The sequence below is a fragment of the Curtobacterium sp. MCBD17_003 genome (assembly GCF_003234885.2).
In the GTDB taxonomy this organism is placed as follows: Bacteria; Actinomycetota; Actinomycetes; order Actinomycetales; family Microbacteriaceae; genus Curtobacterium.
The window spans coordinates 167891-224708 of the sequence record NZ_CP126275.1 but is presented as its reverse complement, the minus strand read 5'-3'; the positions used below and the strand labels follow the sequence as shown (position 1 = coordinate 224708).

The 56818-nt window shown below is 71.8% G+C and carries 53 protein-coding genes (1 of these 53 only partly in view); 34 read left to right on the top strand and 19 right to left on the bottom strand.

What is annotated here, in order from left to right; genetic code table 11:
* From DEI88_RS01150 to DEI88_RS01140, 3 genes are all read left to right on the top strand, one after another.
* Positions 1–153, top strand: partial view of a phospholipase D family protein gene (locus DEI88_RS01150; RefSeq protein WP_111027500.1) — the end only. Its footprint begins 1437 nt before the window's first position; the window shows 153 of its 1590 coding nt (coding positions 1438–1590); its start codon lies beyond the left edge, outside the window; the stop codon is at positions 151–153.
* 265 nt (positions 154–418) lie between these two features.
* On the top strand, positions 419–1135 hold the full coding sequence (locus tag DEI88_RS01145; RefSeq protein WP_111012080.1) for an alpha/beta hydrolase: 717 nt from the start codon (positions 419–421) through the stop codon (positions 1133–1135).
* A gap of 76 nt (positions 1136–1211) precedes the next feature.
* On the top strand, positions 1212–1727 hold the full coding sequence (locus tag DEI88_RS01140) for a hypothetical protein (protein ID WP_111035652.1): 516 nt from the start codon (positions 1212–1214) through the stop codon (positions 1725–1727).
* 185 nt (positions 1728–1912) lie between these two features.
* On the opposite strand, the gene DEI88_RS01135 is transcribed toward DEI88_RS01140, so the two are convergent.
* The 4 genes from DEI88_RS01135 to DEI88_RS01120 all read right to left on the bottom strand — a co-directional run bounded on the left by DEI88_RS01135 (position 1913) and on the right by DEI88_RS01120 (position 7324).
* Positions 1913–3925, bottom strand: a complete 2013-nt coding sequence (locus DEI88_RS01135; RefSeq protein ID WP_111072163.1) for a glycoside hydrolase family 35 protein — start codon at positions 3923–3925, stop codon at positions 1913–1915.
* Between the two features lie 65 nt (positions 3926–3990).
* Complete coding sequence (locus DEI88_RS01130) at positions 3991–5328, bottom strand: ABC transporter substrate-binding protein (RefSeq protein WP_111072162.1); 1338 nt, start codon at positions 5326–5328, stop codon at positions 3991–3993.
* An 86-nt stretch (positions 5329–5414) separates the two neighbouring features.
* On the bottom strand, positions 5415–6380 hold the full coding sequence (locus DEI88_RS01125; RefSeq protein WP_111072161.1) for a carbohydrate ABC transporter permease: 966 nt from the start codon (positions 6378–6380) through the stop codon (positions 5415–5417).
* Positions 6377–7324, bottom strand: coding sequence for a carbohydrate ABC transporter permease (locus tag DEI88_RS01120; RefSeq protein ID WP_111011213.1), 948 nt, complete (start codon positions 7322–7324; stop codon positions 6377–6379). The genes DEI88_RS01125 and DEI88_RS01120 overlap by 4 nt, the downstream gene beginning before the upstream one ends.
* 184 nt (positions 7325–7508) lie before the next feature.
* Here DEI88_RS01120 and DEI88_RS01115 point away from each other — a divergent pair, with 184 nt between their 5' ends.
* Entirely contained in the window at positions 7509–8537 is a 1029-nt protein-coding gene (locus tag DEI88_RS01115; RefSeq protein WP_111011212.1) for a LacI family DNA-binding transcriptional regulator, read from the top strand.
* 183 nt (positions 8538–8720) lie between these two features.
* On the opposite strand, the gene DEI88_RS01110 is transcribed toward DEI88_RS01115, so the two are convergent.
* Positions 8721–9995: an FAD-binding protein gene (locus DEI88_RS01110; RefSeq protein WP_111011211.1), complete on the bottom strand. Its 1275-nt coding sequence runs from the start codon at positions 9993–9995 to the stop codon at positions 8721–8723.
* A gap of 258 nt (positions 9996–10253) precedes the next feature.
* Here DEI88_RS01110 and DEI88_RS01105 point away from each other — a divergent pair, with 258 nt between their 5' ends.
* The 9 genes from DEI88_RS01105 (at position 10254) to DEI88_RS01065 (ending at position 19930) form a co-directional block, all read left to right on the top strand.
* Positions 10254–10847 carry a TetR/AcrR family transcriptional regulator gene (locus DEI88_RS01105; RefSeq protein WP_181441237.1) on the top strand — a complete coding sequence of 198 codons (594 nt, stop codon included), beginning with the start codon at positions 10254–10256 and terminating at the stop codon, positions 10845–10847.
* 152 nt (positions 10848–10999) lie between these two features.
* A complete protein-coding gene (locus DEI88_RS01100; protein WP_181435072.1) occupies positions 11000–11929 on the top strand; it encodes a helix-turn-helix transcriptional regulator in 930 nt (309 codons plus the stop codon).
* A 241-nt stretch (positions 11930–12170) separates the two neighbouring features.
* The gene (locus tag DEI88_RS01095; RefSeq protein WP_284183581.1) at positions 12171–13607 is read left to right on the top strand and encodes a hypothetical protein; all 1437 of its coding nucleotides are present in this window, start codon (positions 12171–12173) and stop codon (positions 13605–13607) included.
* Positions 13608–13690: 83 nt separating this feature from the next.
* Positions 13691–15487: a hypothetical protein gene (locus DEI88_RS01090; protein ID WP_111072679.1), complete on the top strand. Its 1797-nt coding sequence runs from the start codon at positions 13691–13693 to the stop codon at positions 15485–15487.
* A gap of 106 nt (positions 15488–15593) precedes the next feature.
* The gene (locus tag DEI88_RS01085; RefSeq protein ID WP_146244482.1) at positions 15594–16358 is read left to right on the top strand and encodes a DUF4129 domain-containing protein; all 765 of its coding nucleotides are present in this window, start codon (positions 15594–15596) and stop codon (positions 16356–16358) included.
* Complete coding sequence (locus DEI88_RS01080; RefSeq protein WP_146246115.1) at positions 16355–16858, top strand: hypothetical protein; 504 nt, start codon at positions 16355–16357, stop codon at positions 16856–16858. Before DEI88_RS01085 ends, DEI88_RS01080 begins: the two co-directional genes overlap by 4 nt.
* Positions 16855–17925, top strand: coding sequence for an AAA family ATPase (locus DEI88_RS01075; protein WP_258369854.1), 1071 nt, complete (start codon positions 16855–16857; stop codon positions 17923–17925). The genes DEI88_RS01080 and DEI88_RS01075 overlap by 4 nt, the downstream gene beginning before the upstream one ends.
* Complete coding sequence (locus DEI88_RS01070; RefSeq protein ID WP_111072682.1) at positions 17922–19373, top strand: DUF58 domain-containing protein; 1452 nt, start codon at positions 17922–17924, stop codon at positions 19371–19373. Before DEI88_RS01075 ends, DEI88_RS01070 begins: the two co-directional genes overlap by 4 nt.
* Complete coding sequence (locus tag DEI88_RS01065) at positions 19370–19930, top strand: hypothetical protein (protein ID WP_111072683.1); 561 nt, start codon at positions 19370–19372, stop codon at positions 19928–19930. Before DEI88_RS01070 ends, DEI88_RS01065 begins: the two co-directional genes overlap by 4 nt.
* A 20-nt stretch (positions 19931–19950) precedes the next feature.
* On the opposite strand, the gene DEI88_RS01060 is transcribed toward DEI88_RS01065, so the two are convergent.
* Positions 19951–20853, bottom strand: a complete 903-nt coding sequence (locus DEI88_RS01060; RefSeq protein ID WP_111027333.1) for a LysR substrate-binding domain-containing protein — start codon at positions 20851–20853, stop codon at positions 19951–19953.
* 168 nt (positions 20854–21021) lie between these two features.
* Here DEI88_RS01060 and DEI88_RS01055 point away from each other — a divergent pair, with 168 nt between their 5' ends.
* The 5 genes from DEI88_RS01055 to DEI88_RS01035 all read left to right on the top strand — a co-directional run bounded on the left by DEI88_RS01055 (position 21022) and on the right by DEI88_RS01035 (position 28619).
* A complete protein-coding gene (locus DEI88_RS01055; protein ID WP_111072684.1) occupies positions 21022–24519 on the top strand; it encodes a bifunctional proline dehydrogenase/L-glutamate gamma-semialdehyde dehydrogenase in 3498 nt (1165 codons plus the stop codon).
* A gap of 75 nt (positions 24520–24594) precedes the next feature.
* The gene (locus tag DEI88_RS01050) at positions 24595–25011 is read left to right on the top strand and encodes a GNAT family acetyltransferase (protein WP_111072685.1); all 417 of its coding nucleotides are present in this window, start codon (positions 24595–24597) and stop codon (positions 25009–25011) included.
* Positions 25012–25014: 3 nt separating this feature from the next.
* Entirely contained in the window at positions 25015–25974 is a 960-nt protein-coding gene (locus DEI88_RS01045; protein ID WP_111072686.1) for a DMT family transporter, read from the top strand.
* Between the two features lie 150 nt (positions 25975–26124).
* Positions 26125–27300 (top strand): pyridoxal phosphate-dependent aminotransferase, encoded by a 1176-nt coding sequence (locus DEI88_RS01040; RefSeq protein WP_111010268.1) that lies wholly within the window; start codon positions 26125–26127, stop codon positions 27298–27300.
* A 230-nt stretch (positions 27301–27530) separates the two neighbouring features.
* Complete coding sequence (locus DEI88_RS01035) at positions 27531–28619, top strand: fatty acid desaturase family protein (RefSeq protein WP_258375166.1); 1089 nt, start codon at positions 27531–27533, stop codon at positions 28617–28619.
* A gap of 12 nt (positions 28620–28631) precedes the next feature.
* Here the strand turns inward: DEI88_RS01035 and DEI88_RS01030 are convergent, their stop codons facing one another.
* Positions 28632–28940 (bottom strand): hypothetical protein, encoded by a 309-nt coding sequence (locus DEI88_RS01030; RefSeq protein WP_111012064.1) that lies wholly within the window; start codon positions 28938–28940, stop codon positions 28632–28634.
* 165 nt (positions 28941–29105) lie between these two features.
* On the opposite strand from DEI88_RS01030, the gene DEI88_RS01025 reads away from it, so the two are divergent.
* Positions 29106–30014, top strand: a complete 909-nt coding sequence (locus DEI88_RS01025) for an ABC transporter ATP-binding protein (RefSeq protein ID WP_111012063.1) — start codon at positions 29106–29108, stop codon at positions 30012–30014.
* Positions 30011–30880 (top strand): ABC-2 transporter permease, encoded by an 870-nt coding sequence (locus DEI88_RS01020; RefSeq protein WP_111072688.1) that lies wholly within the window; start codon positions 30011–30013, stop codon positions 30878–30880. Before DEI88_RS01025 ends, DEI88_RS01020 begins: the two co-directional genes overlap by 4 nt.
* A 57-nt stretch (positions 30881–30937) precedes the next feature.
* Here the strand turns inward: DEI88_RS01020 and DEI88_RS01015 are convergent, their stop codons facing one another.
* The 3 genes from DEI88_RS01015 to DEI88_RS01005 form a co-directional block, all read right to left on the bottom strand.
* Positions 30938–31618 carry a phosphatase PAP2 family protein gene (locus DEI88_RS01015; RefSeq protein ID WP_111072689.1) on the bottom strand — a complete coding sequence of 227 codons (681 nt, stop codon included), beginning with the start codon at positions 31616–31618 and terminating at the stop codon, positions 30938–30940.
* Between the two features lie 189 nt (positions 31619–31807).
* Positions 31808–32653, bottom strand: coding sequence for a helix-turn-helix transcriptional regulator (locus DEI88_RS01010; protein WP_111072710.1), 846 nt, complete (start codon positions 32651–32653; stop codon positions 31808–31810).
* A 123-nt stretch (positions 32654–32776) separates the two neighbouring features.
* Positions 32777–34021 (bottom strand): MFS transporter, encoded by a 1245-nt coding sequence (locus DEI88_RS01005; protein WP_111072690.1) that lies wholly within the window; start codon positions 34019–34021, stop codon positions 32777–32779.
* A 151-nt stretch (positions 34022–34172) separates the two neighbouring features.
* Between DEI88_RS01005 and DEI88_RS01000 the strand changes: the two genes are divergently transcribed.
* Positions 34173–34973, top strand: coding sequence for a sugar phosphate isomerase/epimerase family protein (locus tag DEI88_RS01000; RefSeq protein ID WP_111010277.1), 801 nt, complete (start codon positions 34173–34175; stop codon positions 34971–34973).
* Positions 34974–35049: 76 nt separating this feature from the next.
* On the opposite strand, the gene DEI88_RS00995 is transcribed toward DEI88_RS01000, so the two are convergent.
* On the bottom strand, positions 35050–35661 hold the full coding sequence (locus DEI88_RS00995) for a TetR/AcrR family transcriptional regulator (protein WP_111012057.1): 612 nt from the start codon (positions 35659–35661) through the stop codon (positions 35050–35052).
* A gap of 149 nt (positions 35662–35810) precedes the next feature.
* Between DEI88_RS00995 and DEI88_RS00990 the strand changes: the two genes are divergently transcribed.
* The 6 genes from DEI88_RS00990 (at position 35811) to DEI88_RS00965 (ending at position 41020) form a co-directional block, all read left to right on the top strand.
* Positions 35811–36215, top strand: coding sequence for an arsenate reductase ArsC (locus DEI88_RS00990; RefSeq protein ID WP_111072691.1), 405 nt, complete (start codon positions 35811–35813; stop codon positions 36213–36215).
* 154 nt (positions 36216–36369) lie between these two features.
* A complete protein-coding gene (locus tag DEI88_RS00985) occupies positions 36370–36681 on the top strand; it encodes a hypothetical protein (protein WP_111010280.1) in 312 nt (103 codons plus the stop codon).
* 114 nt (positions 36682–36795) lie between these two features.
* On the top strand, positions 36796–37419 hold the full coding sequence (locus tag DEI88_RS00980; protein WP_111072692.1) for a class I SAM-dependent methyltransferase: 624 nt from the start codon (positions 36796–36798) through the stop codon (positions 37417–37419).
* 164 nt (positions 37420–37583) lie between these two features.
* Positions 37584–39152 (top strand): alpha/beta hydrolase, encoded by a 1569-nt coding sequence (locus DEI88_RS00975; protein WP_111072693.1) that lies wholly within the window; start codon positions 37584–37586, stop codon positions 39150–39152.
* A gap of 225 nt (positions 39153–39377) precedes the next feature.
* The gene (locus tag DEI88_RS00970; protein ID WP_111072694.1) at positions 39378–39764 is read left to right on the top strand and encodes a YciI family protein; all 387 of its coding nucleotides are present in this window, start codon (positions 39378–39380) and stop codon (positions 39762–39764) included.
* The gene (locus tag DEI88_RS00965; RefSeq protein WP_111072695.1) at positions 39761–41020 is read left to right on the top strand and encodes an RNA polymerase sigma factor; all 1260 of its coding nucleotides are present in this window, start codon (positions 39761–39763) and stop codon (positions 41018–41020) included. Before DEI88_RS00970 ends, DEI88_RS00965 begins: the two co-directional genes overlap by 4 nt.
* On the opposite strand, the gene DEI88_RS00960 is transcribed toward DEI88_RS00965, so the two are convergent.
* Together DEI88_RS00960 and DEI88_RS00955 are read right to left on the bottom strand one after the other, a co-directional pair.
* Complete coding sequence (locus tag DEI88_RS00960; RefSeq protein WP_111012052.1) at positions 40990–41187, bottom strand: hypothetical protein; 198 nt, start codon at positions 41185–41187, stop codon at positions 40990–40992. The two genes, DEI88_RS00965 and DEI88_RS00960, sit on opposite strands and share 31 nt — an antisense overlap.
* A gap of 625 nt (positions 41188–41812) precedes the next feature.
* Positions 41813–47461 carry an RHS repeat protein gene (locus tag DEI88_RS00955; protein WP_111072697.1) on the bottom strand — a complete coding sequence of 1883 codons (5649 nt, stop codon included), beginning with the start codon at positions 47459–47461 and terminating at the stop codon, positions 41813–41815.
* A 315-nt stretch (positions 47462–47776) separates the two neighbouring features.
* On the opposite strand from DEI88_RS00955, the gene DEI88_RS00950 reads away from it, so the two are divergent.
* Both DEI88_RS00950 and DEI88_RS00945 read left to right on the top strand, forming a co-directional pair.
* The gene (locus DEI88_RS00950) at positions 47777–47902 is read left to right on the top strand and encodes a hypothetical protein (RefSeq protein ID WP_258375167.1); all 126 of its coding nucleotides are present in this window, start codon (positions 47777–47779) and stop codon (positions 47900–47902) included.
* 77 nt (positions 47903–47979) lie between these two features.
* A complete protein-coding gene (locus DEI88_RS00945) occupies positions 47980–48633 on the top strand; it encodes a nuclease-related domain-containing protein (protein ID WP_111072698.1) in 654 nt (217 codons plus the stop codon).
* A 542-nt stretch (positions 48634–49175) separates the two neighbouring features.
* On the opposite strand, the gene DEI88_RS00935 is transcribed toward DEI88_RS00945, so the two are convergent.
* A complete protein-coding gene (locus DEI88_RS00935) occupies positions 49176–49916 on the bottom strand; it encodes a TetR/AcrR family transcriptional regulator C-terminal domain-containing protein (RefSeq protein WP_258375168.1) in 741 nt (246 codons plus the stop codon).
* Positions 49917–50092: 176 nt separating this feature from the next.
* Here DEI88_RS00935 and DEI88_RS00930 point away from each other — a divergent pair, with 176 nt between their 5' ends.
* Both DEI88_RS00930 and DEI88_RS00925 read left to right on the top strand, forming a co-directional pair.
* On the top strand, positions 50093–50506 hold the full coding sequence (locus DEI88_RS00930; RefSeq protein ID WP_111072699.1) for a hypothetical protein: 414 nt from the start codon (positions 50093–50095) through the stop codon (positions 50504–50506).
* An 89-nt stretch (positions 50507–50595) separates the two neighbouring features.
* Positions 50596–50730 (top strand): hypothetical protein, encoded by a 135-nt coding sequence (locus tag DEI88_RS00925; RefSeq protein ID WP_258369844.1) that lies wholly within the window; start codon positions 50596–50598, stop codon positions 50728–50730.
* A 525-nt stretch (positions 50731–51255) separates the two neighbouring features.
* Here the strand turns inward: DEI88_RS00925 and DEI88_RS00920 are convergent.
* Entirely contained in the window at positions 51256–51699 is a 444-nt protein-coding gene (locus tag DEI88_RS00920; RefSeq protein WP_181441288.1) for a MarR family winged helix-turn-helix transcriptional regulator, read from the bottom strand.
* A gap of 83 nt (positions 51700–51782) precedes the next feature.
* Between DEI88_RS00920 and DEI88_RS00915 the strand changes: the two genes are divergently transcribed.
* Positions 51783–52187, top strand: coding sequence for a nuclear transport factor 2 family protein (locus tag DEI88_RS00915; RefSeq protein WP_111072701.1), 405 nt, complete (start codon positions 51783–51785; stop codon positions 52185–52187).
* A 204-nt stretch (positions 52188–52391) separates the two neighbouring features.
* On the opposite strand, the gene DEI88_RS00910 is transcribed toward DEI88_RS00915, so the two are convergent.
* The 4 genes from DEI88_RS00910 to DEI88_RS00895 form a co-directional block, all read right to left on the bottom strand.
* Complete coding sequence (locus DEI88_RS00910) at positions 52392–53270, bottom strand: RCC1 domain-containing protein (RefSeq protein WP_111072712.1); 879 nt, start codon at positions 53268–53270, stop codon at positions 52392–52394.
* Positions 53271–53356: 86 nt separating this feature from the next.
* Positions 53357–53587, bottom strand: a complete 231-nt coding sequence (locus tag DEI88_RS00905; protein WP_111072702.1) for a hypothetical protein — start codon at positions 53585–53587, stop codon at positions 53357–53359.
* Positions 53588–54295: 708 nt separating this feature from the next.
* On the bottom strand, positions 54296–54763 hold the full coding sequence (locus DEI88_RS00900) for a hypothetical protein (RefSeq protein WP_111072703.1): 468 nt from the start codon (positions 54761–54763) through the stop codon (positions 54296–54298).
* Between the two features lie 212 nt (positions 54764–54975).
* Positions 54976–55689, bottom strand: a complete 714-nt coding sequence (locus tag DEI88_RS00895) for an ASCH domain-containing protein (protein ID WP_111072704.1) — start codon at positions 55687–55689, stop codon at positions 54976–54978.
* A 109-nt stretch (positions 55690–55798) separates the two neighbouring features.
* On the opposite strand from DEI88_RS00895, the gene DEI88_RS00890 reads away from it, so the two are divergent.
* Positions 55799–56350, top strand: a complete 552-nt coding sequence (locus DEI88_RS00890) for a phosphoribosyltransferase family protein (RefSeq protein ID WP_258375169.1) — start codon at positions 55799–55801, stop codon at positions 56348–56350.
* A gap of 91 nt (positions 56351–56441) precedes the next feature.
* Positions 56442–56726, top strand: coding sequence for an ABC transporter permease (locus DEI88_RS00885; RefSeq protein WP_146246116.1), 285 nt, complete (start codon positions 56442–56444; stop codon positions 56724–56726).
* Positions 56727–56818 lie beyond the last annotated feature (92 nt).

Genomic DNA, 56818 nt, shown 5'->3' with positions numbered 1-56818 from the left:
GGCGAGCCCGGACCGCGGCCGGTCGGACACGTCCGGCAGCACACGCCCGAGCCGATCTCGGCGGTCCAGCGGCTCTGGGCCGGAGCGGTCGCGCGGCTGGCGGTGGACCCGGACGGGCGGCCGCGGCGGCTGCGGGGCACCACGCGGTTCTGACCGGTCAGGCTCCCGCACCGTCCCCGCCGCCGGCCACCGCCCCTCCGCCTGCCACCGCCTCTTCGTCCCCCTCCCCCTCGGCCCCCTCCGCCTGCTTCCGACGGCACCGCTGTCGAACGACACCGGCGATGACGCTTCTCGCGCCGCGCGTCGGGTGTCCGAGCAGGCGACGACTCCCCCGCTGTCGAACGACACACGTGCAGTCGGAAGGAGGCGGGAGCCACGGACGAGCCGGTCCGTCCCGTGGCCGTGGTTGTATGACCGGATGCGCCTCCACGTCGACGAGCGCGGCAGCGGACCGGACACCGCCGTGTTGCTGCACGGGATGATGGGCTCCTCTGAGAGCTGGTGGCGTGTCGTGCCGTTGCTCACCGATCGGGGGTACCGCGTGCTCACGATCGATCTGCCGGGCCACGGGCTGTCGGAGCGGGACCCGCACCTGACCGTCGAGCGTGCCGCAGCGGCCGTCGTGCACGCCGTTCGCGCGACCTCGCAGCGTCCTCCGGCGCTCGCGATCGGCCACTCCTTCGGCGGTCTGGTCCTGGCTGCCGCTGTGCAGGAGCTCCGCCCCGACTGGACCGTGTACGTGGAGGCCCCGTTCAGCAGCCGCGGCGGCTGGGACCGCGCCACGGTCGAGCTGGAGTACGAACGTGACCGACGTGAGCGGACCGTCCAGGGGCTCCGCGCCTCCCGGCCGTACTACGGCGACGAGGACTGCGTCGTCGAGGCGCGCGCTGCGGAACGGTTCGACCCGGCAACGGCGGCATCCGTCGCGGCTGCGGCCGGCGGCACCTGGATGCCCGAGCGCGGGTCGATCGTCGTGCGGGCGGAGCCGAGCGACGTCGTCGACGACGAGCTCGTGGAGCTGCTCACCGCCAGCGGTGTCGCCGTCCGCGGCGTCCCGGGAGCAGCGCACGCGCTGTGGTACAGCCACTTCGACGGGTTCGTCGGGGCACTACCCGAGGTGTTCGGGCCCGCCTGATCGCGTGCCGCATCACCACCCCCGGCACCACCCCGGGGTGGTGCCCCAGCCGCGCGGGGATCGCGAGGCTTGCCGCATGACGATCACTGACTGGCTCATCGACGGCACCCTGCTCGGACTCGTGGTGCTACAACTCCGCGGACGACGGCTCGGCATCGTGCAGCTCCTCCTGCCGATCGCACTCGTCGCCGTGGCCGTGCTCCACTACGGGCACGCACTCCCGACGACCGCGAACGGGGTCCTCCTCGTCCTCCTCGGACCGGCGGTGGGTGTGACGCTCGGGATCGGCGCCGCGGCACTGACGCGCGTCTGGCGGAAGGACGGTCACCCGTTCGCCCGGGCCACACCGGCGGCAGCCGCCCTCTGGGTGCTCGGCATGGGGTTCCGCCTGGCGTTCCAACTCTGGGCGAACTCGGCTGCCGGGCAGCTGCACCTCGCCACCTTCAGCGTCGAGCACCGGATCGAGGAATCGGCGTGGGTGGACGCGCTCCTGCTGATGGCCGTCGGTGAGGTGCTCGGGCGGACGGTCGTGCTCTTCGTGCGGGGCCGCATCGTCGGAGCTCGGCGTCGGCCCCAGATGATCGGGGTGTGACTCGTGCGGTGGCAGCGACCCTGCCCTCACAGGCGACATCGGAGCGGTCGCGCCTCGGCGATCCGGACGCCGTGTGCCATCAGCACGACACCGACCGCTCCGGCTCGGTCACCTCAGGAGTGGTCGCGCGCCTGCAACACGACGATGTGGTCATCCGTGACGGAGTAGACCAGCCGGTTCGGGGATCAGGCCTCCGTGTGCCCGAGGTCCGCGGAGCCCCGGAACACCGCATCGCGGCGGGCGGCGGCACCGAGCTCGAACACGACGACCTCGTTGCGGCCCGCGCGGACGACGGGCGCCGGCACGTACAGCGTCCGCTGGGGGCCACGCGACCAGTACCGCCCGAGGCAGAACCCGTTCACCCAGGCGACGCCCTTGCCGAACCCGTCGAGCGCCAGGTGCAGGTCCCGCACGGCGTCGAGCTCGACGGTCGCGAGCGCGAACGTCGGCCCCGCGAGCGTCGGGGCCGGGTCGGGCCGAGCATCGCGGAGCGCGGCGACGACCGGGAGGGCCGGGGCCGGCGCCGTCAGCACGGCCCCTTCCGTCATGTGCTCGCCGAGCGGGCCGTCCGCGACCTGGGGCACGTCGGCGGCGGGCTCCGCAGCCGGGGACACGGCGGCAGGCTTCGCGGCGCCGTCCGACGGGTGATGGCCGAGCGATGCGACGGCGGCGGGGACGGCGGACGCGGGCTGCGGGACGGACGCGTGCCGGGCCTCCCGGCCGTCCGCGGGCCCGGCGACGGCCGCGACCAGGTCGAGCGGCGTGACGGACCACCGGGCCAGCGGGGCGCCGTCGACGGTGACCGGGCCGATCAGGCCCTTGGGCTCCCCGATGCGGACGCCGTAGTCGACGCGTCCCTGGTCCTCGACCAGGACGTCGAGCACGGCGCGGCCCACCGGCGGCAGGACGAGCGCGTGGTCGTGGTGCTCGCGCTCGAGGACGCCCACCGGTCGCCCGTCGAGGAACACCTGGGCGCGGTCGCGGACCTCCTCGACGGTGAGGACGCCGCCCGCGGGCAGGTCGACCTCGGTGCGGTAGAGCACGAAGCCGGCGCCGCTCCCGAGTGCGTCGACGGTCGGGACGTCGTCGTGGTGCGTCCACGTGGCGATGTCGTCGACGGTGCTCCAGAGCGGCAGGGCACGGTCGAACCGGAGTGCGACGTCGGGCACCGGGGCCGGGGCGGGTGCGTCCGGGGCGAATTCCGGCGGCAGGTCCGGCACGGGCGCGTACCGCTCGATGACCGATCGGAACGCGTGGAACTTCGGGGTGGGCAGCCCGGCCTCGTCGAGCGGTGCGTCGTAGTCGTAGCTCGTCGCGATCGGTCGGTAGACGCCCTTGTCGTTCGCACCGTTCGTCAGGCCGTAGTTCGTGCCGCCGTGGAACATGTAGACGTTGACGGACGCCCCGGCGGCGAGGAGTGCGTCGAGTTCCCGGGCGGAGTCGGTCGCCGAGGTCGTGTGGTGGTGTTCACCCCAGCTGTCGAACCAGCCGTCCCAGAACTCCGAGCACATGAGCGGGCCGGTCGGCTGCACACGTCGGAGGGTCGCGAGTCGCTCGGACGCGCGGGACCCGAACGAGCCGGTGGCGTGGAGACCCGGGATCGTGCCGTCCTCGAGCATCGTGCCCATCGGCTGGTCGACGCTCGTGAACGGAACGGTGAGCCCGATGTCGCGGTGCATGGCCAGCAGCGCGCGGAGGTAGGCGGGGTCCGAGCCGTAGGCGCCGTACTCGTTCTCGACCTGCACGAGCACGATCGGGCCGCCGGCGTCGATCTGCCGGGGCACGAGCACGGGGGCGAGGCGCTCGAGGTACGCCTGCACGGCGGCGAGGAACCGGGGCTCGTTCCGGCGCACGCCGACGTTCGCGTCGGCGAACAGCCAGGACGGCAGTCCGCCGTTCGCCCACTCGGCGCAGATGTACGGGCCGGGGCGGACGATCGCGTGCATGCCCTCGGCCGCGACGAGGTCGAGGAACCGGCCGAGGTCGAGCCCGCCGGTCAGGTCGAAGGTGTCGGGCGACGGCGCGTGGGCGTTCCAGGCGACGTACGTCTCGATGGTGTTGAGGCCCATGAGCCGGGCCTTGTGGATCCGGTCCGCCCACTGGTCGGGGTGGACGCGGAAGTAGTGGAGCGCTCCGGAGAGCACGCGGTGGGGTTCGCCGTCGAGCAGGAAGTCGTCGGGGCCGATGGCGAAACGCATGAGCGTGCCTTTCTTCGGATGGGAGGGGACGGTGCCCGGGCGACGCGCGCCCGGGCACCGTTCGGTCACTTGGACGAGACCGTGAAGCCCTGCTGCTTGCCGTACTTGACGAGCTGGCTCTGCCAGGACTGCAGGCCGCTGTCGAGCGACGTGTTGTTCTGGTAGGACTGGCCGACCGTGTCCGCGAAGACGCTGTTCGCGTAGACCTCGTAGGGCAGGTAGGTGAAGCCGGACTTGACGTTCTTCGACGCGTCGACGAGGACCTCGTTGATCTTCTGGCCACCGAAGTACGACGGGTTGTCGTTGAGGAACGACGACGACTCGAGGTCGGCGGTGGTCGACGGGAACCCGCCGGACTTGGCGAAGATCTTCGTGCTCGCGCTCGACGAGTTGAGCCACTTGAGGAAGCCCGCCGCGAGCGCGGGGTTCTTCGACTGCTTCATGACGACCTGCGAGCTGCCCCCGTTGTTCGCGGTGACGGCCTTGCTGCCGTCGTAGGTGGGCATCGGGGCGACGCGCCAGTCACCGCTGCCGGCCGGGGCGCTCGCCTCGAGGTTGCCGGGCATCCAGGCGCCGGTGATGAGCGAGGCGATCTGGCCGTTGCCGAGCTGCTTGAACCAGTCGTCGCTCCAGGCCGGCGTGGTCGAGAGGAGTTTGCCCTGGACGAGCGGGTTCCAGGTCGACGTCCACTTCTTGCTCCCCGCGTCCTGCAGGTCGATCGACACCTTCGTGCCGTTCGTCGTGAACGGGGTGCCGCCGGCCTGCCAGATCATGCTGGTCGCGAATCCGGGGTCGCCGTTGTCCGCGGTGATGTACTCGCTGGAGTTCGCCGCGTGCAGCTTCTTGGCGTCGGCGACGTACTCGCTCCACGTCTTCGGGACGGCGAGGCCGTACTGGTCGAAGATGCGCTTGTTGTAGAACAGCGCCATCGGGCCGGAGTCCTGCGGCAGACCGTAGATCTTGCCGTTCATGGCGACCGAGTCCCACGTGCTCGCGGAGTACTTGCCCTTGAGCGAGCCGAACCCGTACGAGGTGAGGTCGGCCAGGGAGTTCGACAGCGCGAACTGCGGGACGGCGAAGTACTCGACCTGCGCGACGTCGGGCGCGCCCGAGCCGGCCTTGATCGTGTTCTGGAGCTTCGTGTACTCGTCGGTGCCGGTGCCGGCGTTGACGAGCTTGACGTGCACCTTCGGGTACGCCTTCTCGAACGCGGCGACCTGGGCCTTGGCGGACGGGGTCCACGACCAGTACGTGATCGTGCCGCCCTTCTTCAGCGCGGCGGAGACGTCGCTCGCGCTGCCGCCCGAGGCCGACGAGCTGCCGCTCGCGCAGCCGACGAGGGCGACCGCGGCGGAGACGCCGATGGCGACGGCGGCGAGGCCGCGCCGGAGACGCTTGTGCATGGTGATGCCTTTCACTTCGTTGTGGATCGCAGGGGTGCGGTGGTGCTGGGTGCTGCCCCGGGCCTCCCGGCCGACGGGGCGGGAGGTCACGCCTTGACGGACCCGGCCGCGAGGCCGGACTGCCAGAAGCGCTGGAGGAAGAGGAACGCGGCGACGATCGGGATGATCGTGAGCAGCGAACCCGTGACGACGAGGTTGTAGATCGGCTGGGCGGCGGCGCCGGTGGCCTGCGCGTTCCACTGGTTCAGGCCGACCGTGAGCGGGTACCAGCGGGGGTCGCTCAGCATGATCAGCGGGAGGAAGTAGTTGTTCCACGTGGCCACGACCGCGAACAGCAGCACCGTGACGACGCCGGGCATGAGCAGTCGGAGCCCGATCGTGAAGAAGATCCGGAACTCGCCGGCACCGTCCATGCGGGCGGCTTCGATGAGCTCCATCGGGATGGCGTCGATCGCGTACGTCCAGATCAGGTAGAGCCCGAACGGACTGATGAGCGACGGCAGGATGATCGCCCACGGCGTGTTCGTCAGGCCGACCTGCGAGAACAGCAGGAACGTCGGGACAGCCAGCGCCGTGCCTGGGATCGCGACCGCGCCGAGCACGATGGCGAACACGGCCCGGCGGCCGGGGAACGCGTACTTCGCCATGCCGTAGCCCGCGACCGTGGCGAGGAGCGTCGCCCCGCCGGCACCGACGACGACGTAGAGCAGGGTGTTGCCGAACCACTGCAGGAAGATCCCGCCGTTGTAGGTCAGCGTGTCGTGCAGGTTCTGGATCAGGTTGAAGTGTCCGCCGAACCAGAGACCGAACGTCGACAGGAGCGACGACTGCGTCTTCGTGCTGTTGATCACCAGGTAGGCGAGCGGCGCGAACGAGTAGACGGTGAACACCACCATGACGGCGGTGAGCAGCCCGCTCCGGCGCGGCCTGGGCGAGCCGGCGCCGGTCCTGCGACCCGGACGGGAGGCCCGGGGAGCGCGGGCACGCGGGTCGCGGCCGCGTGTGCCCTCGGTCGCGATGGTGACGGGCGGTGGGGTCTGGACGGCGCTCATCGGTTCTCCGCTCGCGTGCCGCGCACCTGGACGACGTAGGCGATCACGGCGGTGATGACACCCATGACGATCGCGACGGTGGCGGAGTAGTTGAACTGCTGGCCGCTGAAGGACAGCGAGTAGGCGTACATGTTCGGGGTGAATGCGCTGCCGATGACGTTCGGGGCGAGCGTCTTGAGCAGGTTCGGCTCGTTGAAGAGCTGGAAGCTGCCGATGATCGAGAAGATCGTGGCGATGACGATCGAGCCGCGCAGCGCCGGGATCTTGATCGACATGATCGTGCGGAGCGGTCCGGCGCCGTCGATCTCGGCCGCCTCGTACAGCTCGGTCGGCACCACCCGGAGCGCCGAGTAGAAGATCAGCATGTTGTAGCCGAGGAACTCCCACGTGACGACGTTGCCGATCGACGCGAGCACCCAGTGCGGGCTGAACGGCTCGAACAGGTCGATGCCCAGGGCCTTGTTCGCGGCGCCGGTCAGGCCGAACTGGTTGCCGTAGATGAAGCCCCAGATGAGCGCGGCGACGACACCCGGCACGGCGTAGGGCAGGAACACCCCGATGCGGAAGAACGCCGAGCCGTAGAGGCGACCGCTGTCGAGCGCGAGGGCGGCGACGAGTGCGAGGACGAGCATGACCGGCACCTGGACCACGAGGAACAGGACGACGCGCAGGAACCCGGCCCAGAACTTGGCGTCCTGGAACAGCTGCAGGTAGTTGGCGAACCAGACGAACTGGTTGCCGCCGATGAGCTGGTCGCGGAACAGGCTGAGCCAGAGCGCGTAGCCGATCGGCACGATGAGCATCGCGACGAGCACGATCATGAACGGCGCGACGAACAGCCAGCCGGTCCAGCGCTGGCGGGCTCGGCCCTTGCCCCGGGCGCCGCCACGGGCGCCGTTCCGGCCGCCGGGTGACGTTCCCCGGCGCGCGGTGATCGCGGTCATACGACTCCTTCGTCCAGACGGTGCTCCCGCAGATGTTGACGTCAACATCGCGCGGTTCACCGTAGCATGGCAACGTCAACATGCAAGCGCCGACGCAGAATCGTGACCAGAGGCCCGGTTCGTGCGATGATGCGGCCGAACGAGGTGGACCCGGCCGATCGCGGCGGGCCAGGAGGGGACCCCGATGAGCACGGAGACCCCGTCCGAGATCCGCAAGGCCCCGTCACTGGCCGCGGTCGCGCAGGCCGCCGGGGTCTCGATGCAGACCGTGTCCCGCGTCGCCCGCGGGTTCGACAACGTCAGCGACGACACCCGGGAGCGCGTGCGTCGTGCGATGGCCGAGCTCGGGTACCGGCCGAACCGTGCCGCCCGGGCCCTCCGCTCGGGGCGGTTCCGCACCATCGGGGTGATCCTGTTCACCCTGGCGTCGTTCGGCAACATGCGGACGCTCGAGGCCATCGCCGAGGCCGCGGGCGCAGCCGACTTCACGATCACCCTGCTCCCGATGGCCCGGCGCACCGAGGCAGGGGTCCGGTCCGCGTTCACCCGGCTGTCCGAACAGGCCGTGGACGGTGTCGTGATCATCATCGAGTCGCACGTGCTCGACGCCGCCGAGGTCGCGCTGCCCGACGGCGTGCCCGTCGTCGTGGTCGACTCCTCCGCCACCGCCGAGCACCCCACGATCGACACCGACCAGGCCGAGGGCGCCCGGATCGCCACGCAGTACCTGCTCGACCTGGGCCACGACACCGTCTGGCACGTCAGCGGACCCCGCGCGTCGTACTCCGCCATGCGCCGGGAGGCCTCGTGGCGCGCCACGCTCGAACGGGCCGGGCGTCCCGTACCCGACGTCATCCGGGGCGACTGGACGACCGACGCCGGCTACACCGCCGGGCAGCGGATCGCCGCCCGGCCGGAGATCACCGCCGTCTTCGCCGCGAACGACCAGACGGCGCTCGGCATCCTCCGTGCGTCACACGAGGCCGGGCGTGCCGTTCCCGGGACCCTGAGCGTGGTCGGGTTCGACGACATGCCCGAGGCCGACTCGTTCTGGCCGCCCCTCACGACGGTGCACCAGTCGTTCGACGAGGTCGGGCGGCGCGCGGTGTCCACCCTGATCGCCGAGATCGAGGGGCGGTCGGCGCCCGACCACGGGGGGCTCGTCCCCGTGTCACTCGTGGAGCGGGCGAGCGCGGCGCCGCCGAACCGCTAGCCGCCCTGCGTCCCGGTTCTCGAGAACGCCTGTTCCCGACACTCGCTGTCGTTCGACACCGGTCGAGTCGCCTGATGCGGCTGCATCCGACGCACGAGCATGCGTCGACGGTCCCGCGGTCGAACGACAGCGGCACCGTCGGACGTCACGGAAGCCGGGCAGCCGGGCGGCGGGTGCCCTCGCTCAGCCGAGCACCTCGGTCAGGAACGGGTTCCGGAACCGCCGCTCGGGGTCGACCCGGTCGGCGAGCGCCGCGAACTCCCCGAGGCGCGGGTAGACCACGTGGAGCTGCTCGGCCGGCATCGCGGTGACCTTGCCCCAGTGCGGCCGGGCGTCGAACGGGGCGAGCGCCGCGTCGATCAGGGGCAACACGGCCGCGACGCCCTCGGGGTCGCGGTGGAACGTGAAGTGGAACGCGACCGAGTCCCGCTCACTGCTCGGGGCGAGCCACGCGGTGTCGGCGGCGACGCGACGGATCTCGGAGACGTAGAGCACGGGCGCCATGGCCTCGCCGATGCCGCGCAGGGCCTGGATCGCGGGGACCGCGTCCGACGCGGGCAGCAGGTACTCGCACTGGATCTCGGCACCGGCACTCGGGGTGAACGAGGATCGGAAGTGCGGGAGCCGCTCGTGCCACGGGCCGGGCACGCCGGCCTGCTCGGTCACGCCGGCGTTGTCGGACCCGGGGACGGGGTGCAGCGGCGAGGTCGAGGGCATGGCGCCGAGGTCCTCGAGGTCCACCACGGGGTCGTCACGGTCGACACGGCGCTTCGTCCACACCTGCCGGATGCCGTCGTGGACGTACCCGGTGAACATGCTGACGCTGTACCCGGCGGACATGACGTCCTCGAAGCGGGCGTCGACGACCTCCCACGGCAGGCCGGTGTGGATGCGCTGGGCCACGTCGAACCGGGGCTCGATCGCCAGGTGGACGGCGGTGACGACGCCGAGTGCGCCGATGCCCACCCGGTGGGCGTCGAGGTCGGGGTGGTCGGCATCGAGCACCTCGACGTCGCCGGACGCACGGACGATCTCGACACCGACGACGCTCGACGCGAGCGACGCGTTCCGGACGCCGGATCCGTGGGTGCCGGTCGCCACGGCGCCCGCGACGGAGATGTGTGGCAGCGATGCGAGGTTGGCGAGGGCGAACCCGGCCTCGTCGAGGGCGGCGGCAGCGCGCGCGTGGGTCAGACCGGCGGCGACACGGGCGACCCGCCGCTCGCTGTCGATCTCGATGACCTCGGGCATCGCGCCGAGGGCGATCTGCACGCCGTCGGTGTCGGCGACGAGGTTGAAGGAGTGCCGCGAGCCGAGCGCCGTCACCCGGGGGTTGCTCGTGACGGCGGTGCGGAGCTCGTCGAGGGTGGTCGGCCTGACCACCTCGCGAGCCCGGTAGGTGACGTTCCCGGCCCAGTTCGTGCGGAGGTCCGCGCCGGTGGTCTCGATGGTGCTCATGCCGCTCCTCCGCGGGTCGGGCGTCGCGGGTGAGCGCTCACCCGCGGTGGTGCACACGGTAGTGCAGCCGCTCCGACGCTCGCCACCCCGACCGCCATACGTTGAGGAACGTCGCGGCCGGCGCGGTCGCGGTGACGGTCGGAGGCCAGGACCAGCGTTTCCTGGATGATCGACGCCGGTCCCCGCTCATCACGGACAGGCGGGGCACGCGCTCAGCGCTCGTCCCTACCATCGGGGGCGCACCGCACACCCCACACCATGACGCCTCCTCCTCTGAACACCCCCATCCTCGAACGGCAGCTCCGCTCGAGGCTCCTGTCGAGCGCGGACCGACTGTTCGACCGGAGCGGGTTCGGACCGGTGTCAGTGGGGCGGATCGCTCGTGACGCCGACCTGCCGCTCGAGACGCTGCGGCGCGAGTTCCCGACGAAGCACCAGCTGGTCGTCGCCGTCATGGAGGCCCGGCACCGTTCCTGGGTCGCGGACCTGACCGCCGCGGTGTCCGTGTTCACCGACCCGCGTGACCAGATCCTCGCGGTGTTCTCGTACCTCGAGGCGACCTTCCGGCAGCGCTCCTACCGCGGTTGCGCCTTCATCAACGGCTACGGGGAACTCGGCCGGCGGAATGCGGACGTCGCGCAACTGGCGGACGAGCACCTGACCTGGTTCGAGCGGTACCTGGCCGAGCTCTGCGACCGGGCGGGGCTGCCGGGCCACCTCGCGCACGCCGTGTCCCTGCTCGCGGAGGGCGCGCAGGTCGAGGCGGCCATCCACGGGTCGGTCCGTCCCGCGTCGTCCGCTCGGTCAGCGGCCGCGATGCTCATCGCCGTGTACACCGTCGAGGGTCACTGAGGCGCTGGGCCCGTCGGAAGGGCCGTGCGTCCTCCCGGGGCGATGGCCGGCTGTGCGGCCCGTCCGCGCTCTTCGGACAGCGCCGACGAATTGTTTGCATGCATGTGCGACACTGCGCGCGGTGGATGATGACTGACGACCGCGCATCCCGCGTGCGCAAAGACCTCCGAGGAGCCGACCTCGACGAGGCACGCGACGTACTCGCTGCGGAGTACGCCGGAGCATCGTGGCGCGCTGAACGCACCGTGGACGACTTCGACTTCCGGTACAGCGTCGTCGGCGACGACCACCTGACGTTGCGGAACGTCCGCTTCCACGGCCGCCTCGAGGGCGAGATGCCGCGCGGCGACGACTACGTGGTCCAGTGGATCACGTCCGGTACGGGCAGGCTCGACCTGGGGCGCGACGAGGTCGACCTCCTGCCGAACCGGCCCCGCATCTGGCCGTCGGACCGCCCCTTCCGGTTCGCCTTCGAGGACTACGACCAGAAGCTCGTGCAGATCAAACGAACCACCGTCGAGGAGGTCGCGGCCGAGCGCGGGCTCGACGCGCCGACGGTCCGGTTCGACCACACGGCGGAGCCGAGCGACCGGGCGATGCAGCTCTGGCGGGACACGGTGTCGCTCATCTCGAAGACGGTCCTGGACCGCGAGGCCAGCCCGCTCCTCCAGGCCGAGATGGGTCGGCTCGGAGCGGTCTCGTTCCTCGAGCTGTTCCCGCAGCAGACGGACGGGCTGCCGCGCGATCTGCTGCTCCCCCGGAACGCGCACATCCGCCGCGCCGTCGAGTACGTACACGAGAACGCGCACCTGCCGATCACGAGCACCGACCTGGCGCAGGAGGCCAACCTGAGCCTCCGGGCGCTGCAGCAGGCGTTCCAGCGCCAGTTCGACGTCACCCCGAACACGTACATCCGGGAGGTCCGCCTCGACCGGGTGCACGCGGAGCTCCGTGAGCGGAGTGCCACGACGACGACGATCGCCGAGGTCGCCAACCGCTGGGGCTTCCTGCACCTCGGCCGGTTCTCGGCGGCCTACGCGGCGCGGTTCGGGGAGTACCCGAAGGAGACCCTCCGGCACTGACCGGCCCGCTGCCGGCACCACGCCGCGGGAGCCCGGCGTCGGCCCGGGAGCCACCCGCGCTCGTGGGTCCACACGCTCGCGCGCCTGCGTCCTCGCGGCACGCTCCGCGAGCGGCGGGCGTCGTCGCGCCCGCCGCTCGGAGAACCTGAGAAATCCCTGGCATTCGTCGACCCGCTCACGAGCCGGAGTACATTCCCTGACAACCACTCAGTCGTGCGCAGCCAGATCAGGAGGTGAGCGCATGGACAAGCCGTTGGGCGCACCCAGGATCGCGCTCGTCCGGCTCGCCCTGCTCGGCACCGTCGTCGCAGCGGCCTTCGTCGTGCTCGGACTGCTCCTCGGGGCGAAGCCGGCCTCGGCGGCCGAGACGACCCCGGGCACGACCTCGTCGCACTCCCTGCTCGGCGCCGTGGGGAACACCGTCAGCGGTGTGGTCGACGGCGTCGGCACCGCGGTCCAGCCCGTGACCCGCCCCGCAGCACCGGCTCCGGCCCCGGCGGCGCCCGCTCCCGCAGCTCCTGCGCCCCGCCCGGCAGCTCCTGCGCCCCGCCCGGCAGCTCCTGCGCCCCGCCCGGCAGCCGCCGCGCCCCTCCCGGCAGCCCCGGCCCCGAGTGCGCACAGTCCGGCCCCCAGCACCCCGGCCCCGAGCACGGCGGTCCCGATCAGCTCCGCGCCGAGCAGGTCCGCGGGCAGCACGCCCGCTCCGGGCAGCACCGCGGCATCGACCACTTCCGGCGCAGCGACGACCCCGAGCAACCGGCCCGCACCCGCCGGCGCGAGCACGCGCACCGGTACGAGCACGACGCCCACGGCCGACCGTGGGACGCGCGGCACGCTCGGCGCGACGGCCGGCACCCTCGACGGGGCCCTCCGGCCGGTCGCGGGTGTCCTCGGGTCGCGGCCGGTCGGTGCGCTGCCCGTGGTCGGACCCGTCCTCGGCGCCGGCGCCCTCGGGTCCGTGACCGCTCCCGTGACGGGCCTCGTCGACGGCGCGCTCGGGGGCGCCGGCGCGGCCGTCGGCGGACTCCCCGGTGCGGTCGACCCGGTCACCTCGCCGGTCCTCGACCCGGTGGTCGGCCCGGTGCTCGGCGCGGTCTCCCCCGTCGTCACACCCGTCCTCGGGGGCGTCGGCTCCGTGGTCGATCCCGTGCTCGGCGGCATCGCCCCGGTCCTCTCGCCCGTGACGTCGACCCTCCCGCCCGCGACCACCGTCCTCGACCCGACGACCCCGGTCGTGGGTCCGGTCCTCCCCGTGGCACCCGGCCAGGGTCAGCCCGGTGACGGCCAGCCCGCCCAGGGTCAGCCCGGCAGCGCGACCGACTCCGCCGTGGCCGACAGCACGCTCGTCCGCTCGGGTGCGGGCGCGGGGACCTCGGCCTCCAGCGCATCGGGCCTCGGCACGACGGACTCCGTCCCGACCGTCTCCACCGCTGGCGGGACCCGCCCCGGCGACGCGACCCCGGTCCTCCCGGCAGCGCCGGCCGCACCGACCGCCCCCGCGGCCCCCACCGGGACCACCGGTGGCAGCAGCGCCGCCGCCGGTGGTGCGCCCACCACCCCGGTGGCGACCATCTCGACTCCCGCGTCCGTCGTCCTGGCGGCCGGCCCGATCCTCCCCACCGGTGACGACGTGCTCCCCGCATCCGTCGTCGCCGACCACGACGTCGCTCCTGATTGAGCCCGACGCACCTGCCCCGCTGGCAGGACGCGTCATCGCCGCACACGCGGCGCACCAGTCTCGATCACATCAGGAGCACGACCATGAACAAGTACGTCTCGAGAGGGCTGTGGTTCACCCTCTTCGTCAGCGGTCTCTCGCTCGGGGGCGGGCTCGCCGCCCACGCCGCCGAGACCACGGGGACCGACGGCATCGCCTCCGGCACGCAGGTCGCCGGGAGCTTCGGCCTCCCCGTCTCCGCCACCGGTGACGCCGTGAGCGTCCTCGGGGACGCGACCAGCACCTCCACCGCGCCGGCGGCGTCCGGCCCGGCTGCGTCCGCTCCGGCGGCGTCCGCTCCGGCGGCGCCCACGTCCTCGTCGGCGTCCACCTCGGGCTCCGGTGGCATCGCGTCCGGCACGCAGGTCGTGCCGACCGTGAGCGTTCCGGTGGACCTCGGCTCGACGGCGGTGGCGGTCGGCGGTGACGCGACCAGCGCACCCGCTCCGGCCGCAGCCCCGACTCCGGCGGCCGCCTCCGCGTCGGGGGCGACGGCTCCGGCGGCTCCCGCCGCCACCACCTCCGGTTCCGACAGCGTCCTCGGCGGCACCCAGGTCGCCCCCGACGTCGCCGCACCGATCACGGCCACCGGGGACAGCATCGCGGTCCTCGGGGACGCCACCGGCACCAGCTCGGGAGGCTCGGCACCGGCCGCGAACGCCGGGTCCACCCCGGCGTCGGGGTCGGGTCCGGCCACCTCGGGCTCGGACGGGACGGCCTCGGGGACGCAGGTCGCCCCCGTGGTCAGCGCACCCGTCACCGTCGGCGGCAACGGGATCGCGCTCCTCGGCGACGCCAGCTCCACCGGCACCTCGGGCAGCGGCACCTCCGGCACGACCGGCACCGGCAGCACGGACACCGGCACGACCGGCGGCACCACCACCTCCGGCTCGGACGGCACCGCGTCCGGCACCCAGATCGCCCCGGTGATCAGCCTGCCCGTCACCGTCGGCGGCAACGGGATCGCGCTCCTCGGTGACGCCAGCTCCACCGGCACCACCGGCAGCGGCACCTCCGGCACGACCGGCACCGGTGCCAGCGGTGCCAGCGGCAGCACCACAGGGTCCGGGTCGACCGGCGGGAGCAGCGCCGCCACCTCCGGCACGGACGGGACGGCCTCGGGGACGCAGGTCGCCCCCGTGGTCAGCGCACCTGTCACGGTCGGCGGCAACGGGATCGCGCTCCTCGGCGACGCCAGCTCCACCGGCACCTCGGGCAGCGGCACCTCCGGCACGACCGGCACCGGCACCGGCACCAGCAGCACGGACACCGGCACGACCGGCGGCACCACCACCTCCGGCTCGAACGGCACCGCGTCCGGCACCCAGATCGCCCCGGTGATCAGCCTGCCGGTCACCATCGGCGGTACCACCGTGGCGGTCGGCGGCAACAGCACCACGACGCCGGACCCCACCACGCCCGCCGGGCCGACGAACCCGGTCGTCACGGATCCGACCAGCCCGGCCGACCCGACCAGTCCGGCCGAGCCCACCACGCCGGTGGGCACCACGGACCCCGCTGACGGCACCGACCCCGTGTCGACCACGCCGGCCGGGAACGACCCGACCGCCACGACGGGGGACGAGGGCACGGTGACCGACCGCGCCGCGGGCATCGTCCCGGCCACGGTGGTCTCGACGGCTCCGGCCGCGGCGATGACCCGCACCGCCTCCACCACCGGCACGATCGCCGCGATGGCGACCACCGCCTCCACGGCGGCGCTCGCGTACACGGGTTCGACGGGCATCGCGGTCTTCGGCGGGATCGGACTGCTGCTCCTGCTCGTGGGACTCGCGCTGCTGTTCCTGCACCGTGAGTCGGTGATCCGCAGCCGCCGCTGAGCCGCGGCGATCCGCTCGAGTCGAGCCGCGATTCGGACTCCGAGCCGGGGAACTTCCCGGTTCGGAGTCCGATTCGCGGCTCAGACCCATGGGCTACCGTGCTGCCATGAGGGCCAGCGCGGGCGCGAGTGGATCCGGACGGCGGTCCCCCGCGGTCCTGGTGGTCACGATCGTGTCCGCGTTGCTCGTCGTCGCGGCAGCGGCGTTCGCCGGGCCGCTGCGGTTCGGCGGACCACGATGGTCCCCGACGATCGCGCTGCCGACCGCCACGACCGCACCGGGACCGACCGCGGCGACCACCCCGACGGCGCAGCCCGGCGCCGCCGGACACCGCTCGACCCTCCACGTCGACCTGACCTGGCCACTGCTGATCGCCGGCCTGGTCGTGCTCGCACTCGTCGTGGTGCTCCTGGTCCGCCTGCTGGGACGGCGGCGACGTGGCGGAGCCGAGCCGGGCCTCCCCACCGGCCTGCTGACGGACGACGTGTCGGACGTCGACGTCCCGACCACGGCGGCCGCGATGCGCACGGTGCACCGCGGCCTCGCGCGCGCGCTCGACGTCATCGACCAGGACCGACCGGCGTCGGACGCGATCACCGCCGCGTGGCTCGGCCTGCAGGAGGCCGCCGAGGACGCCGGCTACCGGCGGCAGGTCGCGGAGACCCCGACCGAGTTCACCGCGCGGGTGCTGCTTCGGCTCGAGCTGGACCGGAACGCCGTCGGGACGCTCCGGGACCTCTACGTGATGGTGCGGTTCGGCACCACGCCGGCCGGGCCGACCGAGGTGCAGGCGGCCCGCGTGGCGCTGCGGACGCTGCAGGAGCGGTGGCCGGGCGGGACACCCACCGCGGCCTCGGAGCAGCGCCGGTGAGCGGCCGGACGGTGGGACTGCCCGCTCGGCGCCGGGTCGTCGAGGTGGTCGTCGTCGCGGTCGTCGTCGGTGCCGCAGGGTGGTTCTTCGGACTCCCGGCGCCCCAGGCCGTCGTCGTCGCGGCCGTGATCACCGCGGTCGGGTTGACCTGGTCGGCGGTGCGCGACGACGAACGGCTCACGTGGCCGGCGCCGCCCACGGAGGTGGTCCGCGGGGCGCGCCGCGACGTCCAGGCGCTGGCGTGGTCCCTGCGCTCACGCGGCGGGCTGCCCGAGCGACCCGTCGTGCGCCTCCGCGCGGCCGCAGGCCACCTGCTGCTCGTGCACCACGGGGTCGACATCGACGACCCGGAGGCCCGACCCGCGGTCGAGCGCCTGCTCCCGCCCGACGTCGTCCGCGTGCTCCTGAGCCCGCGGCACCCCGAACTCGACCTCGCCACGTTCTCGTCCCTCCTGATCGCCGTGGAGGCGCTCGGGGAACCGTCCGGAAGGCTCCCGTGACCGATCAGACCGCCGACACCACCACCCCCAGCCCGCTGTCCGTGGCCGAGGTCGCCCGGCTCAGCGCCGCCGTCCTCGACGCCGTCGGGACCGCCGTGGTGGGCATGCGGGAGCCCCTCGAGCTGGCGTTCGCGAGCATCCTCGCCGGCGGGCACGTCCTGTTCGAGGACGTGCCCGGGCTCGGCAAGACCCTCGCGGCACGGTCCCTGGCGCAGGCGTCCGGGCTCGACTTCCGGCGCCTGCAGTGCACGCCGGACCTGTTGCCCGCGGACATCACCGGCTCGTTCGTCTACGCCCCGAGCACGGCGGAGTTCGTGTTCCGGCCCGGCCCGGTGTTCACGGGGCTGTTCCTGGCCGACGAGATCAACCGGACGTCGCCGAAGACCCAGTCGGCACTGCTCGAGGCGATGGCCGAGGGGCAGGTCACCGTCGAGGGTGACCGCTTCCCGCTGCCGCGGCCGTTCCACGTCGTGGCGACGTCGAACCCGATCGAGTACGAGGGCACCTACGCCCTGCCCGAGGCGCAGCTCGACCGCTTCATGGTGCGTCTCGCCGCTGGCTACCCGAGCAGGACCGAGGAGCAGCGCGTGCTCCTCAACCGCGTCGACCGCCAGCGCGAGGTCGCGACGGTGCCGGCGGTGATCAGCGGGGCAGATCTCCTGCGCATGCAGGCGACGGTGGAGCAGGTGCACGTCGACGAGGACATCGCGTTGTACTGCGTCGACCTCGCCGTCGGCACACGGGAGCACCGCGACGTCCAGGTCGGTGCCTCGCCGCGCGGAGCACAGGCGCTCCTGCTCGTCGGACGCGCCCGTGCGGTGATGGCCGGCCGCGACTTCGTCACCCCCGAGGACGTCAAGACCGCCGCCGTCCCGGTGCTCGCCCACCGACTCTCGCTCACCCCGCAGGCCTGGGCCAACGGCGTCGATCCGGCGACCGTCGTCCGGACGGTGGCCGGGCAGGTGGCGGGGCCGCCCGCGGTGGCCTCGGGTCGGGGCGCCGGCACGGGTGGCGGCATCGGCACGGGTCGGGCGACGGACGCCACTGCCGGTCGGGAGGCCCGGTGAGCGACGACGACGGATGGCACCTGCCCGTCGGGGTCCCGTCCGGAGCTGTCCCGTCCGGAGGGGCGCCGTCCGGAGCGCTGCTGCCCGGAGGGGCGCCGCCCCGGTCCTCGTCCGCCGCCGTGCCCGAGGACGCCACGCCCGGCGTGCGCTCGACGGACCAGGCGTACCGCGTGCGGTGGGTGCCGAACCCGCCGATCACCGCTGCGATCGCAGCCGCGGTGTTCCTCGCCGGGCTCGCGCTCGTGACGGCCCGCGTCGAGTTCGCCCTCGTGGCCGCACCGCTGCTCGTGATCGCCGCGCTCGGGCACGATCCCGCTCGCGGCCGCGCGGGTGTCATCCGGACCCGAACCGGGGTGCGACCCGAGGACAACGGGCGGGGCGTCATGGTCGACGTCGCACTCCGGGTACCCCAGGTCGCCGAGGCGGTCGCCGTCGTGGCGACCCTCGCCGATGGATCCACCCGGCGTGTCCTGGTCACGCCGTCCACCGCGGCGGCACTCCGCGGGCCGGTCACGGTCCTCCACTCCGGGCCGCAGGCCGTGGTCCGGCTCGACCTCGCGCTCATCGCGCAGGGCGGCACCGCGGTCACCCTGCCGGAGGAGGGACCGACGCTCCGCGCGGTCGTCCCGCCACCGCGCCTGCGGATCGAACAGCTGCCCATGCCGCACCGGCTCGTCGGCACCACGGGGACCCACGAGTCGAGCAGCCGCGGCGACGGCGGGGAGTTCCGCGACCTCGCGCTCTTCGCCCCCGGGGACCGGCTCCGACGGATCGACTGGCGACGAACGGCACGACGAGCGCAGCAGCCCGGCGAGCTGTACGTGCGGCGCACGTCGTCCACCGCCGACGCCGTGGTCGTCATCGTGCTCGACGACCGTGACGACGTCGGGCCGGACGTCACCCGCTGGTCCGGTACCGCCGGACCCGAGCGGAGCGCGACGTCGCTCGACCTCGCCCGCGAGGCCGCCACCACCCTGGCCTCGGCGTACATCGGCGCAGGCGACCGAGTGGGCTTCCGGGACCTCGCCGGTGCGGTGACGGGCATCGAACCCCGCGGAGGGGTGCGGCAGCTCGACCGCCTCCGCTCTGCGACGGCACGAGCGGTCCCGACGAGCGACACCCCGGGGCCGGTGCGCGCGCCGACCGTGCCCGCGGCCTCGCTCGTCGTGGTGCTCTCGACCTTCCTCGACGACCATCCCGCAGCGATGGCGATCACCTGGGCGGCGACCGGCCGCCGCGTGGTCGCCGTCGACGTGCTCCCGCCGCTCGATCGCTCCGACGCGGACCGGCAGGAGCGCGTCGCGTCGCGGCTCGTCGAGCTCGAACGCCGGGTCCGGTTCGATCGGATGCGAGCGGCCGGGGTGGAACCGATCACCTGGCGGACCGCCGACGGGACGCCGCCCGCGGTCGCCGTGCGGCTGCTGAGCAGAGCGAGGCGGCGGCCATGAGTGCGGAGGCGAGCCGGGCCTCCCGGTCGTTCCCCCATGTCGGACGTGCCCTGCCGGCGTGGGTGTTGACCGCGCTCGGTGTCGTCGCGGGCCTCGGTGGGGCGTGGGTGGCCGTCGGTCCGAGCGGGTGGTGGTTCGCACTCGCGGTGGCGCTCGTCGCCGCGTCGGCGGTGTTCCCGCGTGGGCCGTTCACCGCCGGACTGGTCGTGCAGCTCGCAGTGGCCGCCGTCGCCGGGGGTGCCGGGGCTGGATGGGGTCCGCTTGCAGTCGTGCTCCTCAGCACGCACCTGATCGTCGCGGTCGGCATGGTGGCGTCGGTCGCACCCCGGCGAGCCCTCGTGCAACTGCGGGCACTGCGGCCGTCGGCACTCCGGTTCGTCGCGGTGCAGGCGGGGACGCAGCTCGTGGCGGCCGTGGTGCGCATGGTCGGGGTCCGTCGCGGCGCCGATGACGGCATCACGTGGATCGCCGTCCTCGCGGCGGTGGCGATCGTCGCGGTCGCGGTCGCGGTGCTCGTCCCGGCGCTCGGCGGGAGTCGTCGGTCGTCGGACGGCTGAGGGTCGCCCGCGTCGTCCGGTCATGCCCGGAGCTGCCGTGCCGCCGCCTCCAGGGTCCGCCGCAGCGCTCGGAGCGCCGGGGAGCCGGCCCCGGCTTCCCGCTGTGCCGTGAAGACGGTCCGCTGCGGACGCCCGGGGAGCGGCACGAGGCGGCAGGTGGTGCTCCGGCCGGTCCACACGAGGTCCGGCATGAGCGCGACCGCGTTGCCGGACTCGATGAGGCGGATCTGGGTCTGCAGGTCCGGCGTCTCGTACCGCACGTCGGGTTCGAACCCCGCTGATCGGCACACCTGCTCCGCGAAGTGTCGTGATGCGGCCCCGCGCGGCTCCATGACCCACGGCATGGCGGCTGCGCCGAGCAGGTCGTCCACAGACTGGTCGAGTGCGTCGACCGGCGGGAGCGCCAGGCGCACGGCGTCGCGGGTCAGGTCCTGGCGGTCCAACCCGGCGTGCCACGCGGCGGCATGCGCCGGGTACTGCTCGGCGATGACGAGGTCGAAGTCCCGGACCCACGTGGCGCGCAGGGCGCTCTCCGGTTCGTGCTGGACCATCTCCACGCGGACGTCGGGGTGGGTGCGGGCCATGGCGCGGAGGGCCGGCGGCATGAGGGCGAGCGCCGCGGACTGGAACACCGCCACGCGGACCCGCCCCTGCACACTCGGGAGTGACTGGTCGAGCGCACCCTGGGCCCGTTCGAGCACGTCGAGCACCTCGCTCGCCGCGGCGACGAGCACCTCGGCCTGCGGGGTGAGCTGCAGACGCCGCCCGGCGGGTCGGAGGAGCTCCAGGCCCGTTTCGCGCTCGAGGGCGTTCAGCTGCTGGGACACCGCCGACGGCGTGAAGGACATCGCCTCGGCGACGGCGGCGATCGTGCCCCGGATGGCGAGTTCGCGCAGGATCACCATGCGCCGGACGTCGAGCATGCGGACTCCTCGTGTGGGTGTGTGGACCGTGGGATGTCACTGTGGCTGGATCGCGACCAGTGCGTGGGGCCACCTGTCACGCCTGTGGATAACCCGGTAGGAACGCTACCGATAACCGTGAACCAACCGTCACTGGTGCTACCGCAACCGGAGCCCGATACTGGGCGCATGACCGACCTCGCCACCCCGCGGCATGACATCGACGGCGCCGCCGCGGATCCCCTCGTCGACGCCACGATCGTGCTCGTCCGTCGGTGGCTCGCCGAGGCCGACGGCCACCCCGTCGACGGTTCGGCTGCTCAACTCGCGGGCGTGCTCCGCGACCCCAAGGGCCTCGCGTTCACCGTCGGCTTCGTCGACGGCGTGGTCAGGCCGGAGGACCGGACCGTCGCCGCCCGGACGCTCCATCGGATCGCGCCGGACGTCCCCACGTTCCTCCCGGCCGCCATGCGTGCGCTCGTGCGCGCCGGTGGCGGGCTCGCCCCGGTCCTGCCGGACGTCGTCGTGCCGATCGCGCGCCGCGTGCTTCGGCGGATGGTCGGGCACCTGATCATCGACGCGTCCGACTCCGCGCTCGGGCCGGCGATCCAACGGGTCAAGCGCGAGGGCGTGCGCCTCAACATGAACCTGCTCGGCGAGGCGGTCCTCGGCGAGCGCGAGGCCGCGCGTCGACTCGAAGGCACCGAGCGGCTCCTCGCCCGCGACGACGTCGACTACGTGTCGATCAAGGTGTCGTCGACCGTGCACCCGCACTCGCCCTGGGCCTTCGACGAAGCCGTCGCCGACGTCGTCGCCAAGCTCCGCCCCCTGTTCGCCCGAGCGTCCGCCGCCTCCCCTCACAAGTTCATCAACCTCGACATGGAGGAGTACAAGGACCTCGACCTGACGATCGCGGTCTTCACGACGCTGCTCGACGATCCGGCGTTCCTCGACCTCGAGGCCGGGATCGTGCTCCAGGCGTACCTGCCGGACGCGCTCGGCGCCATGCAGCGGCTCCAGGAGTGGTCCGCGGCACGCCGCGCCCGCGGTGGCGCCGGGATCAAGGTCCGGCTCGTCAAGGGCGCGAACCTGCCCATGGAGCAGGTCGAGGCCTCGATCCACGGCTGGCCCCTGGCGACCTGGCACACCAAGCAGGACTCCGACACGAACTACAAGCGCGTGCTCGACTGGGCCCTCACGCCGTCGCGCATCGCCAACGTCCGGGTCGGGGTCGCCGGGCACAACCTGTTCGACATCGCGCACGCCTGGCTCCTGGCCGGGGAGCGCGGGGTGCAGAGCGGCATCGAGTTCGAGATGCTCCTCGGCATGGCCCAGGGGCAGGCCGAGGCCGTCAAGCGGACCGTCGGGGGTCTCCTGCTCTACACGCCGGTGGTGCACCCGGGCGAGTTCGACGTCGCGATCGCGTACCTGATCCGTCGCCTCGAAGAAGGCGCCTCGCCGGACAACTTCATGTCCGCCGTGTTCGAGCTGTCGACGTCCGAGGCGCTGTTCGAGCGCGAGGCCGACCGGTTCCGCGCGTCACTCGCTCCGCTCGCCGAGTCCGGCGGCCTCGAGGCTCCTGCTCCGCATCGGGTCGCCGACCGGTTCGCGGCAGTCCCGCGGCCGACCCTCGGGCACTTCGAGAACACGCCGGACGCGGATCCATCGGTCGCCGAGCACCGCGCGTGGGCGCGCGGCGTCATCGAGCGGATGTCCACGAGCGCGCTCGGCATCGATGCCGTGCAGGAGGCCCGGATCACCGATCCCGACACCCTCGCCGCCGCCCTGCAGCGCGTGCGCGAGGCAGGCTCGACGTGGGGATCGTGGTCCGGCGAGGACCGAGCGAGGGTCCTGCACGCCATCGGTGCGGCGCTCGAGGCGCACCGCACCGAGCTGGTCGAGGTCATGGGAGCCGAAGCAGGCAAGACGATCGACCAGGCCGACGTCGAGGTCTCCGAAGCGGTCGACTTCGCGCACTGGTACGCCGAACTCGCGCGGTCGCTCGATGAGGTCGACGGCGCCCGGTTCGTCCCCGCTGCGCTGACGCTCGTGACGCCGCCGTGGAACTTCCCCGTCGCGATCCCGGCCGGGTCGACGCTCGCGGCGCTGGCGGCCGGATCGGGAATCGTGCTCAAGCCCGCCGGTCCGGCCGAGCGCTGCGGCGCGGTGCTGGCCGGTGTCATCGGCGATGCACTGGCCGCCGCGGGCGCGCCCGCCGACGTGCTCGCGCTCGTGCCGGTGTCGGAGGAGGACCTCGGCCGAGACCTCGTCGCCTCCCCACTCGTCGATCGGGTGATCCTCACGGGCGCGTACGAGACGGCGGAGCGCTTCCGGTCCTTCCGGCCCGATCTGCCGCTCCTCGCCGAGACGAGCGGCAAGAACGCGATCATCGTGACGCCGTCCGCGGACCTCGACCTCGCCGTCAAGGACGTCGTGCAGTCCGCCTTCGGGCATGCCGGGCAGAAGTGCTCCGCAGCGTCGCTCGTCGTACTGGTCGGCTCGGTCGCCCGGTCGAAGCGGTTCAAGCACCAGCTGCTCGACGCGGTGTCGTCCTTGACCGTCGGGTACCCCTGGGACCCGACGACGCAGATGGGCCCGATCATCGAGCCAGCCAGCGGCAAGTTGCTCACGGGCCTGACCGAGCTCGGCCCTGGCGAGACGTGGCAGCTCCGGCCCGAGCAGCTCGACGATCGCGGTCTGCTCTGGAGCCCCGGGGTGCGCGGTGGGGTCCGGCGCGGATCGGACTACCACCGCACGGAGTACTTCGGGCCGATCGTCGGCGTCATGACCGCGGACACCCTCGACGAGGCCATCGACATCGTGAACGAGGTCGACTACGGACTGACCTCGGGGCTGCACGCGCTCGACCCCGCCGAGATCGGCGCATGGCTGTCGCGGGTCGAGGCCGGGAACCTCTACGTCAACCGGGGGATCACGGGCGCGATCGTCCGGCGGCAGCCCTTCGGCGGGTGGAAGCGATCCGCCGTCGGGCCCGGCACCAAGGCCGGGGGTGTCAACTACCTCATCGGCCTCGGTTCGTGGGAGCCGACCGCGGCGAGCGCCGGTGATGCGGTGACGTCCGCGGCCGTGGCGCGCCTCCAGGCTGATGCCGGTGCTGGGCTGTCCGAGCCGGACCGTGCGCTGCTCGCGCGCGCTTTCCGGTCCGACGCGCACGCGTGGTCGACGCTGTTCGGCACCGCCGCGGACGTCTCCGGTCTCAGCGCCGAGCGGAACGTGGCCCGGTACCTGCCGTGGCCGGAACCCGTGCTCGTCCGGCTCGTCGCGGGTGGCAGCGTCGCGTCGCTCGTCCGCGTGGTCGGTGCGGCGGCTGCCGCGGGGGCGGCGGTCGCCGTCTCGGTCGACCCGGAGTGCACGCTCCCCGAGGCCGTGCGGACCGCACTCCGCGCCGAGCCCCACGTGAGATCGGTGGCCGTCGAGTCCACTGAGGCGTTCCACGCCCGTGCTGGCCGACTCGGCGGCGGGCGGATCCGGCTCATCGACGGGGACGCCGAGGCCGTGCGCGCCCTCGCCGTCGCGACGAACGGGAGGCCCGACCTCGCCGTGTACGCCGGACCGGTCACCGAGGCGGGCCGCATCGAGCTGCTGCCGTTCCTGCGAGAGCAGTCCATCGCGATCACGGCCCACCGGTTCGGGACGCCGAACCACCTGTCGGACGGGCTCATCTGACACGCTGTCGCTGGCTCCCCGCGCCCGAGCGGAGAAGCCGTGCACGAGAGGATGGCCGCAGAAGGAGTGTGTGCGATGGAGATCCGTTCGTTCGAGGACACCGACACCGAGGCCGTGGTGGCGCTCTGGAGTGCGGCCGGGCTGACCCGCCCGTGGAACGACCCGCACGAGGACGTCCGCCGCAAGCAGACCGTGCAGCCCGAGATGTTCTTCGTCGCCGAGGACTCCGGGCGGATCGTCGGCGCGGTGATGGCCGGGTACGACGGGCACCGCGGCTGGATCAACTACCTGGCGGTCGGAGACGACCAGCGCGGCACGGGACTCGGTCGCGCGCTCGTCGAACGGGCGGAGGGGGCGCTCCTGGCGCTCGGGTGCCCCAAGGTGCAGCTCCAGGTCCGGCCCGACAACACCGGGGTCGTCGACTTCTACGAGCACCTCGGCTACGCCCCGTACGAGGCCGTCAGCATGGGGAAGCGCTTGATCGAGGACTGAGTCGTGCCCGATCCTCGCGACACCGGCCGAGCCGTTCCCCGCTCGGCCCGGTCCGGCAGCGTCCTGGTCGCACTCGGCGCCGCACTCTGGGGCACCGGTGGGGTCGCGGGCACGATCGTGGCTGCGGACAGCGCGATGTCCTGGCCGGCGATCTCGGCGCTCCGTCTGCTCGGCGGCGGACTCGTCATGCTCGCGGTCACCGCGGCGATGGGCGGCCTCCGGCGCGTGCCGTGCAGCCGGGAGGCCCTGGGGCACGTCCTTCTGACGGCCGTCCTGACCGGCGTGTACGGCACCGCGTACTTCGAGTCGGTCTCGCTCGTCGGCGTCGCGGTGTCGACCGTCATCTCCCTCGGGGTCGCGCCCGTGGCGGTCGCGGTCGCCACGGCACTGCACGAGCGCCGGCCGCCCCGCGCCACGGTGGTCCTCGCACTCGCCACCGCGGTCGCCGGGCTCCTGCTCGTCAGCGACGTCTCGGGCTCCGAGCCCGGGGCCGGCAGCGCGAGTGTCACCGGCGCCGGCGTTGCCGTCGGGTCCTCGAACACGGTCGGCGTGCTGCTCGCGCTCGTGGCCGGGCTGGCGTTCGCGGGGACCTCGATCGTGAACCGGCGTGTGATCCCGGGTCTCGGGCCGTCGACGCTCATCGCCGTGTCGTTCACCCTCGCCGGGGTGCTGTCCGCCGTGTTCGCGCTGTGCACCGGGTTCCACCTCGCGAGCGCGGGGCCCTCGGCGTGGGGCGGGGTCGCGTTCCTGGCGCTCGTGCAGACCGTGCTCGGGTACCTGGCGTTCTACGGCGGACTCCAGCGCGGGGTCGCGGCGACGACCGCGGCAGTGCTGTCACTCGTGGAGCCGCTGGTGGCGACCGTGCTGTCGGTCGTGGTGCTCCACGAGCCGCTCACGGTCGCGGGTGTGGTCGGCATCGTGCTGCTCCTCGTCGCGGTGGTGCTGGTCCGCCCGCCGCGCTGACCTCCCCAGGAACCGCTGGTCCCGCGGCGCCGGTCGCCGAGAACAGGCGGAAGGGCTCGGGCTCGGGCGGCGAGCGGCGGAAGGGCTCGGGGGCCGGAACCTGCCGCCGGCTGAGGGAGAATCGAGTGCCTGCAGCATCCGGAGGTCCCCATGCAGCTCTCGCACCGCGCCCGCGCCGTCGCACCCTTCTACGCGATGGAGTTCGGCAAGCAGGCGGCAGCCCTCGAGGCCGAGGGCCACGACGTCGTCAAGCTCAGCCTCGGCGAGCCCGACTCCGGCGCACCACCCGCCGTCCTGGAGGCCCTGCGCCAGGTGGCCGACGGACGGCCACTCCCCTACACGGCCGCGTTGGGCCTCCCGGCGCTGCGCGCGGCGATCGCCGCGTTCTACCGGACGCAGCACGACGTCGAGATCGACCCCGCGCGGATCGTCGTGACGGCGGGCGCGTCGGCGGCGTTGCTCCTCGCGACGGCCGCGCTCGTCGACGCCGGTGACGAGGTGCTCATGGCGGACCCGTCGTACCCCTGCAACCGCGAACTGGTCGAGACGTTCGGGGGACGCGTGACCCTCGTCCCGACGACCGCCGAGACGCGGTTCCAGCTCGACGACGACGCCGTCCGGGCGAACTGGACGGAGCGGACCACAGGCGTGATGATCGCGACGCCCTCGAACCCGACGGGCACCTCGATCCGTCCCGAGGACCTCGCGGCGATCTGTGCGACGGCGCGGGAGCGCGGCGCGTGGCGGATCGTGGACGAGATCTACCTCGACCTCAGCGACCCGGACGAGCAGGGTCGGCGTCCGCGCAGTGTGCTGTCGATCGATCCCGACGCCATCGTCGTCAACAGCTTCTCGAAGTACTTCGGCATGACGGGGTGGCGCCTGGGTTGGTGCGTGGTGCCCGAGGAACTCGTGCCCGTGACCGAACGCCTGGCGCAGAACTACTTCCTGTGCGCGTCCGCCCCGGCGCAGGCGGCGGCACTCGCGTGCTTCACCCCGGAATCGCTCGCCGTGGCGGAGGCGCGGCGAGCGGAGTTCGCCGAGCGGCGGGCGGTCGTGCTCGACGGCCTCGCGCGGATCGGCCTCCCCGTGCCGGTCCCGCCGGACGGTGCGTTCTACGTGTACTTCGACGTGACCGGGACCGGACTCAGCTCGTGGCAGTTCTGCGAGCGGGCGTTGCACGAGGCGCACGTCGCCCTGACGCCGGGCCGCGACTTCGGGGTCCACACGGCGGAGTCGCACGTGCGGTTGTCGTACGCGGCGTCGATGGACGCACTGCACGAGGGTCTGGCGCGCCTCGGCCGATTCGTGTCGTCCTTGGGCTGATCGGCGGCACCGGCCCGCGACACAGCGGGCACCCGGGCTTTCGGGGATGGCAGCGAGGACCGAACGGGGTACGGGCGAGCCAGGCCGACTCAGGGCGCATGGACAGCGAACGCGCATCTCGTCCCCCTACGTTGACGCCAACCTCGCACCCGCGGGGGAACCCGACAGGAGCCGGCCGAAGGGCCGCTCCCCCCACGGAAGCAGTCGCCCTGACGACCACCGATCCGACCGTGCCGCGCATCGTCCGCACGCGTCCCCGCTCCGGCACCACGAGCGGCACGTCCACGTACTCCTCGATCCTCGCCCAGGTCAAGGAGCAAGGCCTCCTCGGCCGCCGCATCGGTTTCTACTGGGCGCTGTTCGGCGCCCTCATCGGGTCGCTCGGGGTCGTGTGGGCCGGGTTCGCGCTCCTCGGCCACTCCTGGTTCCAGCTCATCGTCGCGGCCGCGCTCGGCGTCCTGTTCACCCAGTTCGCGTTCCTGTCGCACGAAGCCGCGCACCGGCAGGTGTTCGCATCGCACAAGTGGAACGACCAGGCGGGCCGGTTGCTCGGGACCTTCCTCGTCGGGCTGAGCTACTCCTGGTGGATGAACAAGCACACCCGGCACCACGGGAACCCGAACACGGTCGGCAAGGACCCGGACATCGCGCCGGACACCATCCGGTTCCGTCCCGAGGACGCCGCCGCGGCGCGCGGTCCGCTCCGCTTGCTCGTGCGGGTCCAGGGGTACGCGTTCTTCCCGCTCCTCACCCTCGAGGGCATCAACCTCCACTGGCTCGCGGTCCGCTCGGTCGTGACCGGCGCCGCGACCAAGGCGGACGCCCGACACCGCTGGATCGAGGGCGGTCTCCTGGCGGCCCGCTTCGGCATCTACCTGACCGTGGTGTTCTGGTTCCTGCCGCTCGGCATGGCGTTCGCGTTCCTCGGGGTGCAGCTCGCGGTGTTCGGCGTGATGATGGGCGCCTCGTTCGCCCCGAACCACAAGGGCATGCCGGTGCTGGCGCACGACGCCCAGGTCGACTTCTTCTCGCGACAGGTGCGGACCTCCCGGAACATCCGCGGCGGCTGGTGGGTGTCGTTCCTCATGGGCGGCCTCAACTACCAGGTCGAGCACCACCTGTTCCCGAGCATGCCGCGGCCGGCGCTCAAGCAGGCTCGTCTGCTCGTCCGCGACCACTGTGCGACGCTCGACGTGCCCTACACCGAGACCACGCTCGTGCGGTCCTACGGCATCGTCGTCCGGTACCTCAACGAGGTCGGCCTCGCCGCGCGCGACCCGTTCGCCTGCCCGCTCGTGGCCGAACTCCGGGTGCGCTGACCGCCCTCGGGTTCACTCCCCGAACAGGATCTCCAGCAGGGCGACCACCACGACGCCCGCGATCGGCACGCCCGCGATGAGCAGTCCGGCGCGGACCTGCGTCCGGTGGATCGTCCTCCGACCGCCCGACGCCTGGGCGACCTGGGTCGCGGCGACGAGCTCGGGTGCCGCGGCGGGCGGAACGGGCGGCGGAGCAGGGCGGTCGTCCTCGAACGCCGGGATCTCGATGACGACCTCGGCGGGATCCACCGCCGGCGGCAGATGCGCGAAGCGTGCGACCTCCTCGGGCGCCGGTGCGCGATCTCGCTCGTCCTCGGCCATCGGTCGCTCCCCTCGTCAGCCACAGCGTGCCAGGTCCTCCACACGCTCGTCGAGTGCCGAGTCGATCCACATCCGCGCCGATTGACCCTGCCGGAGCGACCCGTTCCTCCCCTATGGTGAGTGCCACCGCCGCACAGGCGCGGGAGCCAGGGGGAGGGCGACGACGTGATCGACGTTGCAGGACTGACGAAACACTTCGGCGCGACGACGGCCGTGCAGGACCTGACGTTCACGGTGCAACCGGGGCTCGTGACCGGGTTCCTCGGGCCGAACGGCGCGGGCAAGTCGACGACCATGCGGCTCATGCTCGGGCTCGACCGTCCCACCGCGGGCTCCGCCACCATCAACGGCCGTCGCTACGCCGACCACCGCGCGCCCCTGCACGAGGTCGGCGCGCTGCTCGACGCCAAGGCCGTGCACCCGGGGCGGAGCGCGCGAGCACACCTCCGAGCCCTCGCCGCGACGCACGGCATCTCCCAGGCCCGCGTCGACACGGTGATCGGCCTGACCGGGCTCGACAGCGTGGCGGGCAAGCGCGTCGGCGGGTTCTCGCTCGGCATGGGTCAGCGCCTCGGGATCGCTGCTGCGCTGCTCGGTGACCCGGCCGTCGTGATCCTGGACGAGCCGGTCAACGGCCTGGACCCCGACGGCGTGCTCTGGGTCCGCGGCCTCGCCAAGCACCTGGCGTCCGAGGGCCGGACCGTGTTCCTGTCGTCCCACCTCATGAGCGAGATGGCGCAGACGGCGGATCGCATCGTCATCGTCGGCAAGGGTCGGCTCCTCGTCGACGAACCCATGGCGGCCCTGCTCGCGCGATCCGGGTCGTCCGTCGTCGTCGCCGGCCCGGCGCTCGATCCGCTCACCGAGGCGGTCGCGCGGGGCGGCGGACGCGTCCAGCAGGTCGCCCCGGACCGCTTCGAGATCACCGGGCCGGACGCGGCATGGATCGGCGACTTCGCGGCGGAGTACCGACTCGTGCTGCACGAACTCACGCCACGCTCCGCCTCGCTCGAGGAGGCCTACCTCGCGATGACCCGAGACGAGACCGAGTACGTGTCAGGAGGCGCGCGATGAGCGGCGTGGAGATCGGGACGTCCACCGAGCGGGCAGCGTCGACCGCTCCCCGCTCCGGCGTCGCCGCCCGGTTGACCTTCGGCGGTCTGCTCCATGCCGAGTGGATCAAGCTCTGGACGCTCCGGTCGACGTACTGGTGCTTCCTCATCGCGGTCGCGCTGACGGTCTTGTTCGGTCTGCTCGTCGCCGTCGCGATCTCGAGTACCGGGCTCGGCGACACCGGCAGCCGCCCGGGAGCGACCTCGGCGCTCGCGCAGGCAGCGACGGGTGGCACCAGCATCGCGGAGCTCGTCGTCGCGGTGCTCGGCGCCCTGATCGTGACCGGCGAGTACGGCACCGGCATGATCCGTACGACGTTCCTCGCCGCGCCGCGCCGGTTCGACGCCCTCGGTGCCAAGGCGCTCGTGTTCGTCCTCGTCGCGTTCGGGGTCGGGATCGTCGCGGTCGCGATCAGCACCGGGATCGCGATCGCCGTGGTCACCGGCGCGGGCCTCCACCCGGACCTCGGCGAGCCGGGTCTGTGGGGCGCGTTGCTGGGCGGAGCGGGAGCGCTGGCACTCGTGGGTCTGCTCGCCGTCGGGATCGGGATGCTCGTCCGGAACTCGGCCTTCGCGATCACGCTCTCGGTCGGCATCCTGTTCGTGCTCCCGATCATCATGAGCATCCTCAGCGGTGTCACCCAGGCGCATTGGGTGACCGACCTGATCGCCTACCTGCCGAGCCAGGCGGCCTCGACGATGTCGTCGTACGACCCGCACGGCCTCACGTCGTCGCTCGACCCCTGGCAAGCCGCGCTCGTACTCGGGCTCTGGGCCGGGGTGTTCGTCGGTCTCGGCGTGCTCGCCGCCGAGCGCCGAGACGCCTGACCGGAGCTGCCGGGCTGTTCGAGCCGGTCGTCCGGTCGGGCCTCCGCTCCCGCTTCGTCACCGACGCGATGACGCGCGCCCGCTCCGCCGCATGATCGCCCGGCGGATCTCCCCCACGATGACGGCGAACGCGGCCGCGCAGAGCGGTCCCGCCACGACGTCGCTCGGGTAGTGCACCGCCAGGACCACACGCGACACCGCGACCACCCCCACCACCACGACGCTCAGGCCGATGGCGACCCGCCGCGCCACGGGCCGCTCCCGGAGCGTCGGCGCGAGCAGGACCAGCACGCCGATCACGAGCGCGGTCGCCACGGCGGCATGACCGGAGGGGTAGGACCACGTCGACGGGGTCGAGATCGCCGCGACGCCCCGCACGGCTGGACGCGGCCGCTCGACGATGAGCTTGAGCGCCTCGGTCGCCCACCACGGCACGACGGTGAGCGCCAGGGAGGTCAGCACCGCCTCCGACCGGCGCCGGACCGCCCACGTGATCGCCGCGATGGCGAGGACGATGACGGTGGCCCCACCCGGGGCGAGGGTGTCCCCGATCACCAGCGCGATCGCGTGCGCCCACGGCGGCGCGCCGTCGATCGCGGCCTGGTCCACGGCGAGCTCGGCGGCGTGCCAGTCGGCGTCGTGCGTGATGACGACGCCGACGAGGACGAGCGCGACGAGCACGGCACCCGCGGTGGCGACGCGTGCCCGGCTCGAGGCGTTCCGGCGGCGCGTGTCCATCGGCTCATCCTGGCCGAGCGCGCCCGGGAGCCACCCGGGAGCCCCTCCCCGAGCCGCCCGAGCCCCACGAGCCCCGAGCCACCCGAGGCGGCAGCCGGAACCCGCGACCCACCTTCGAGCGGCAACCGGACTCGCCAGCCATCCGGGAGGCGCGCCCACCGCAGCAGCGGACCTCCGTCCGACGCGGGCTCAGTCGACGAGCGTCTGCGTCCCGAGCACGATCGCGAGGGCGAGCCGCTCGGCGTCCTCGGTGCCGGGCTCGGCCGTGTAGAGCATGATGCGGACGTCGTCGGTGGCCACGACCAGCACGTCGCAGTCGAGCGCGATGGGCCCGACGGTCGGGTGCTGCACGACCTTGCGCTTGACGGTGTCACGGTCCGCGGCGACCGTCTCGGCCTCCCAGAGCTCGACGAACCGTGGATTCCCGGCGGCGAGTTCGGACACGAGGGCCTGCACGGACCGGTCGGCCGGGTAGCGGCTCGCTGTACGGCGGAGTTCGGCGACCTGTCCGGCCTGGAGCGCGGCGAGCTCCTCCGGGCTGTGCACCACGCGGGTGCCGGGGCCGATCAGGTTGCGCCAGACTGCATTGCGCTCGATCCCGCGCCAGGTCGAAGTGGGTCCCATGAGCGCGTCGTACGGCGCGTTGGCGACGATGAGCGTCCACGTGGCGTCGTACACGGCGACCGGGGTGGTCGCGAGCCGGTCGAGGAGGCGCTGCACGCTCGCCGAGATCCGGGACGGCACGAGGTCGGGGCCGGGTGCGGCGTGTCCCGCGAGGTCGTACAGGAGGTCGCGGTCGGCGTCGGAGAGCCGCAGGGCTCGGGCGATCGCCTCGACGACCTGCGCCGAGGGCGAGGTCGCCCGCCCCTGTTCGAGCCGGGTCAGGTAGTCGGCGGAGATCCCGGCGAGCGCTGCGAGTTCCTCGCGCCGGAGGCCCACCGCACGTCGGCGGCCGCCCACGGGCACGCCGACGGTCTCGGGCGCGACGCGGTCTCGCCAGCGCCGCACGGTCCGTCCGAACTCCCAGGTCTGCACCCGTCCAGTCTCCGCGACCGGCGCGGCGGTGTCCTGGGTCCACCGGTCCCAGGACACCGCGGACGACGCCGGCGCCGCAGCCGACCGCGCACAGCACGACGACGCAGCCCCGTCCGACCACACTCAGGCCCGGGCCGCCGCCGCTCCCGTCGGCCCCGCCGTCCGCGGCCGCAGCGCCCCGGAGGCCACGAACGCGGCGACGAACGCGGCCGCCACGAGCCACAGCGCGGTGAGGACGCTCGACCGCTCGGCGAGGAGCCCGATGGCCGGCGGACCGGCGAAGTTCGCGAAGTACCCGATCGACGCGACGACGCTGACCCGCGCGGCGGGGTCCGGGCCGGACTCGGCCGCGGCGGACATGCCGAGCGGGAACCCCATCGACACCCCGACCGCCCAGAGCAGCACCCCGACGAGCGCGATCCACCAGGTCCCGCCGAGGATGAACGCGACCGCGCCGAGCACGCCGAGCGCCGCCGTCACGCGGACGGTCCACACGCGGCCGAACCGGTCGACGAACGGGCCGCCGAGTGCCCGGGTGGCGGCCTCGGTGAGCGCGAACACGGTGAAGAACAGCGCGGCGACCGCTGCGGGTTCGCCGTGGTCGTCCCGGGTGGCGAGGGTGAGCCAGTTGTTCGCGGACCCCTCGCCGAGTTCGACGCCGAGCATGACGACCCCGATGAGCAGGAGCCGCCAGTCGGCCCATCCGCGCAGCCACTCGAGCACCTTGCGGCCGGTGGTCTGGGGCTCCCCCGGCTCCTCGGTCCGGGCGCCGGCCGGGATCGAGCGGGTCAGGACGAGGCCCGCCACGGCGATCGCGACGGCCTCGCCGACGAACTGGACCGACGGTGCGACGCCGAGCGCCGCGCAAGCCGCACCGATCCCGGACCCGAGTGCCGCGCCTCCCGACCATGCCGCGTGCATGAGCGGCAGGAAGGTGCGGCCCATCGCGGCCTCGACAGCCGTGCCCTCGACGTTGATCATGACGTCGAGGGACCCGATCCCGAGCCCGGCCGCGACGAACGCGACGGCGACCAGGGGAACGGACCCGAGGGCGGCGGCGAGGCCGATGACGGCGAGCGCGACGGCGACCAGGAGGATCGTGCTCGCGATCGCACGTCGGCTCCCGAGCGTCCGCAGCAGCGGGGTGGCGAGCAGCAGCCCGGCGACGGACCCGACGGTGACGGCGGCGAGCACGACGCCGATGGTGCCGGTCGTCACGTGGAGCTCCGCGCGGAGCTCCGGCAGGCGCGGTCCCCACGCGGCGAGGGTGATGCCACCGATGCCGAACGCGACGATGATCGCGGTCCGCCATCGGACGAGGACACGGCGGTCGACGACGGCGTCGGCACCGGAACGGGAGTCGGTCACGCTCCGGATCGTAACGGCGCCGCGGGACGCGCCGGGGAAACTACACACCGGAAGGTATTGCGTGTAGCGTCGTCCCGATCCTGTCGACGACGCCGGAGCATCCCACGGCCGCGACGGGTGGACACCCCTGCCAGGACCGAAGGAGTTCCGAATGCCCACCACCTCCGTGCAGCTGTACTCGCTGCGGGACGCCGTCGCGGCCGACCTGGACGCCGCCGTCGCGCGGGTCCGCGAGATCGGCTACGAGCACGTCGAGCCGTACGCGTTCCAGGAGCGCGTCGACGACTACGAGCGCGTGTTCGCCGCGACCGGCCTCACCGCGCCGTCCGGTCACGCCGCCGTGATCGACTCGGAGGCCCCCGAGGCCGTGTTCGAGGCCGCCGTGCGCCTCGGCATCACGACCGTCATCGACCCGTTCATCCCGACGGACCGGTGGCAGACCGCCGACGACGCGAAGCGCCTCGCCGAGCGCGTCAACACGCTCACCGAGCAGGCGGCAGGCTCCGGCCTCCGCTTCGGGTACCACAACCACCAGTGGGAGTTCACGAACAAGGTCGACGGTCGTCCGATCTACGAGCTGTTCGTCGAGCAGCTCGCCCCTGAGGTCGTCCTCGAGGTCGACACGTTCTGGGCCACCGTCGGCGGTGCCGACGCACCAGCAGTGCTCCGCGGGCTCGGCGACCGCGTCGTCGCGATCCACGTCAAGGACGGCAAGGTGACCGGGGACATCGCCACGGCCCTCCCGTCGAGCGAGAGCGCGCTCGTCGTGCCCGACGCGCTCAAGGCGGCGTTCGAGAACCAGACCCCGGCTGGTCAGGGCGACGTCGACGTCGCCGCGATCCTCGCCGCGGCCCCGCAGGCCCTGCGTGTCGTCGAGTTCGACGCCTACAAGGGCGACGTGTTCGAGGGCATCGCCGAGTCCCTGGCCTGGCTGCGCGAGAACGACCACTGAGCTGAGCTCGGCAGCGGGGCCGCACCGGGTGATCCGGCGCGGCCCCGCCCCGTTCCCATCGGCAGCGCCGTCCCGATCAGGCGGCCGGCCCCGGCGGCACGATCGACTCGAGGAGCCGGAGGACCCGCGCGCCGTCGACGGCTTCGGGGTCGAGCAGCCACTGCACCTGCAGCCCGTCGGACGCCGCGATGCTCAGCGAGGCGAGGTCCTGCGCGTCGAGGTCCGCGCGGATCCGCCCGGCCTCCTGGTCGCGTCGGATGAGCTCGGCGAGGTCGTGGCGCAGCGATCGAAAACGCTCGCGCATGAACTCCCGCGTCCCCGGGTGGCCCTCCTGCACCGCGTCGGCCGCGAGCGTCGTGTAGAGCTGCACCAGCCCGGGCACGGACCGGTTGCGGTCGGTGCTCTCGCGCATGTCCCCGATCGCCGAGGTCGGGGGTTCGGCCGCCGAGACGGTGCGGACCTCGTGCTCCCGGTACACGGCGACGAGGAGTTCGTCCCGGGAGGAGAAGTAGTGCCGCAGCGCCGCGTGCGAGATGCCGAGCGCGTCCGCCACAGAACGGATCGACGACGCGTCGACCCCCTGCTCGGCGACCATCCGGATCATCTCGTCGAGGATCTGCGCGCGCCGCTCCGCCCCCTTGCGGTACCCGCGCCGTGGGGCGTCCTCGGCGGCTCCAGCGCTGGTCACGCCCCCAACGTAGCGCCAGCCGGGAGGGCCGGGGGCACGTTCGCGAGATCGGCCGCCGGTCGGGTTGCACCGGAGCGACGGGGAGGGCAACCTGCTCACCGTGCCGCACGTCCCGCGGCACGCACCGCCCCACGAGGCTCCGGAGCACGATGACCGACCACCGCCCCACCGTCCTGTTCGTGTGTGTCCACAACGCCGGGCGATCACAGATGGCCGCGGGCTACCTGCAGCACCTCGCGGGCGACCGCGTGACCGTGCTGTCGGCGGGCAGCGAACCGGCGGACCACACCAACCCCGTGGCGGTGGCGGCCATGGCCGAGGACGGCATCGACATCACCGCCGGTCGGCCGACCGTGCTCGAGACGGACACCGTCCGCGCGTCCGACGTCGTCATCACCATGGGGTGCGGCGACGCCTGCCCGGTGTTCCCCGGCAAGCGCTACGAGGACTGGGAGCTCACCGATCCCGCGGGCTTGCCGCTGGAGCAGGTGCGGCCCGTCCGTGACGAGATCCGGCGGCGCGTCACGGCGCTCGTCGCGGAGCTCGACGCCTGACCCGTCCGGCGCGATCGACGGCACGGTCGCTTCTGCGGCACGGTCGCTTCTGCAGCACGGTCGCTTCTGCAGCCCGACCGCTCCCGCGGCCCTACCGCTTCCATCGGCCCGCGCCTACGCTGTCCTCAGATCGCCCGGAGAGCAGGAGTCGACGATGACCGAACGCAACGCTTCCGACGGCACCCCCGGCAACGTGGTCCGCGGTGAGGTGATCATCCTGCAGCTCGACCCGGCGGAGCTGCTGAGCGAACCCCCGACCGACGCGGAGTTCGTCGGTGTCCTGCTGTCGAGCACCGAGGGCCGGCCGTCGTACTTCGCCGGGCACCGCATCGGCGGCGAGGCCTACGACCGCGTGTCGATGAAGTTCAGCGACCGCGAGCGGGTGTGGGTGAAGGTCGCCGACTCGGGCCCCGACGTGACGTACCGGCTCATCACGGCGAACCAGTACGCGACCGGCCGTCCCTGACCGCTCCGCGCTGCGCGCCCGGGCTCTCGCGCCCGGGCCCCGCGCAAGGTCGGCCGAGCACGAGTCGCCCACGCACGGCTCGCCCGGGCGCGGCCCGGGGTGCATGATGCCGTCATGACCATCGGCTTCGACCGCGACTCCTGGGACGCCCACTGGCGCGACGCCGACGGCGACGAAGCCGAGGGGCCGACCACTCCGACCCCGTACCTGGTGCAGGCGGCGGAGGCCGGGCCTCCCGGCTCCGCGCTCGACGCGGGGTGCGGCACCGGGACGGACGCGGTGTGGCTCGCCGAGCACGGCTGGCACGTGACCGGCGTCGACATCGCGCCGACCGCGCTCGAACGCGGCGCACGGCGCGCAGCCGTGGCGGAGGTCCCCGACGCGGTGACCTGGGTGGCCGCGGACCTGACCACCTGGGAGCCCGAGCGCCGCTTCGACCTGGTGACGACCGCCTACGCGCACGCCACGATCCCGCAGCTCGCGCTCTACGAGCGGATCGGCGGGTGGGTCGCGCCCGGCGGCACGCTGCTCGTCGTCGGGCACCGACACGGGTCGCACCACCGGCACGACGCCGCACCGCCCGAGGAGGCCACGGTCGGTGCCGCCGACGTCGCCGCCCTGTTCGACGGACCCGCCTGGCGCGTCGACCGTGCGGAGGAGCCGCGGCGCGAGATCGTGCGCCGCAGCGGCCCGGTCGTGCTCCACGACGTCGTGGTGCGCGCCACGCGCCTGCCCTGACCAGAGGGCCCACGCGGAGGGTCCACGGGGAGGGACCCTCGGGGTGAGGCCGTGACGGCCCTCCCCACCGGGTGTGCTGCGGGGACCCTCCACATCCCCGTTCTGGGGAGGACCGCGGCGGATGGCACGACTGGTAGCGTTCCCGGGCCGACGAGGGGGAGCACGTGACCTACTGGACGACCGGGGAGCATCCGGGGACCGCCGAACGCCGCACCGGGGGTGTCCTGCTGCTCATCGTGGTGGCGGTGCTCGCCGGGCTGATCGGTGGGGCGATCGCCGCGTTCACGACCGGGCCGGTGATCGCGCACCGGTTGGTCCTCCGCGAGTTCACGAAGGCCGTCCACTGGACCGCGTGCGGTCACGACCGCTGCGCCGCCGTGGAGGCCCCGCTCGATTGGGAGGACCCGGGCACGCGCGCGATCCACCTGGCGCTCATCGAGCACCGCGCCACCGGCAAGCGCCTCGGCACGCTGCTCGTCGACCCCGGCGGACCGGGTGAGTCCGGCGTCGACCTCGTCGGGAGCAGCGTCCGGAACGCCGTCACGGCCACGGTCGCGCGGCACTACGACGTCGTCGGGTTCGACCCCCGCGGCGTCGGGTACTCCAGCGCGGTGCACTGCGGTGGCGCCGCCGAGCTCGACCGGTACCTCTACAGCGTCCTCCCCGGCACCATCGGATCGAGCACGTGGCTCGCCGCGGACCGCGAGCGTGCCCGGACGTTCGCCCACGACTGCGCCGAGCACACGGGAGCGCTGCTCGGACACGTCGACACGGTGAGCGCCGCCCGCGACATGGAGCTCCTCCGCGCCGACCTCGGCATGCCGCGCCTCGACTACCTCGGGTACTCGTACGGCACCGAGCTCGGCAGTGTCTACGCGTCCCTCTACCCCCACCACGTGGGCAGGTTCGTGCTCGACGGTGCCGTCGACATCTGGACCCCGACCTCCACCGACGGCGTCGTCGCCCAGGCGAAGGGCTTCGAGGGCGACCTCCGCGCCTGGGCCCGGGCCTGCGTCCGCGGATCGGAGAGCGCCGTCGTCGGCGACGCCACCTGCCCCTTCACCGGCACCGTCGACCACGCGATGAGCCGGATCCGTCACCTGCTGCACGCGGCGGACACGGACCCCCTGATGGCGAGCGACGGTCGGCGACTCGACGGGGCGACGCTCTCGACCGCGATCGTCAACGAGCTGTACAGCACCACGGAGTGGCCCGCCCTGACCACCATGCTCCGCGGCGTCGCGGCCGGCGACCCCGCCAAGGCGTTCCACGCGGCCGACGCCTACAACGGCCGGCGGTCGAACGGGAAGTACTGGGACAACGCGACCGAGGCGTTCACCGCGATCGGCTGCCTAGACGGCGGCGCCGACGACGTGACCGCGGACATGCGCCACGAGGCGAAGCAGCTGGCGCACGCGGCACCGACGCTCGGCCCCTACCAGGCGTACGGCGACGTCACCTGCGGGCAGTGGCCGGACGGCATGGTCGCGTCCCCGCCGCCCCCGACACACGGCGGGCAGGACCCCGTGCTCGTCATCGGCTCGACCGGCGACCCCGCGACCCCGTACCACCAGGCGAAGACCCTGGCCGCGCTGTTCCCGTCCGGGCACCTCGTCACCCACGTCGGCGAGGGGCACCTGGCGTACAACTACGGCGACGAGTGCGTCGACGACACGGTGGACGCGTACCTGGTGCAGGGGCTCGTGCCGAGTCGCGATCCGCGGTGCCGCTGAGCCGGGGGCCTGCCCGCTGGCCTCGGAAGTGACAGCAACGCTCCCGTTACTGTCACTTGTCGCTCGTAAGTGAGAATAGCGGGGCCGTTACTGTCACTTAAGGGCCTCGGGCGACAAGTACGGCGCTCTTCCTGTGACTCGTGTCGCGCCGCCTGTCGATTCCCGCACACCCCGTTCGACAAGGGAGTACCGGTGGAACCACCGGCGACGACGACGGGAGACGACATGACCCAGTACGCGATCCTCATCTACCCCGGTGCAGGTCCGGCCACCGCCGAGGACCTCGCCGAACACGACCAGCACGCGGCCGACCTCATCGCGTCGGGCTCGCTCGTGGCGGCCTTCGCGCTGACACCGCCCGAGGTGACCACCACGGTCCGGGACGGCGTGGTCAGCGACGGCCCGTTCGCCGAGACGAAGGAGGTCATCGCCGGCCTCGGCATCATCGAGGCGCCCGACCTCGACGCCGCACTCGCGATCGCCGCCCGCAACCCGGCCACGTGGCAGGGCGGCGCGGTGGAGGTCCGGCCGGTGGTCGGCGGATGGGTCCGCGGCGACGTGGGAGCGGCCTCCGGGCAGGCTCCTGGCGTCCCCGCCGCCGACGGGGCATGACGGGCACGACCCCGGCGGTCGTGCGCGCAGCGCTCGAGGAGGCCCACCGCCGCGGGTGGGCGGGCCTCCTCGCCGCCGCGGCGCGGGTGACGCGCGATCTCGACCTGGCCGAGGAGTGCGTGCAGGAGGCGTCGGCCACGGCGATCGAGGCCTGGTCGACCGGCGGCGTGCCCGACGACCCGGTGGCCTGGCTCGCGACCGTGGCCCGTCGTCGCGCACTCGACGCCGTCCGCCGGGCGATGACGCTGCGACGGAAGCTCCCGTTGCTCGTCGAGCCCGATCCGTCACCATCCCCGTCGGAGCCGCGGGACACCCCCGATCACCGCCTCGACCTGGTGTTCCTGTGCTGTCACCCCGCGCTCGCCCCCGAGTCGCAGCTCGCGCTGACGCTCCGTCTGGTGTGCGGGATCCCCACCGCGGACGCCGCGCGGCTGCTCCTCGTGCCGGAGGCGACCATGGCAGCCCGGCTCACCCGGGCGAAGCGGAAGATCCACGACGCACGGATCCCGTTCCGCACCCCGCCGGCCGCCGAACTCCCGCACCGACTGCCGATGGTCCTCGCCACCGTGCACCTCGTGTTCACGGCCGGCCACACGGCTCCGTCCGGTGCGGGACTGCTGCAGCCGGACCTCCTGGACCGGGCCATCGAACTCGGACGGATGCTCGTGGCGGTGCTGCCCGACGACCCCGAGGTGCAGGGCCTGCTCGCGCTCATGCTCGCGACCGACGCCCGACGCAGCACGCGGGTCGACGCCGCCGGCGCGCTCGTCGCGCTCGCCGACCAGGACCGGAGCCGCTGGGACCGCGCCATGATCGAGGAGGCCCGCGACCGCGCACTCCGAGCGCTCCGGCCCCGGCCCGGACGCTTCGCGCTGCAGGCCGCGATCGCCGTCCTGCACGCCGAGGCGCCGTTCACCGCGGCAACAGACTGGAGGCAGATCCGGGCGCTGTACGACGCGCTCGCCCGCGCGTGGCCGTCCCCCATGGTCCTGCTCGCCCGGGCGGTCGCCACCGCCGAGGTCGACGGCCCTGCCGCCGCCCTCGTCGAACTCGAGCGGTTGCGGGACGACCCCCAGCTCGCCCGGAACCACCACCTCGCGGCGACGCGCGCCGAGTTGCTCCACCGCAGCGGGCGGCCCGAGGAGGCCGTGGCCGCGTGCGATCGCGCACTCGCCCTGGTCGAGAACGCGGCCGAGCGCGACCACCTGCTCACTCGGCGGGCGGTCTACGCGGGGGTCGAGACGTCGCGGAGGTGAAGCGCGCCGAGGTAGTCGTCGAACGTCCACGGGCGTTCGGTCTCCGTCCTCGAGTCGTCGGCGAACTTCAGAACCCTGGCCGCCCAATCCTCGATCAGGGTCGAGAGGGGGAACGTGCGCGTCCCGAACGCGACGGGCTGATCCAGATCCGTGATCTTCACGCTCACACATCCCTGAGCTGCCGCTCGAGATCCCATCCTTCTGGTGGACCCTCGCGAGACCACCAAGGCGCACCAAAATCAAGCCAGTTCTGCCGCCATCGGTCGTAATCGATGCCCCTGTCGTCATCCGACACTCCGAACTGATAGCCGCAACAGGGGCAGATATCGAACGAGGGAAGACCGTACCGATTACGCGCCGGCTCGTACAAGCCGGGATATCTGCACACAGGACAGCGGTACATCGTCACCATGTCCACCACCGTCCCCTGTCGATCATCGCAGCAGCTCTCGCGCTCCGGCACGCGATACGTCCTCGTGCAACCGCCCGGATTCCATGCAGTCCCCTCCGTCCTCAACGGTCCAGCGCTCTCACCTGCATCGTCCAGCCGTGGTAGCGCACCCAAGTGAGGCTGACCCAGCATCCTCGACCGGAACGCGGCACGGTATCGGTCACGATCTCGATCTCGATCTCGATGCCGTCGGTGAGCCTGCGGTGATGCGCGACGACACCTGGCGCCCGGCCGGCATCACCACAGATCGACCAAGAGTGACGCACCCATGCTGAAGCGCCCCCGCTCGCGGTCCGGGCGTCAGCGGGGCAGGACGATGTGCGTGGTCCGCCCGCGGCGCCTCAGCGGGACCACGGAGCTCCGGACTCGGCCGCGGGCGGCTCCGTGGCGCGGACCGCGCCGGCCGATGCCTCCGGGCCCGTGACCGAGGAGGACCACGCGCCGCCCGGACCAGTCGGCGTCACCGGATCGTTCGCGCCGTACGAATACTGGTCCGACTGCGGCACGCCCGTCGGCCTGGGGTCGGGTCCGGCTCCGGCTCCGGCTCCGGCTCCGGAAACGGTCTGGGGCGCGAGGTACCGCCCGAGCGCGGTGTCGAGGAGCCGCGATCCGACCTCGGTCAGCCCCGTGGAGCTCGAGGTCGGCTGGTCCAGGAAGCCGTGGTCGGAGCTCCAGCCGGCACCGCTGCTGACGGCGACGCCGAACGGGTCGAACCGCCGCCGCACGACCGCGCCGGTCCTCGAGTTGCTCTCGAGGTCGACGGTCCCGTCGACGTCGGCGTCGAGCAACCAGACGGTCACGGCACCGGTGCCGTCGGTGTCCCGTTCGGCGACGGTGATGCCCCGGACGGAGTACGTGCGCGACGCGGTCACGGTGGTCGACCCCGGCGCCTGGTGGAGCTCGGTGTCACCGATGACGAGGGAGGCGCCGTCGACGCGGTCGTCCTGCAGCAGCAGGCGGCCGTTCGCGTCATGGACGTCACCCTGCACCTGGTCACCGTCCGCCGCGGTGATCGACTGCACCCCGCCGTCAGCGTCGTACGCCACAGCGCGCCCGTCGAGGCTCGTGGTGTCACCGTCCGCGTCGTAGGCGAGCTGGTCGGTCGTCGTGGTGGTCCCGTCGGTCGTGGTAACCGACTGTGCGGCGTGGGGCTGGTTGGAGCCCGCTGCCGGGTAGGCGTACGTGCTCGTCGTGTCCGGACCGCCGGTGGTGGAGTGGTCGGTCTCGGACAGGCGGTTTCCGGTCGCGGTGTCGTAGCTGTAGGTGTGCCAGTAGGGTGCAGCGCCGCCGAGGCCAGCGGCCGTGGGAGCACTGGCGCAGGCACCCGAGGCGGGGGTCCAGGCGTTGGTGATCTCCTGGAGCGAGTCGTAGCCGAAGCACTGCGTCTCGGCCCCCGCCGCGCCGGTCGTGATCGCCGAGGTGATGACGCCGGCGTCGTTCCGGTGGTAGGTCCGGTCGGCCTGGACCACGGTGGCGGATCCGGTGCCGGTCATGTCCTCGATGCCGGTGAGCGCCCCGGTCGCTTCGTCGTACGAGTAGGCGGAGGAGTTCGCCACGGTCCCGCCACGGTCGATCTGCGCGACCTGGCCGAGCGCGTTCACGAGGACGTCACCGTAGTCGGCCGCGCCGCCGATGCCGACCGGGTCGCCCAGCGCGCTGTAGTTCGTGACGACCTTCTCGGCCGCGAGGCCCCCCATCGCTCCGTAGGTGGTCGCGAGGAGCGAACCGTCCACCGCGTACCCGTAGGCGAGGGTGTAGGTCGTGCCACCGAACGCGGGTGCTGCCGACGGGATCGAGATCGTCTCGCCCGTGGGCTCGTCGTACGCGTTGTACCCGGAGTAGGACGTCGTGTACGCGGCGCCGGGGACACCGGGCACCGAGCCCGTGTAGCTCGACGATGACGTCAGCTGACCGACCTTGCGGCTGTCGTAGGTCCACGAGTCGAGCAGCGCGCCGCTGGTGCTGCCGTCGTACTCGGCGGTCCTCCGGCCGTCGTCGTCGTACGTGTACGCCACCGTCCGTCCCCGCGCGTCCGTCCGGGTGAGCTGCTCGCCGTCCAGGTCGTAGGTGGCGGTCGTCGTCCCGGAGTCGGGGTCGACGGCGGACACCTGGTCGCCCTGGAGGTCGTAGGTCCACCGCGACTCGTTGCCGGCCGGGTCGGTCATCGAGGTCATCTGCCCGGCGGCGTCGTACCCGTACGTGGTCGTGTCGGCCCCCGTGCTGGTCGACGGGGTGCTGCCCAGGTACTGCACGAGCTTCGTCCGCCGCCCGAGGGAATCCGTGGAGGTCGCCGTCGGGATCCCACCGCTCGGCGGCGTGGTGACGACCTCGTCGCTTCCCGGGTAGGTGTCCGTCGTCCGGTACAGCTCCTTGCCGAAGGACCGCGTGGCCGTCGCCAGCGTGCGGCCGGCCGCGTCGTACTGCGTCTGGGTCGAGGACTGGATCTGCTGTTGGTTCGCGGGCACGAACAGCTTGGCCGACGGCGCCACCGCACTCGCCCAGTAGTCGTGGTCGACGACGACCACGCGCCCCTGGGCGTCGTACTGGTCGTCGGTGACGATCGAGCCGCCGGAGGGCGACGGCGCCTGCGTCTGGACCTGCTGCCCGAGCCCGTCGAACAGGGTGTCGGTCGTCACCGTCGTGGTGGCGTTCAAGGTCGTCGTGGCGACGGCCGACGGCGCGGTCTGCGACTCGGTGTAGGCGTAGGCCGAGGACGGGGACGTCGGGTACGTCGCGCGCGGCCGACCGGGCAGCCACACGTCGGTACGGCGTCCGAGAGCGTCGTACGTGGTCGTGGTGAGGCCGCCGTCCGCCGCGGTCTGCGTGAGGACCTCGCCGCGCGTGCCGTCGTACCCGGTGGTGCTCGTCCAGCCCATCGGGTTGGTCGTGGTCACGCGCGTGACCGGCCCGCCGACCGTCGGCGTGTACGCGGTCGTGGTCGTCCGGCCGAGCGCGTCCCGGGAGCTGGTCCGCCGACCGAGCGCGTCGTACGTGCTCGTGTCGGTCGTCGTCCACACGGGTGTGGACCCGCTGTACGACGTGACCTTCCGGGTGGACGTCGCGTCGCCGACCGTCGGCACGGCGCCGAACGCGTGCCCGTCATAGCTCGTCTCGGTGTCCGACACCACATCGGCCGGGAGGCCCGGGTCGCCACCGCAGGCAGCGCCAGTCTCCGTCACCTCCTGTGTCAGGTCGACGATCCAAGCGTCGGTGTTCGCCGGCGCGTAGGACGTCGTGACACACGTGGTGCCGGCGTCCGACGTCGCGGTGGTCACGGACATCGGGTCCCCGTGGGCGTCGTACGTCGCCGTGGTCTGCGTGGTGCGGCTCCCACCGGACGCGATCGGCTCCTTGGTGGTGCTGTTCCCATCGGCGACGACCCGGGCCGTGTCGAGACCGTCGTCTGCTTCGACGCTCCCGGCCCACGGGGCGTGCACGGTGTCGGACAACAGCGAGCCGCCGACCCCGTCGAGGTCCTTCTCCTCGTACACCCGGCCCGCGAACCACCGCGCGTCAGGGATCGTCGTCCCGGTGACGGCGACGGTCTTCGTCCCACCGCTGGCGGCAGCGCGATCGCCGTCGAGGCCCCGGAAGAACGTGTAGCCCGTGGTCTTCTGGGCCGCCGGTGTCGTGGGCGCGCCCTCGCGCACCTCGACCCGGTCGAAGCCCGCCGGGACCGACCACGTGCGCTGCGCGGCCGGCGTCGACGGACTCGTGTCGTACCTCCAGGCCGGCGCGCCGGTGTACACGTAGTCGGTTTCCTGCGCGGGGTCGTCGCCGCCGCCGGTCCTCGGGTCGCGGACGACGCTCGTGACCACGTACTCGTGGAACAGGTCCTGGCGCGCTGCGGCCGCCGGCACCACGGACGATGCCCACGGCTGCGGGAAGCACCGCTCGTCGTTGCTCGCCGCTGCCGCCTCGATCGCCGATGCCCGCGCTGCGGTGCACTGCTGTGCGGAGTAGTTCACCGAGGTCACCGCGCCCGTCGCGGCGGTGATCGACGAGATCCGCCACTTGTCGAGCGGCGCCAGCCCGCCCGTCGCGGACACCCGGTTCTGCATCCGGACACCCGCGAACCTGGTCGCGGGCTCACTGATGCTCGTGCTCCCGGCGTACCCGGTGTGTTGCACCTGGGTCAGCCAGAGGGCCGCGCTCGTGCCGTCGCCGGGCGAGGGGAACGAGTGCGACAGGGTCCACTTGTCGACGGTCGCGGAGCCCGAACCCGAACGGACGCTCGTGGTGACGGTGTCGAGCATCGCGTCGGTCCAGAACGTGGGAACGCGGTGCGCGGAGCAGCTGGCGCTGCACGACTGGTCCCAGGGCACATCGGGGTAGGCGGAGGCGGTGGCCGGCTTGGTCGCCGCCGCGTTGATGCTCTCCTTGGTGCACGTCTTGTGCGTGGTGTCGCTGCACCGGCCGTAAACGTCGTAACCGAACGAGGCCCGGGCCGTGGCCGCGTTCGACGAGTACACCGTGCTCCTGGTCAGGCCGTAGTCGACGTGGTCGAGCTGTCCGCCGCGGATGTACGAGGTGGTGCTGCTGCCGTCCTTCCCGTAGCTGTTCGTCTCGGCGTCGTAGTAGTACGCCTCGGCGTTGCCGTGCGTGTCGACGACGTAGTCGAGGTTCCACCGCCACGCCTGCATGCACGAGGACGACGCGAAGGTCGACGCGTGGCAGGGCTCACCGGCGCCATTCCCGAACACGGGGACCGTCCAGGCGGAGTTCGTGGTGGCCTTGCCCTTGGCCCAGCCGGGCAGCTCGTTCAGCCCGAACCAGTACTGGGTGCCGTCGGTGGTCGTGAGGCGCCAGCAGTCGGTGTCGGACGTCCCGTTCGCGGCGCAGCCGTGCGCCGTCCCGACCAGGTGCTCGAGGCGGGATCCGTCGTCCGTCTGCAGGTGCCACGCACCCGTTGCGCTGTCGCGGACCAGGGGCGTGCTGTGGCCGTCGAGCTCGAGGGTCGCGTTGTCGGTCCTCCAGCAGAGGTCGCCGGAGGTCGCGACGGCGGCGCTGTCGTCCCGCGAGCACGAGACGTACTGTCGCTGGATGGAGCCGCCGCCGGTGAGGCTCCACCCGTCGCCGATCGCCGAGGGCTGGTTGTTCGTGGAACCCGTCTCGCGGTCGACCGACTGCGAGTCGTAGGCGAGCGCGAGGTGCGGGGTCGGGCCCGCGGCCGCAGGCGGGACCGTCATCGGGTAGGTCCACGAGAGGGACCCCGTCTGCGCGGCGACGTCCGGGGCGGCGGACGCGACGGACGGAGCGGACGGAGCGGACGGAGCGGACGACGGGACGGTCGCGGCGGAGGACGCGATGGTCGGGGCGGAGGACGGCACGGTCGCAGCGGATGACGGCACGGTCGGGGCCGCGGACGGCACGGTCGGGGCCGCGGCGAACGATCCAGTGCCGCTGGCCGACACCGGTCCGCTCGTCGCCGCGACCGTGGTCGCCGTCGTGGTGACCTTCGGGGTGAGCACGACGGAGCCCGAGCTCGCCGTCGTCGTCACCGCCGTCGCGTTCGTCGCCGAGAGCGCCGCTCCGGCGGGCAGGGTCACCCAGGTCGTCCGGTCCGCGACGTCAGCGCCGCCGGCGTTCGTCAGCAGGCTCCTCGGCACCTCGAGCTGGACCGCCCCGGACCGCGTGGTGCGATCGGTCCGCTTGATGTCGAGAGCCAGGCCGTCGAGGTGCCGCGCCTGGGCGGCGGTCGGGCTCACGACACTGATCGAGACGCTCCGGACCGCACTGGACGAGCTGCCCTGCGACTTGACCTGGATGCCGGTCCCGCCGACCGCGGTCCAGCGCGTCGCGGTCAGCGCCACCGTGTACGTCCCGGAGAGCCGGCTGACGGCGGGCGTGCTGACGCTCGTGGAGGATGCCGGCGCGGCGGCGACGCGGACCGAGCTCGCGACATGGCCGGTGACCGACGTTCCCGGGGCCGCGCTGAGCGACGCGGCCGTCGCCGGTGTCGCGGTCAGCGCGGCGGCGACGACCGCCATGACTCCGATCGTGACGACGGCAGCCCGACTCAGGAACCCCCTCGGGCGCAGGCCACGTCCGCGGTGGCTCATGCGGCCGACGCCGATACCCGATGTGTCCGCGTCACGACGCCGGCCATGCTTCCCCCAGAGTGCGATCGGTGAGAAGTACGAGCGACTCTCACTCAGGCGCGATGCTAGCGAGCGGCGTGACGGCGCTGGGCACCCCTGTCCGAGGGGTCCCCAGTGATTCCGCGGCCGAGGACGTAGTTGCTGTCAGGACCCTCATCGATCACCGCGTCGCCAAGCGTCCGAGCCTTTGCACCCACCAGTGCCATGGACGTCAGATCCGCCAGCGAACGGCCGGTCCCGTTCGCCGAGCTCATCGACCTGCACAACGACCTCGCGGCTCAGCTGGACTCCGAACGCGACCTGCCCTTGGTGCCTGCGATCCAGCACTGAGGTGGTCCCCAGAGCGCTGCTTCATGCACCGCGGTCTGGGGCTGTCGCCGGACCTCCTGATCTGACTGGATTGCTCCATGGGGACGAACGACACCACCAGCGCTGGCGCTTCCGCGCAGCGTGAATACGACCGGCGACGGGCGCGCGACGAGGCCAAGATCCGCGAGACGTGGGGCGAGGGACGCCTCGGCACGATGGCGGTCGCGCTCTCGAGCGAACGCCAGAGCACTGTCGCGTGGAAGTCTGGCGCTGTCGGGGAAGCTGTTGTCGGCCGCACGCTTGATGCGATCGCCTCGGACGACCTCGTCGTGCTGCACGACCGCCGCATCCCCCGCTCCCGGGCGAACATCGACCACATCGCAGTCACGCGCTCCGGCGTTTGGGTGATCGACGCCAAGCGCTACCGCGACAAGCGCCCGTCGCTCCGTGTCGAAGGCGGGCTGTTCCGGCCGCGGGTGGAGAAGCTCATGGTCGGTGGCGACCCCACCAGACTCGTCGACAGCGTGCTCCACCAGATGCAACTCGTGCATGAGCTCATCGACCCGGTCCCCGTGTCCGGTGCACTCTGCTTCGTCGACGCGGACTGGCCACTCATCGGAGGCTCCTTCAGCACCCGCGGCGTCGAGGTCTGCTGGCCGAAGAAGCTCGCGAAGCGGCTCACCTCGCTCGACGGGCAGGTCGACGTCGCCGCCACCGCCGCAGCCATCGGCGAGCGCTTCCTGCCTGCCTGACCCGGGAGGTCGCCGTCACGTCCACTGTGGCGGCATCCCGCCTGTTGTTGACACTTGTCGCGGCCTAGTGTCAACAACGGCACCGCCGTTGCCACTTTCCCCCGATGCACGTCAACAGCGTCGCCGCTATTGCCACGTTTCCCGGACACGTGTCAACAACGACGCCGCCGTTGACGGCGCACCTGAGCGAGGCCGACCTCGCCGCGATCGAGCACGACCCGCCCGCTTGGCTCGTGCAGTCCCGGGCGAACCGCACCGGTGCGAAGAAGGTCTGGGTGCACCTCGAGTGTGCGGTGTGCGGGTACTCCGAAGCAGCACGGTCGAAGAAAAGGTGGCGACTTGGGACCTCCTGGTCTGTGACCACCACCTTCCCGACGAAGCGCCGGCACCCGCTCCGGGACCCACGCGCAGCGAGGTTTACGGCATCGGCAGCAGGTTCATCGCGCTCCTCGACGGGCGGCGCTGCCCCGACCGAGTCGGCGGGCCCGGAGCGTGTCGCGTGGCCAGGGCCCCCTCCTGACAGCAGGCGACTCTGGCGGTGCTCATTGCGACAGCTCGCGATCGAGACGATCGAGGAGACTTTCGAGGGAGACCTCGAACTCCTCGTCGCTCCGGTCCTCGCTGAGCAACGCCCGGAGTCGACGGACCTCCGGCGCGGCGTCCAACGACATCGATCCATCTCCCTCAGGGACCGTGGCGCCTCCTTCGTCCAGGGGTTCCTCAGCGGGCCCTGCTTCGGCTCCGCGGACGACGGACTGCAGCAGCAGCTGCCCGAGCAGGAAACTGCTGAAGGCGCGGTAGGCGTTCACGGCCTGTGCATCGGTGAAGCCGTTCCTGGTCAGCGCGGTCAGGAACGTGTTGACGACCCCGATGCTCCGGAGCGGTGGACGCAGCCACGGCGCTGCCGGGTGGCGCGTGGCCACGAGCGGGAACGCCTTCGGGTGGCTGTCGGCGATCCGTCGCACCTCGTGCGCGACCGTCTGCAGGAAGACCTGCCAGTGCTCCCCCTGCGCTTCCTCGAGCTGCGAGGTCAGTTCGCTCATCAGTGACGCGACGACCCCCTCGAGGAGGTCCTCTTTCCCGTGGACGTACCGGTAAAGGGACATCGCCTCGACACCGAGTTCCTGCGCGAGGGATCGCATCGACAGCCCCTGCGTGCCCGACCGGTCGATCTGCACGAGCGCGGTCTCGACCACGAGGTCGCGACTCAGCTTCGGCGCTCCCGATCCTGACCGGTTCGTCCTCGGATGCTCTGCCACCGACACGTCTCCCTGCTGGTTCACGATCCCGCGCCTCCCGGTCACCGGGAGGCAGCGACCGGTCCTGGTGACGCTACCCGCGCTTACGGCGTAAGTTCCGACGTGGCTTACGCCGTAAGCCGGACGAGCACGCCCGATGCACGCACCTCGAGACTCCGCGCCTGCGCTCGGACGACGACGCCGCTGAGAAGGAGAAGTACGTGATCGACAACAGCGGCATGAGCGAGCTCACCGGCGCCGACGTTCGCGGGGCCGACGACGCGAACGCCGGAACGGCGGGCCAGGTCTCCGACAACAACGAGACGCAGCGCGCCGCGATGGTCACCACTCGCACGGGCGTGTTCGGCTCCTTCGAATCCTTCCCGCGCCTGGACGACGCGGACTTCGAGGGCGGCGTCCTCCGGGCGAGGTACGAGAAGCCGTCTGTGAAGGACGCGCCGCGCATCGCAGCGGAAGAGCGAGGCAACGCTCCGCGGAGCCCGCAACGCTCGCGGGCTGCAGCTCCCCGGGGCCAGACACGGACGCTGTTCGGCATGGCACTGCGGTCCATGCGCATCGTGTGCTGCCGCTCCGTCTGGCGCGATCACCACACGCAAAGAGGAAGTGTCAGATGAAGTTGGGGAACTCGGAACTCGATGCCTTGCGGCGGTCACCGCGGGAGTGGCGACGCCGAGGGCTGACGCCTCCGAGTGAACTCGCGGCGATGATCGAAGCTCGCCTCCGCGAGGACAGCTCGATCACCGTCAGTCCGCAAGCCGGGGAGGCGATCGAGGACCGCGGCGAGTACGTGCCGCCCTTCGGTGTCACGGGGCCGAGGTACGCCGACTTCTTCAGGTGAACGACAACCACAGCGCCCGGCTCGCGAGCGCGCCGCCTCAAACAGAAGAACCCCCGGCCGAGGCCGAGGGCTCTTCTGGAGACCGGTCTGCAGATCGATCACGCTGGCGGTACCGGTGGGATTTGAACCCATTTGCGAGCCTCCGAGCGACCCCCATCGAGCGTCCGATCCCTACACGGGGATTGCCCCGACCGGTCAGGCCAGGTTGAGCCACGTCGAGCCAGGTGGCGATGCACCAGAATGCACCACGAGCGCACCTCGATGACGCTTTCCCCCAGGCAGTCGCGATCGCATCTGTTCGACCCCGACGGGCGTCCGTATAGCGTCCGATCACCGAGACTGCTTGCGGACCACCTATATGAGACAGGTGCCACGAGCTGTGCCGGTGCGACCTGGCTCGTACGCCGAACGACCGGCTTACGGAACATCGCTGCAGGTTGCCTGCTGGATCTATCCGGGGGCAGTCACGGGAGGAGCGCCGTCGTCGCGATGAAAAATGTCGCTGCCGGGTCGAAGGGCCTGCAGCTAGTGGGCGACTTCAGTGGTGATGAGATCGAGCAGCCGCTTCAACGTCGCCCGTTCCGCTGAGGTCAACTGAGCCAGTAGCTGGTCCTGCGCCGCCGCGAAAGCGGGGTCAAGCCGCTTGAGGAGCTCCGTCCCCGCAAGCGTGTTCTCGAGCAGGTTGCGCCGCACGTCTACGGGGTCAGGACGCCGCGTGACCAAGCCGAGCTGCTCGAGCCGCGAAGCGTACCCCGAGAGGTCTTTGCGGTCGATCCGGACGCGACGGCCGACTTCGGCTTGGCTGAGCGGACCAGCCGCCTCGAGCACGGCAAGGATCGGGTACGCCGCCTTCGGGACGCCGGCCTCGGTGGTGAGCTCCGACACGACGCGTGTTGCACGCGCCGCAGCCTCGACGAGCAGCCAGCTCGGAAGCGAACTCAGCCGCTCCGGAATCTCCCGCTCAGCCATGTTCTCCACGGTAGGCGAAACTCTCTCTTCCATGTATCGTTGGGACCCCAACGTTGGGATCCCAACATCACGAGAGGCTTCTCATGGCAAGCGCACCGTCCGACATCATCTCCCGCATCTTCGCCGCCATCGACGACCACCGCTTCGACGATCTCTTCAGCATGTACGCGAGCGATGTGAAAGCCACAACGGTCATGGGCGTCACTGTCGGCGCCGACTTGGTGGTCGAGCAAATCCGCGCAGTTCACGAACCGATCCCCGCCACGCAGCATCTCATCTCCGGCGTCGTAGCCGATATCGCCGGAGACCAGGCGGAAGTTCGCGGCAACGTCACCGCAATCTTCTGCGACTCGGCGCACACGCCGGCGTTCGAGGGATCGAATATCTGGCGCGGCCGCCTGATCCGTCACGGCGACACCTGGCTCGTCACGTCGTTCTCCATCAACCTGGTGTGGGCGCGCGGAACGTTCCCCCAGCTGCAGGCGTGACCACCGCGAATCTCCCCGACTGTCGCGCCTCACCACTACGTCTTCAGACATGGCGGATCCCCTCTCGCTGATGGTCCGACCGACGTCCGTACGACTTCGAGCGAGCCGTTGGAAGGTTTCCACGGCCAGCGGTCGCACGGTGTGGTTCGGTCACCGACTCGTCCGAGGTTCGGTCCTGGTAGCCGCTGCCCGGTAACGGATCGGCTAACGAGACGGCTCACTCGCATCTGTCAGAAGCCAGTTGGCGACGTCGCATTGGTCGGTGTCGTTGCTTCCCGTCGCGAGAACGCGTCCGTCGGCGCACAGCGCGAGCGTGTGCAGCGAGCCGGCTGCGACCTGGACAACATCGCGCCAAGCACCGACATCGCACTGGCCATGCGAGTTGTCGCCGGCAGCAAGCACGCGCCCGTCGACCGTTACGCCGACGGTGTGTTGGCTGCCCGCCGAGATCGAGACCACGTCTCTCCATCGAGCAAGGTCGTCGACACCGGCTGTACGGTCACCCACGCCGAGGACCGTTCCGTGCTCAGTCAAGGCGACCGTGTGCAGATACCCCGCGGAAACGGCCTGAACTTCCGACCACCCGGTGACGTCGCACTGGCCTCGGCGGTTGTTGCCGACGGCGAGGACTGTGCCGTCTCTCCTGAGTCCGATCGAGTGCCAGTCACCCGCTGCGACCCCGAGAAGGTCTGTCCAAGATTCGACGTTGCACGCTCCTTCGTTCGGTCGGCCCGCGGCTCGGGCGGTGCCGTCCGTGAGTACCGCGAGGGTTCGCCGCCAGCCTGCGGCGATCGCGGTGACCTCCATCCAAGAGCCGACCTCGCACTGCCCGTCCCCGTTCCACCCAGCCGCAAGGAGCGCACCATCCGCGGTGAGCGCCACCGTGTGAGAACGTCCCGTGTTCGGTGCCGTGTGGACATTCCCGACCGCGACGGCGACGACGTGCTCCCACGCCTGCACCTGGCACTCCTCGGCGCGCGCATCGCCGGCGGCCACCAACGTCCCGTCCGCGCGGACTCCGACCGAATGACGCCGACCGGCAGCGAGGACCGCGGGCATGGTGTCGTTGATCTCTGCAGGCATAGACCTCATCATGGCCGCGGCCCCAGAACGTCCGACAGCCGATCGACAAGCGGGCACCGCGAGCGGCCAGGCCCCAGCGTGATTGCTTACTCGTCCGGCCCGAGGATCCACGCGAAGCGCTCTCGCACGACGCGCTCGACAAGCTCCGAGTCGGTGGCCCACTGGATCTTGAGTGCGTCCGTAGCCTCATCGATGAAGCTGCCGCCTTCCGCGCGGGGCTCGTCGAAGGTGTCGTCGTCCAACACCGACTCGCCATCGCAACTCAGCAGCTCCTCCCCGTCGGGCGTATAGAGGATCCAGCCGGAGATTGCACGCATGTCGGTTCGGAACGGATCGGCCAGAACGTACTGACCCGCGTGGGAACCGGAACCTATCAGCCCAACAGCACCCCACGCCGCCCATTCATCTAACGGTGGCACGTCCGAGCTCCTGGGAATTAGTGGTAGTTGCGGTGCCCCCTCCCGGAGCCCCCGGAACCGCTTCAGCCCGCAAAACATTTCTGGAGCCTAGCCACGACGCCACTCGTCTCAGCAGACAATCGGCTACCGAGACTGCGCGAGCGTCGGCGCCGATGGTAGACAGACGCATGCACATCCGCCCCTCGACTCTCACACTGCTCATCGTGCTCGCGGCTTGCGGGGTTGGACTCTTTGCACTGCCCCCGGGAGTGCCGACGAAGATCCTCGGCGCAGTGATCATTGTTGTGGCGTTCGCGGTGTTGATCGTCTCGAGCCGAGCAGGTCGATCAGGGCGCTAACGGCACGCTCGGTCGATCTCCCCACCGTCCGCTGATCGATCGGCTTTCAGGCACTCGAACTTGGGCAGTGCGACGCGACCCCTGTTCGGCGAATCGATCGCCCCGTCAGCCTCTGCGTTATGGATCAGGTGTCCGGAACCTTGGTGTGGTGGAACCAGGATGAGGGCTGGGGTGCCCTTCGTTTCGACCGGGTTCCGTTGGAGGTATTTTGTGCAGTGGATCGCGGAGCAGGAATGCAATTCAGATAGAACAGTCGCGCGCAAGGGGGCTAGTAAAGTCCGCGCACGAGGGCTGTCAGCCAGCCAACCTCGATCGGGTCACTCTCGGTCTTGAGGTACTCACGCAGCAGGGTCATCTCCTCAGCGCGTTCCAGGACCCGTGTCTTCGCTGGGTCCTTCTTGACCACTCGAATCGAGCCGCTCCAGATCCTCCAGGTGGGATTGGTCAGGAAACCGTTCCTGCGCAGGTCGAGTTCGTCTTCGCAAAGCCGCAGTTCGTCGTAGATGTCCTTCTCGGTCGGCATCTTCTTGAGCCGACCGTCTAGGTCGCCGACCTCGATCCGGTCCTGAATCGCCCAGTAGCGCTCGACGTACCACTGCTCGGCATCCCGGAGACGCTGCTTCCTCGCTTGAAGGAGCGGGAGGATGGCGAGCAGGATTCCAACTCCGCCGATCGCGGTTGCAGCGTTCGCGAGATTCGGTAGCCACTCCACGACGAAGGTGGTCCAGATGTTCATGCACTCAGCTTACGAACGCTCTATTTAAGGACAGGTGCCGCCAGATGCTCAGGAAGCAGGCTCCTCGCCGTTGGTGGTGCGAGCGAACGTGCGCGAATCGCGGGTTCGTCAAGCGGTGGGATGGGGCAACAGCCGGGGAACGTCTCGTTTCCGGGCATCAGAGCGGTCGGCCGGAGTGGAAGTATGTTCGAAGGAGGTTGTCAGAGGATGGTTTACCGGGCGGTGGTAAGCCTGAAGTGGACGACGTCGACGCTCGAGTCGGCGGCCAGGGACGGATAGTGGCTCCGCAAGCCTTCTTGGAGGTCTGCAGCAGTGGCAGCGTTCTCAGCTCGAGCGTCAGCGTCGGTGAGCTCATCGAACCTCTTGGTCTCGATGAGATCGACCTCAGCGGGTAACCGCTTGTAGGTCTCGTCAAACTCGAAGAGCAGCCAAGCTCGTCCCGTCCCGCACGGGTCATTGAACCGCGTGGTTGCCGTCTTGCGGCCGTCAGCGACCGTCTCGTAATACCTCGCGTTGAAGCGGATGAAGCGCTCGGGGCGGGCGTCAGGAAAGTTGTAGGCGTAGGGCAGTAACGCTCGTACTGTCGCAGTGTCGGGACCATCCGACGTCGAGACGATCACGAAGCAGTCGGGGTGCTGATCGAGGAGCACCTGCCGACAGCGACCGCACGGCGCTATCACTCCGCGGTTCTGGTCACCGACCGCAACGATGGCAGTAAGCGGACCCGCGGCGGCCGCGGCAGCCTGCCCGAGGACCACGAGTTCCGCGCAAGGTCCTCCGGTGAAGTGGTGCACGTTGACTCCGGTGAAGATGCGGCCGGTTGTGTCCATCGCCGCGGCGGCAACTGTGTGGTTGGGATCGGAGCCGAGGAGTTCCGCTTGCCGTAGAGCGGCTTGGAGTACGCGCTGCTCGGGTGGGTACAACATATGGTCACTCTCGCAGACCGATAGTCAGCACGCACCCGCTGCCGCTCGGCAGGCCGTCCCTCATCGGTCCGTCACGATCGCAACGCTGGCGCCCTGAGAGAATGGCGTCGTGACCGCGGACGCCGACTTGAAACGACGGCTACAGACCTCATTCCGGTGGCGCGGTGACCGGACGGACTACAACTCCTACGCCGACCTGACCGCCTGGTGGCGTGATCCGCACGTACTGAGTTCTCTTGGTCCAGGCCTTGCTTCTCTCTTCGATGACGCTCGGCCCTCGCTGATCATGGGGATCCAGTCGCGCGGGGCCATCCTCGGAGCGCTCGTCGCAGTGCACCTCGGCGTCGGCCTCGCTGAGGTCCGGAAGGACCCGAGCCGTGCCGCGGACAGTGATCCCTGGTGGGAGGTCTCGACCGGCCCGGACTACCGAGACCGCTCCTTGCGACTCGGAGTTCGACGCTCGTTGTTGCAGTCCGGAGACCGCGTGCTCTTCGTCGACGATTGGATAGCGACGGGAGCGCAGGCGGAAGCCGCGCACGCCCTCGTGGAGATGGCCGGAGCGACTTGGATCGGTGCCGCCGTCGTGGTCGACGGGCTCGAGCGGACCCCGCTTCGTCGAGCGCTGCGACTGCGCTCGCTCGTGTCGCTGCGAGAGCTGTAGGAGGCAGTAGCAGCTCAGCGCCGTTCGATTGACGATCGGCTACCGAGACTGATTCCTCTAGCCGCCAATGGACACCGGGTAGCTTGCAACCATGACCTCATGGTGGGATCGAACGGATCCGTCGGACCGCCCGGAACTGACGAACCGGGCGCCAGCCGGACTCATCGAGTCATGGTGGAACGTCATCGGGGGTGCCGCACTGATGATCGGTCTCCCCATCATCTCGCTCAGTAAAGGCTTCGATCCGGCGCGCATCGCCTTCGCACTCTTCTGCCTGGCCATCACGGTGGCGATTGAGCTCGTGTTCCTGAAAAAGCTTGTCCAGCGAATCGCGGGCCGGCGAGCTCTTCGCGCGGAACGAGACGACGACTTTTGAGACTCCGCCCCGCATATGTCGCAGCGTCCGGAGACCGATCGGCTATCGGGACGGGAAAAAAGGGGGGCGCATGCCCCTTGTCGCCCACCGAT

Excerpts from the sequence above, each read along its gene's own strand:
- DEI88_RS01145 (WP_111012080.1), top strand. The coding sequence starts at position 419 with ATGCGCCTCCACGTCGACGAGCGCGGCAGCGGACCGGACACCGCCGTG.
- DEI88_RS01140 (WP_111035652.1), top strand. The coding sequence starts at position 1,212 with ATGACGATCACTGACTGGCTCATCGACGGCACCCTGCTCGGACTCGTG.
- DEI88_RS01135 (WP_111072163.1), bottom strand. The coding sequence starts at position 3,925 with ATGCGTTTCGCCATCGGCCCCGACGACTTCCTGCTCGACGGCGAACCC.
- DEI88_RS01130 (WP_111072162.1), bottom strand. The coding sequence starts at position 5,328 with ATGCACAAGCGTCTCCGGCGCGGCCTCGCCGCCGTCGCCATCGGCGTC.
- DEI88_RS01125 (WP_111072161.1), bottom strand. The coding sequence starts at position 6,380 with ATGAGCGCCGTCCAGACCCCACCGCCCGTCACCATCGCGACCGAGGGC.
- DEI88_RS01120 (WP_111011213.1), bottom strand. The coding sequence starts at position 7,324 with ATGACCGCGATCACCGCGCGCCGGGGAACGTCACCCGGCGGCCGGAAC.
- DEI88_RS01115 (WP_111011212.1), top strand. The coding sequence starts at position 7,509 with ATGAGCACGGAGACCCCGTCCGAGATCCGCAAGGCCCCGTCACTGGCC.
- DEI88_RS01110 (WP_111011211.1), bottom strand. The coding sequence starts at position 9,995 with ATGAGCACCATCGAGACCACCGGCGCGGACCTCCGCACGAACTGGGCC.
- DEI88_RS01105 (WP_181441237.1), top strand. The coding sequence starts at position 10,254 with ATGACGCCTCCTCCTCTGAACACCCCCATCCTCGAACGGCAGCTCCGC.
- DEI88_RS01095 (WP_284183581.1), top strand. The coding sequence starts at position 12,171 with ATGGACAAGCCGTTGGGCGCACCCAGGATCGCGCTCGTCCGGCTCGCC.
- DEI88_RS01090 (WP_111072679.1), top strand. The coding sequence starts at position 13,691 with ATGAACAAGTACGTCTCGAGAGGGCTGTGGTTCACCCTCTTCGTCAGC.
- DEI88_RS01085 (WP_146244482.1), top strand. The coding sequence starts at position 15,594 with ATGAGGGCCAGCGCGGGCGCGAGTGGATCCGGACGGCGGTCCCCCGCG.
- DEI88_RS01065 (WP_111072683.1), top strand. The coding sequence starts at position 19,370 with ATGAGTGCGGAGGCGAGCCGGGCCTCCCGGTCGTTCCCCCATGTCGGA.
- DEI88_RS01060 (WP_111027333.1), bottom strand. The coding sequence starts at position 20,853 with ATGCTCGACGTCCGGCGCATGGTGATCCTGCGCGAACTCGCCATCCGG.
- DEI88_RS01055 (WP_111072684.1), top strand. The coding sequence starts at position 21,022 with ATGACCGACCTCGCCACCCCGCGGCATGACATCGACGGCGCCGCCGCG.
- DEI88_RS01050 (WP_111072685.1), top strand. The coding sequence starts at position 24,595 with ATGGAGATCCGTTCGTTCGAGGACACCGACACCGAGGCCGTGGTGGCG.
- DEI88_RS01040 (WP_111010268.1), top strand. The coding sequence starts at position 26,125 with ATGCAGCTCTCGCACCGCGCCCGCGCCGTCGCACCCTTCTACGCGATG.
- DEI88_RS01030 (WP_111012064.1), bottom strand. The coding sequence starts at position 28,940 with ATGGCCGAGGACGAGCGAGATCGCGCACCGGCGCCCGAGGAGGTCGCA.
- DEI88_RS01020 (WP_111072688.1), top strand. The coding sequence starts at position 30,011 with ATGAGCGGCGTGGAGATCGGGACGTCCACCGAGCGGGCAGCGTCGACC.
- DEI88_RS01015 (WP_111072689.1), bottom strand. The coding sequence starts at position 31,618 with ATGGACACGCGCCGCCGGAACGCCTCGAGCCGGGCACGCGTCGCCACC.
- DEI88_RS01000 (WP_111010277.1), top strand. The coding sequence starts at position 34,173 with ATGCCCACCACCTCCGTGCAGCTGTACTCGCTGCGGGACGCCGTCGCG.
- DEI88_RS00990 (WP_111072691.1), top strand. The coding sequence starts at position 35,811 with ATGACCGACCACCGCCCCACCGTCCTGTTCGTGTGTGTCCACAACGCC.
- DEI88_RS00985 (WP_111010280.1), top strand. The coding sequence starts at position 36,370 with ATGACCGAACGCAACGCTTCCGACGGCACCCCCGGCAACGTGGTCCGC.
- DEI88_RS00980 (WP_111072692.1), top strand. The coding sequence starts at position 36,796 with ATGACCATCGGCTTCGACCGCGACTCCTGGGACGCCCACTGGCGCGAC.
- DEI88_RS00970 (WP_111072694.1), top strand. The coding sequence starts at position 39,378 with ATGACCCAGTACGCGATCCTCATCTACCCCGGTGCAGGTCCGGCCACC.
- DEI88_RS00965 (WP_111072695.1), top strand. The coding sequence starts at position 39,761 with ATGACGGGCACGACCCCGGCGGTCGTGCGCGCAGCGCTCGAGGAGGCC.
- DEI88_RS00955 (WP_111072697.1), bottom strand. The coding sequence starts at position 47,461 with ATGGCGGTCGTCGCCGCCGCGCTGACCGCGACACCGGCGACGGCCGCG.
- DEI88_RS00950 (WP_258375167.1), top strand. The coding sequence starts at position 47,777 with ATGGACGTCAGATCCGCCAGCGAACGGCCGGTCCCGTTCGCCGAGCTC.
- DEI88_RS00945 (WP_111072698.1), top strand. The coding sequence starts at position 47,980 with ATGGGGACGAACGACACCACCAGCGCTGGCGCTTCCGCGCAGCGTGAA.
- DEI88_RS00925 (WP_258369844.1), top strand. The coding sequence starts at position 50,596 with ATGATCGAAGCTCGCCTCCGCGAGGACAGCTCGATCACCGTCAGTCCG.
- DEI88_RS00920 (WP_181441288.1), bottom strand. The coding sequence starts at position 51,699 with ATGGCTGAGCGGGAGATTCCGGAGCGGCTGAGTTCGCTTCCGAGCTGG.
- DEI88_RS00915 (WP_111072701.1), top strand. The coding sequence starts at position 51,783 with ATGGCAAGCGCACCGTCCGACATCATCTCCCGCATCTTCGCCGCCATC.
- DEI88_RS00910 (WP_111072712.1), bottom strand. The coding sequence starts at position 53,270 with ATGCCTGCAGAGATCAACGACACCATGCCCGCGGTCCTCGCTGCCGGT.
- DEI88_RS00905 (WP_111072702.1), bottom strand. The coding sequence starts at position 53,587 with ATGCGTGCAATCTCCGGCTGGATCCTCTATACGCCCGACGGGGAGGAG.
- DEI88_RS00900 (WP_111072703.1), bottom strand. The coding sequence starts at position 54,763 with ATGAACATCTGGACCACCTTCGTCGTGGAGTGGCTACCGAATCTCGCG.
- DEI88_RS00895 (WP_111072704.1), bottom strand. The coding sequence starts at position 55,689 with ATGTTGTACCCACCCGAGCAGCGCGTACTCCAAGCCGCTCTACGGCAA.
- DEI88_RS00885 (WP_146246116.1), top strand. The coding sequence starts at position 56,442 with ATGACCTCATGGTGGGATCGAACGGATCCGTCGGACCGCCCGGAACTG.